This window comes from Amycolatopsis sp. NPDC033938 (assembly GCF_055575975.1).
Genome location: NZ_JBVIRO010000017.1, coordinates 12,142 through 67,973, shown reverse-complemented (window position 1 = coordinate 67,973; position 55,832 = coordinate 12,142). Strand labels below are relative to the sequence as shown.

At 67.7% G+C, this 55,832-nt stretch carries 53 protein-coding genes (1 of these 53 running past the window's edge); 30 read left to right on the top strand and 23 right to left on the bottom strand.

The features are described from left to right. Positions 1–530, top strand: partial view of a hypothetical protein gene (locus tag ACZ5ZX_RS32485; RefSeq protein WP_465505799.1) — the final stretch only. The gene continues 628 nt to the left of window position 1, outside the view; the window shows 530 of its 1,158 coding nt (coding positions 629–1,158); the start codon falls outside the window, past its left edge; the stop codon is at positions 528–530. 269 nt (positions 531–799) lie between these two features. Here ACZ5ZX_RS32485 and ACZ5ZX_RS32480 read toward each other — a convergent pair whose 3' ends face one another. Next, positions 800–1,960, bottom strand: a complete 1,161-nt coding sequence (locus ACZ5ZX_RS32480) for an HAF repeat-containing protein (RefSeq protein ID WP_465505798.1) — start codon at positions 1,958–1,960, stop codon at positions 800–802. Between the two features lie 768 nt (positions 1,961–2,728). On the opposite strand from ACZ5ZX_RS32480, the gene ACZ5ZX_RS32475 reads away from it, so the two are divergent. After that, entirely contained in the window at positions 2,729–2,890 is a 162-nt protein-coding gene (locus tag ACZ5ZX_RS32475; protein WP_465505797.1) for a hypothetical protein, read from the top strand. A 21-nt stretch (positions 2,891–2,911) separates the two neighbouring features. Here ACZ5ZX_RS32475 and cutA read toward each other — a convergent pair whose 3' ends face one another. Then, the gene (gene cutA, locus ACZ5ZX_RS32470; protein ID WP_465505796.1) at positions 2,912–3,292 is read right to left on the bottom strand and encodes a divalent-cation tolerance protein CutA; all 381 of its coding nucleotides are present in this window, start codon (positions 3,290–3,292) and stop codon (positions 2,912–2,914) included. Between the two features lie 355 nt (positions 3,293–3,647). Here cutA and ACZ5ZX_RS32465 point away from each other — a divergent pair, with 355 nt between their 5' ends. Both ACZ5ZX_RS32465 and ACZ5ZX_RS32460 read left to right on the top strand, forming a co-directional pair. Continuing rightward, complete coding sequence (locus ACZ5ZX_RS32465) at positions 3,648–3,926, top strand: type II toxin-antitoxin system Phd/YefM family antitoxin (protein ID WP_465505795.1); 279 nt, start codon at positions 3,648–3,650, stop codon at positions 3,924–3,926. Beyond that, positions 3,919–4,323, top strand: a complete 405-nt coding sequence (locus ACZ5ZX_RS32460; RefSeq protein WP_465505794.1) for a type II toxin-antitoxin system VapC family toxin — start codon at positions 3,919–3,921, stop codon at positions 4,321–4,323. Before ACZ5ZX_RS32465 ends, ACZ5ZX_RS32460 begins: the two co-directional genes overlap by 8 nt. A 64-nt stretch (positions 4,324–4,387) precedes the next feature. Here ACZ5ZX_RS32460 and ACZ5ZX_RS32455 read toward each other — a convergent pair whose 3' ends face one another. Both ACZ5ZX_RS32455 and ACZ5ZX_RS32450 read right to left on the bottom strand, forming a co-directional pair. Continuing rightward, positions 4,388–5,656, bottom strand: a complete 1,269-nt coding sequence (locus ACZ5ZX_RS32455) for a hypothetical protein (RefSeq protein ID WP_465505793.1) — start codon at positions 5,654–5,656, stop codon at positions 4,388–4,390. A 67-nt stretch (positions 5,657–5,723) separates the two neighbouring features. Then, positions 5,724–6,401: an MBL fold metallo-hydrolase gene (locus ACZ5ZX_RS32450; protein ID WP_465505792.1), complete on the bottom strand. Its 678-nt coding sequence runs from the start codon at positions 6,399–6,401 to the stop codon at positions 5,724–5,726. Between the two features lie 108 nt (positions 6,402–6,509). On the opposite strand from ACZ5ZX_RS32450, the gene ACZ5ZX_RS32445 reads away from it, so the two are divergent. Then, positions 6,510–7,745: an acyltransferase family protein gene (locus tag ACZ5ZX_RS32445; RefSeq protein ID WP_465505791.1), complete on the top strand. Its 1,236-nt coding sequence runs from the start codon at positions 6,510–6,512 to the stop codon at positions 7,743–7,745. A gap of 77 nt (positions 7,746–7,822) precedes the next feature. Further along, on the top strand, positions 7,823–10,678 hold the full coding sequence (gene uvrA, locus ACZ5ZX_RS32440; RefSeq protein ID WP_465505790.1) for an excinuclease ABC subunit UvrA: 2,856 nt from the start codon (positions 7,823–7,825) through the stop codon (positions 10,676–10,678). A 73-nt stretch (positions 10,679–10,751) separates the two neighbouring features. On the opposite strand, the gene ACZ5ZX_RS32435 is transcribed toward uvrA, so the two are convergent. Next, on the bottom strand, positions 10,752–11,393 hold the full coding sequence (locus ACZ5ZX_RS32435; RefSeq protein WP_465505789.1) for a fibronectin type III domain-containing protein: 642 nt from the start codon (positions 11,391–11,393) through the stop codon (positions 10,752–10,754). Positions 11,394–11,660: 267 nt separating this feature from the next. Here ACZ5ZX_RS32435 and ACZ5ZX_RS32430 point away from each other — a divergent pair, with 267 nt between their 5' ends. The 4 genes from ACZ5ZX_RS32430 to ACZ5ZX_RS32415 are packed head-to-tail and all read left to right on the top strand — an operon-like array spanning position 11,661 to position 14,119. Continuing rightward, positions 11,661–12,212 (top strand): sigma-70 family RNA polymerase sigma factor, encoded by a 552-nt coding sequence (locus tag ACZ5ZX_RS32430; protein WP_465505882.1) that lies wholly within the window; start codon positions 11,661–11,663, stop codon positions 12,210–12,212. Further along, entirely contained in the window at positions 12,209–12,919 is a 711-nt protein-coding gene (locus ACZ5ZX_RS32425; protein ID WP_465505788.1) for an anti-sigma factor family protein, read from the top strand. Before ACZ5ZX_RS32430 ends, ACZ5ZX_RS32425 begins: the two co-directional genes overlap by 4 nt. Next, positions 12,916–13,389, top strand: a complete 474-nt coding sequence (locus ACZ5ZX_RS32420; protein WP_465505787.1) for an SRPBCC family protein — start codon at positions 12,916–12,918, stop codon at positions 13,387–13,389. Before ACZ5ZX_RS32425 ends, ACZ5ZX_RS32420 begins: the two co-directional genes overlap by 4 nt. 10 nt (positions 13,390–13,399) lie before the next feature. Continuing rightward, the gene (locus tag ACZ5ZX_RS32415; protein WP_465505786.1) at positions 13,400–14,119 is read left to right on the top strand and encodes a carbon-nitrogen hydrolase family protein; all 720 of its coding nucleotides are present in this window, start codon (positions 13,400–13,402) and stop codon (positions 14,117–14,119) included. Here ACZ5ZX_RS32415 and ACZ5ZX_RS32410 read toward each other — a convergent pair. Further along, positions 14,089–15,507 (bottom strand): MFS transporter, encoded by a 1,419-nt coding sequence (locus tag ACZ5ZX_RS32410; protein ID WP_465505785.1) that lies wholly within the window; start codon positions 15,505–15,507, stop codon positions 14,089–14,091. The two genes, ACZ5ZX_RS32415 and ACZ5ZX_RS32410, sit on opposite strands and share 31 nt — an antisense overlap. Positions 15,508–15,622: 115 nt before the next feature. Here ACZ5ZX_RS32410 and ACZ5ZX_RS32405 point away from each other — a divergent pair, with 115 nt between their 5' ends. After that, entirely contained in the window at positions 15,623–16,024 is a 402-nt protein-coding gene (locus ACZ5ZX_RS32405; protein WP_465505784.1) for a winged helix-turn-helix transcriptional regulator, read from the top strand. Here the strand turns inward: ACZ5ZX_RS32405 and ACZ5ZX_RS32400 are convergent. Both ACZ5ZX_RS32400 and ACZ5ZX_RS32395 read right to left on the bottom strand, forming a co-directional pair. After that, a complete protein-coding gene (locus tag ACZ5ZX_RS32400; RefSeq protein WP_465505783.1) occupies positions 16,014–16,595 on the bottom strand; it encodes a DUF6000 family protein in 582 nt (193 codons plus the stop codon). The two genes, ACZ5ZX_RS32405 and ACZ5ZX_RS32400, sit on opposite strands and share 11 nt — an antisense overlap. An 81-nt stretch (positions 16,596–16,676) precedes the next feature. Then, complete coding sequence (locus ACZ5ZX_RS32395) at positions 16,677–17,999, bottom strand: cation:dicarboxylate symporter family transporter (protein ID WP_465505881.1); 1,323 nt, start codon at positions 17,997–17,999, stop codon at positions 16,677–16,679. 202 nt (positions 18,000–18,201) lie between these two features. Here ACZ5ZX_RS32395 and ACZ5ZX_RS32390 point away from each other — a divergent pair, with 202 nt between their 5' ends. From ACZ5ZX_RS32390 to ACZ5ZX_RS32370, 5 genes are all read left to right on the top strand, one after another. Then, positions 18,202–19,833, top strand: a complete 1,632-nt coding sequence (locus tag ACZ5ZX_RS32390; RefSeq protein WP_465505782.1) for an ATP-binding protein — start codon at positions 18,202–18,204, stop codon at positions 19,831–19,833. Further along, positions 19,830–20,498 (top strand): response regulator, encoded by a 669-nt coding sequence (locus tag ACZ5ZX_RS32385; RefSeq protein WP_192741647.1) that lies wholly within the window; start codon positions 19,830–19,832, stop codon positions 20,496–20,498. Before ACZ5ZX_RS32390 ends, ACZ5ZX_RS32385 begins: the two co-directional genes overlap by 4 nt. Positions 20,499–20,535: 37 nt before the next feature. Continuing rightward, positions 20,536–20,901 (top strand): MerR family transcriptional regulator, encoded by a 366-nt coding sequence (locus ACZ5ZX_RS32380; RefSeq protein ID WP_044852015.1) that lies wholly within the window; start codon positions 20,536–20,538, stop codon positions 20,899–20,901. 18 nt (positions 20,902–20,919) lie between these two features. After that, positions 20,920–21,870 (top strand): alcohol dehydrogenase catalytic domain-containing protein, encoded by a 951-nt coding sequence (locus ACZ5ZX_RS32375; protein ID WP_465505781.1) that lies wholly within the window; start codon positions 20,920–20,922, stop codon positions 21,868–21,870. Between the two features lie 162 nt (positions 21,871–22,032). Beyond that, positions 22,033–22,584, top strand: coding sequence for a snapalysin family zinc-dependent metalloprotease (locus ACZ5ZX_RS32370; protein WP_465505780.1), 552 nt, complete (start codon positions 22,033–22,035; stop codon positions 22,582–22,584). A 306-nt stretch (positions 22,585–22,890) separates the two neighbouring features. Here ACZ5ZX_RS32370 and ACZ5ZX_RS32365 read toward each other — a convergent pair whose 3' ends face one another. Then, complete coding sequence (locus tag ACZ5ZX_RS32365) at positions 22,891–24,144, bottom strand: choice-of-anchor Q domain-containing protein (RefSeq protein ID WP_465505779.1); 1,254 nt, start codon at positions 24,142–24,144, stop codon at positions 22,891–22,893. Positions 24,145–24,211: 67 nt separating this feature from the next. Between ACZ5ZX_RS32365 and ACZ5ZX_RS32360 the strand changes: the two genes are divergently transcribed. Then, entirely contained in the window at positions 24,212–25,330 is a 1,119-nt protein-coding gene (locus ACZ5ZX_RS32360; protein ID WP_465505778.1) for a DUF5005 domain-containing protein, read from the top strand. On the opposite strand, the gene ACZ5ZX_RS32355 is transcribed toward ACZ5ZX_RS32360, so the two are convergent. The 10 genes from ACZ5ZX_RS32355 to ACZ5ZX_RS32310 all read right to left on the bottom strand — a co-directional run bounded on the left by ACZ5ZX_RS32355 (position 25,268) and on the right by ACZ5ZX_RS32310 (position 37,011). Further along, on the bottom strand, positions 25,268–26,056 hold the full coding sequence (locus tag ACZ5ZX_RS32355; protein ID WP_465505777.1) for a hypothetical protein: 789 nt from the start codon (positions 26,054–26,056) through the stop codon (positions 25,268–25,270). The genes ACZ5ZX_RS32360 and ACZ5ZX_RS32355 overlap by 63 nt on opposite strands. A 253-nt stretch (positions 26,057–26,309) precedes the next feature. Beyond that, complete coding sequence (locus ACZ5ZX_RS32350) at positions 26,310–26,894, bottom strand: hypothetical protein (protein WP_465505776.1); 585 nt, start codon at positions 26,892–26,894, stop codon at positions 26,310–26,312. Between the two features lie 112 nt (positions 26,895–27,006). Next, a complete protein-coding gene (locus ACZ5ZX_RS32345) occupies positions 27,007–28,413 on the bottom strand; it encodes a beta-N-acetylhexosaminidase (RefSeq protein ID WP_465505775.1) in 1,407 nt (468 codons plus the stop codon). A 1-nt stretch (position 28,414) separates the two neighbouring features. After that, positions 28,415–29,284, bottom strand: coding sequence for a carbohydrate ABC transporter permease (locus tag ACZ5ZX_RS32340; protein WP_465505774.1), 870 nt, complete (start codon positions 29,282–29,284; stop codon positions 28,415–28,417). Beyond that, a complete protein-coding gene (locus ACZ5ZX_RS32335) occupies positions 29,275–30,234 on the bottom strand; it encodes a carbohydrate ABC transporter permease (protein WP_465505773.1) in 960 nt (319 codons plus the stop codon). The genes ACZ5ZX_RS32340 and ACZ5ZX_RS32335 overlap by 10 nt, the downstream gene beginning before the upstream one ends. A gap of 4 nt (positions 30,235–30,238) precedes the next feature. Continuing rightward, positions 30,239–31,522, bottom strand: coding sequence for an extracellular solute-binding protein (locus ACZ5ZX_RS32330; protein ID WP_465505772.1), 1,284 nt, complete (start codon positions 31,520–31,522; stop codon positions 30,239–30,241). A gap of 12 nt (positions 31,523–31,534) precedes the next feature. After that, positions 31,535–32,665, bottom strand: coding sequence for a lactonase family protein (locus tag ACZ5ZX_RS32325; protein ID WP_465505771.1), 1,131 nt, complete (start codon positions 32,663–32,665; stop codon positions 31,535–31,537). A gap of 27 nt (positions 32,666–32,692) precedes the next feature. After that, complete coding sequence (locus ACZ5ZX_RS32320; protein ID WP_465505770.1) at positions 32,693–34,081, bottom strand: GntP family permease; 1,389 nt, start codon at positions 34,079–34,081, stop codon at positions 32,693–32,695. Then, on the bottom strand, positions 34,078–35,673 hold the full coding sequence (locus ACZ5ZX_RS32315; protein WP_465505769.1) for an N-acyl-D-amino-acid deacylase family protein: 1,596 nt from the start codon (positions 35,671–35,673) through the stop codon (positions 34,078–34,080). The genes ACZ5ZX_RS32320 and ACZ5ZX_RS32315 overlap by 4 nt, the downstream gene beginning before the upstream one ends. A gap of 33 nt (positions 35,674–35,706) precedes the next feature. Next, positions 35,707–37,011, bottom strand: coding sequence for an amino acid deaminase (locus ACZ5ZX_RS32310; protein ID WP_465505768.1), 1,305 nt, complete (start codon positions 37,009–37,011; stop codon positions 35,707–35,709). Between the two features lie 150 nt (positions 37,012–37,161). Between ACZ5ZX_RS32310 and ACZ5ZX_RS32305 the strand changes: the two genes are divergently transcribed. Genes ACZ5ZX_RS32305 through ACZ5ZX_RS32295 form a run of 3 tightly spaced genes read left to right on the top strand, consistent with a single transcriptional unit; the run spans position 37,162 to position 39,244 of the window. Beyond that, the gene (locus ACZ5ZX_RS32305) at positions 37,162–38,103 is read left to right on the top strand and encodes a sugar kinase (protein WP_465505767.1); all 942 of its coding nucleotides are present in this window, start codon (positions 37,162–37,164) and stop codon (positions 38,101–38,103) included. Then, entirely contained in the window at positions 38,100–38,864 is a 765-nt protein-coding gene (locus ACZ5ZX_RS32300) for an IclR family transcriptional regulator (protein ID WP_465505766.1), read from the top strand. Before ACZ5ZX_RS32305 ends, ACZ5ZX_RS32300 begins: the two co-directional genes overlap by 4 nt. Then, positions 38,861–39,244: a RidA family protein gene (locus ACZ5ZX_RS32295; protein WP_034321592.1), complete on the top strand. Its 384-nt coding sequence runs from the start codon at positions 38,861–38,863 to the stop codon at positions 39,242–39,244. Before ACZ5ZX_RS32300 ends, ACZ5ZX_RS32295 begins: the two co-directional genes overlap by 4 nt. A 67-nt stretch (positions 39,245–39,311) precedes the next feature. Here ACZ5ZX_RS32295 and ACZ5ZX_RS32290 read toward each other — a convergent pair whose 3' ends face one another. The 3 genes from ACZ5ZX_RS32290 to ACZ5ZX_RS32280 all read right to left on the bottom strand — a co-directional run bounded on the left by ACZ5ZX_RS32290 (position 39,312) and on the right by ACZ5ZX_RS32280 (position 41,595). Then, complete coding sequence (locus ACZ5ZX_RS32290; protein ID WP_465505765.1) at positions 39,312–40,307, bottom strand: 1-aminocyclopropane-1-carboxylate deaminase; 996 nt, start codon at positions 40,305–40,307, stop codon at positions 39,312–39,314. Then, a complete protein-coding gene (locus ACZ5ZX_RS32285; protein ID WP_465505764.1) occupies positions 40,304–40,951 on the bottom strand; it encodes a GntR family transcriptional regulator in 648 nt (215 codons plus the stop codon). Before ACZ5ZX_RS32285 ends, ACZ5ZX_RS32290 begins: the two co-directional genes overlap by 4 nt. Positions 40,952–41,235: 284 nt before the next feature. Then, on the bottom strand, positions 41,236–41,595 hold the full coding sequence (locus ACZ5ZX_RS32280) for a DUF1844 domain-containing protein (RefSeq protein WP_061987073.1): 360 nt from the start codon (positions 41,593–41,595) through the stop codon (positions 41,236–41,238). 268 nt (positions 41,596–41,863) lie between these two features. Between ACZ5ZX_RS32280 and infC the strand changes: the two genes are divergently transcribed. The 8 genes from infC to ACZ5ZX_RS32240 all read left to right on the top strand — a co-directional run bounded on the left by infC (position 41,864) and on the right by ACZ5ZX_RS32240 (position 52,240). Further along, positions 41,864–42,439: a translation initiation factor IF-3 gene (gene infC, locus ACZ5ZX_RS32275; protein WP_061987075.1), complete on the top strand. Its 576-nt coding sequence runs from the start codon at positions 41,864–41,866 to the stop codon at positions 42,437–42,439. Between the two features lie 69 nt (positions 42,440–42,508). Beyond that, the gene (gene rpmI / locus ACZ5ZX_RS32270) at positions 42,509–42,703 is read left to right on the top strand and encodes a 50S ribosomal protein L35 (protein ID WP_007028043.1); all 195 of its coding nucleotides are present in this window, start codon (positions 42,509–42,511) and stop codon (positions 42,701–42,703) included. Positions 42,704–42,766: 63 nt separating this feature from the next. Further along, positions 42,767–43,144, top strand: a complete 378-nt coding sequence (gene rplT / locus ACZ5ZX_RS32265) for a 50S ribosomal protein L20 (protein ID WP_037313135.1) — start codon at positions 42,767–42,769, stop codon at positions 43,142–43,144. Beyond that, entirely contained in the window at positions 43,141–43,983 is an 843-nt protein-coding gene (locus ACZ5ZX_RS32260; RefSeq protein ID WP_465505880.1) for a TrmH family RNA methyltransferase, read from the top strand. The genes rplT and ACZ5ZX_RS32260 overlap by 4 nt, the downstream gene beginning before the upstream one ends. A 33-nt stretch (positions 43,984–44,016) precedes the next feature. After that, positions 44,017–44,847, top strand: a complete 831-nt coding sequence (locus ACZ5ZX_RS32255; protein ID WP_465505763.1) for a DUF6159 family protein — start codon at positions 44,017–44,019, stop codon at positions 44,845–44,847. Positions 44,848–45,121: 274 nt separating this feature from the next. Beyond that, positions 45,122–46,186, top strand: a complete 1,065-nt coding sequence (pheS, locus tag ACZ5ZX_RS32250; RefSeq protein WP_465505762.1) for a phenylalanine--tRNA ligase subunit alpha — start codon at positions 45,122–45,124, stop codon at positions 46,184–46,186. After that, entirely contained in the window at positions 46,187–48,757 is a 2,571-nt protein-coding gene (gene pheT, locus ACZ5ZX_RS32245; protein WP_465505761.1) for a phenylalanine--tRNA ligase subunit beta, read from the top strand. It begins immediately after the preceding gene. Between the two features lie 96 nt (positions 48,758–48,853). Further along, a complete protein-coding gene (locus ACZ5ZX_RS32240; RefSeq protein ID WP_465505760.1) occupies positions 48,854–52,240 on the top strand; it encodes a tetratricopeptide repeat protein in 3,387 nt (1,128 codons plus the stop codon). Here ACZ5ZX_RS32240 and ACZ5ZX_RS32235 read toward each other — a convergent pair. Next, positions 52,221–52,913: a DNA alkylation repair protein gene (locus tag ACZ5ZX_RS32235; RefSeq protein ID WP_465505759.1), complete on the bottom strand. Its 693-nt coding sequence runs from the start codon at positions 52,911–52,913 to the stop codon at positions 52,221–52,223. The two genes, ACZ5ZX_RS32240 and ACZ5ZX_RS32235, sit on opposite strands and share 20 nt — an antisense overlap. Positions 52,914–53,098: 185 nt before the next feature. On the opposite strand from ACZ5ZX_RS32235, the gene ACZ5ZX_RS32230 reads away from it, so the two are divergent. Both ACZ5ZX_RS32230 and ACZ5ZX_RS32225 read left to right on the top strand, forming a co-directional pair. Beyond that, positions 53,099–54,688 carry an alpha/beta hydrolase gene (locus tag ACZ5ZX_RS32230; RefSeq protein ID WP_465505758.1) on the top strand — a complete coding sequence of 530 codons (1,590 nt, stop codon included), beginning with the start codon at positions 53,099–53,101 and terminating at the stop codon, positions 54,686–54,688. 218 nt (positions 54,689–54,906) lie between these two features. Next, positions 54,907–55,404, top strand: a complete 498-nt coding sequence (locus ACZ5ZX_RS32225; RefSeq protein ID WP_465505757.1) for a helix-turn-helix domain containing protein — start codon at positions 54,907–54,909, stop codon at positions 55,402–55,404. Positions 55,405–55,832 lie beyond the last annotated feature (428 nt).

Sequence of the window (55,832 nt, the reverse complement as noted above, 5' to 3'; positions counted from 1 at the left end):
GCCGCCTCACGGTACGCGATGTCGTCGCCTGTGAGGACGGCGTCGATCGGTACAGGGCGCACGCTTCGACCGGCTGGACGGGGGAGCTGGCGCCGATCCCCGTCAAAGCGATCTTCGGTTGCCGCGTCGAGACTTCTCCGGGGGACCCGTTCGTCGTGAACCTGTTGTTCCCGAAACCGCTGGGCGATGGGGAGCGTCACGAGTTCATTTCCCTTGCCTGCGAAGACGATCTCGAAGAGGAACGGCATTGGATCAACGTCGACGTCGACCACCACGGGATCGCGCCGGGCGTGGTCGACGGCGAGGGCAGGGTGACCGGGGGATTGAGCATCAGCGTCACCTTCGACGACTGTGTCCCCGAGGCTTGCTGGTGGTATGCGGAGCAGACCGAGTACGAGCGGATGGTGCGGCCGCCTGCCGGTGACCGGCATCTTCTGGAGATCCGGAACGGCATCGTGGAACACACCTTCCTGGCGCCCTGTCAGCCGAGAGAGGGGTACGGCATCGCCTTCCGGTGGCCGCGATCTTGACGGAGCGAAGCCACATCCGACTTCGACGTGGCTCGCTTCGGTGGTTCGCCGGCTAGTTGCCGGTGTTGCCGCCGCCCTTGCCGTCGTCACCGTGAATCGCCATCAAAACCTCCCTGGGTCAGATTCGGGTCGCGGCGAAACTACCCAGGGTAAGCGTGACTCATGGTGATGGGGTGTGCCTTTCCGTAGTTCCCGGACGCGATAGATTGTCGCCGACTTTCGCTGGAACGGGGCCGCCTGATCGTGTCGGGCGGCCCCGTTTGGAGGCGCTAGCGAAGCGTCCAGAACACCGCGTGGGTCTTCCCGGCGGAGGTGTCAGCGGTGCCGACGACACGGCCACGGTCGGTGATCCGATAGGCCTGGCCGCGGTTGCCGCCGGGCAGCTGGCCGAGTTGCGTGCGTCGCCCGTCCCGGTACCAGACGGTCGCCTGACGCTGGAAACTGCCCGCCGCGGTGCCGTAGGCGTCGACCGCCTCGACTTCGGCGCCGAGGTTGTCGTCGGCCAGGACGGTCAGCCTGCCGTCGGGATCCCAGAGCACCGCGTTGCGGCGAGGGGCGTTGAGGTAGCCGGTTCCGACGGCGTACCCGGTGGAGCCGATGTGGTAGAGCCAGACCGAATGCGGGCTGGGCCAGTCCAGGCGATGGATCGTGCCGCCCCGGTCCCAGGTCGCAGGGATCGGTGGCCCGCTCTTGGTCTCGACCATCGAGCCGGCGGTCACCCCGGCTTTGTTGATCCGGCCTGCCCCGCTGCTCCAGCTCTGTGGCGCCAGCTCGGTGATCGGCCCGCCGTTCACCCACCGCCCGGCGTGGTTCGCCCCGGCTCGCATGGCGCTGCCCGCGATGATCTCGCCGTCGCCGGAGATTCCCTCGGCCATGCTCCAGGTCTCGCCGGGCAGCACACCCAGGTCGGTGGCCTGTCCGTCCGGGTCCCAGCGGAAGCCGTGGAACTGGTTGTCCGGGGTCAGCCAGTTCCCGATGGTCACGCCGGTGTCGCTGATCGCCGACGCGGTGGCGTTGTGATAGCCGGGCGGGACCTGCAGCGTGGTGGCCAGCCCGTCGGCGTCCCAGCGGGCAGGCACGGCGTCGGTCGCTGTCAGCACATAGCCCACGGAAACCCCGTGATTGTTGATGTCCCGTACCTGACCCTCGGTGCCGCCTGGCGTGGGCAGCGCCATGATCTGGCCGTCGGCGTCCCAGCGGACCGGGTGCTTGCGCTGCGGAGTGGGGCCCGACATCGACAACCCCACCATCACCCCCGCCTCGTTGACCGCGAGGACCGTACTGCTGTCGTCGCCGGGCAACGTGCCGAGATCGACCGGTCCGACCGGTGTGGCTTGCGCCGTCCCCGTCAGCGCGCCGGTGAAAACGACGACCGCCGCCGCCAGCGACCAAGCCTGTCTTCGGCCGCCGCCCACACGATTTCTCATCATGATGACTCCCCAATCATGCTCGGGCGGAGTTCCGCCCCTTCTCGTCGAACAGTAATGGAACCGCTTCGCGAATTTCTCCCGCGATGATGGTGATCCACACGAATAGCCGACTGATACCGGTTGTGCCATTAGTCCTTGTGGTCTAAATGAGAATGGCGAATAGCGGAAAGTGAGCAATTCGTGGGTGGTTGGGCATTTTCTTCCTGGTTTCCAGGTGTCGGGCGGGTGTCGGGGCGACCGCTAACCTCGCCTATGAAAAGGCTTAGTGCGGGCCCTGAATCCCCGGCCGAGACTGTGCCTGAAGACCGCTACCGCCCGATCAGTTCGCGCCGACCAGTGTCGGTGAGCATGTAATACGGCCGCCCTTCGGCTGCGGACTTGTCGAACTCATGGGCGATCCAACCGCGATTACCCAACACGACCAGCATCTCCGTCAGCCGCCGATGACTGACGGACGCCGCACGCCGGAGATCCCTCGCGTAGAAGAGGGGCTTTGGCGCCTCCCGCGAGGAGCACCGCCGTTAACCTGCTCATTTCTCGGGGCTGTGCGCATGAACCGATTCTCGGCCTCGCCGTCGTTTTGCGGCGGTTTTGGAGGCTGAGCGAAACGCGATGACGGATAGTCGACCCATCCTCGCCGAAGGCCACCTTCTTGACTGGGCATGCTTCAGGGCAGTTATGCCGGAAGCGCCGTCGTCGTTTCTCGGCGACGGCTACCGCTGATCCGCGAGACATGTTCGCGCTGCTCTCCGAACAGCAGCAGGCCGGATGGACGGCATTCGACCACGGGCAGATCGCGTGCGCGGCAACGTCTGGGCGCACGCGACGGCGGGGAAGGCGCAGGAAGCCGACCGTGCGCTCAACCTCGCGCCGGATCGACATCGTGGCGCGATGCCTGGCCCGCCACCGCTCAACTCCTGTCGTCGCTGACCTGCTTGCGCGGCTGGAGGTCTAGCGGGGCCGGGTCGACTCCTCGGCCCATGCCAAGTAGTCGGCCGAACCGCGGACCAGTTCGACGGCCGTCACTTCCGGCTTGTCCCATGGGTGATTTTCGATGATGTGCGCCTCCAGTTCGGCGTAGCGCGCATCGGTCGTCTTGAACGACACGTTGAACTCCTCGCCCTGGCCGCTTTCGCCAAGGTGCCAAAAGAACGACATGACCGGGCCGACGACCTGCGCGGTGCTCGCAAGGCGCGCGGCGACGGCCGAACCCGCCAGCTTCTCGCCGGATTCCCGATCAGGGGTTGCTGTGGTCACGACAAGATGAACGGTCATGACGATCAGAGTAGGGATGGAGATTGGTTCGTGGCCGGACAACAGAACGCCCGGCACCTGGAGATGCCGGGCGGCATGGCCGACCGAAGTACAGTGCGAGCACACGAAACGGGGCTGCCTGTGTGTTAGGCAGCCCCCGTTCCGTATCGCCGTAAAGCTCACCAGCTGCGTTCGCGCCACTCAACCAGCTGCGGCCGCTGCTCACCAGGGTCGAGTCGTCCCCATGCCCCGGATGGAACTAAGTCTCGTCCGGCGGCTCGTCGAAGGTTCGCGACGAGACGGCGTCGATCAGCGCCTTGAAGTTCTCCGGCGAACCGGTCGTGCCGATACGGCCGGGGTAGGGCGTATCGCGTCATCGGCCAACAAATCAGCCTTTGTAGCCCCAGGAGCTACACCGGGCTACACTCGTCTCATGAAGGTGATCACCCAGCGCGAGTTTCGTAACAACTCCGCTGCTGTCATGGACGCCGTCGAGGCCGGCGAGGTTTATCACGTCACCCGCAACGGGGTCGAGGTGGCCGAGCTGCGGCCGATACCTCGTAGACGGCGTCGGACCGCTGAGGAGTTGGTCCAGAAGCATCGAGGGTTGCCAAAGGTCGAGGCGGCTCAGATGAGGCAAGAGGCTGACGAGTTCTTCGGTACCGAAGACCGTGTTGATTCTGACGACGTGGGGGAGCAGGGTCGTGGCTGAGCGTCATGAAGCAGGTGTGCTTGACACCTGCACCTACATTGACCTTGGCCTGCTTGACGCTGCTGCACTGCCGAAGATCCCGGAACTCACCGCTGTCACCATGGCCGAGCTCCATCAAGGGGTGGCGATGGCGAAGGATGCCGCGGTTCGCGCCGCGCGCACTGAGAAGCTCGGTGCCGCGATCGTCGACTTCGCCCCGCTTCCGTTCGACGGTGACGCCGCTGCCCGGTATGGAACATTGGTCGCGCTCGTCCTCGCGGGGAAGCGGGATCCGCGACCTCGGCGGATGGATCTGATGATCGCTGCCATCGCGTCTTCGCGGGCTCTGCCGCTCTATACTCGCAACGCTGATGACTTCAAAGGTTTGGGCAACATGGTCGAGGTCGTCGCGGTCTGAACGGCGTCGAACGGGCCGCCGATCTGGTTTGGCAGGTGGGCGCTACATGAGCAAGCGCGATTGCTTATCGGAAGCTCAGTGAGAAGATCGACCCGTCGGATGTAGCCGAGTAGAACTCGTTCGAGTCATCTGGCTCCACTTGCTCTTCAGGGCGAGATAACTGTTCAATGGTTTCATATTCGGGCTGGGGTAACTGTTCGGCGAAGGTAACCTGGGCTTCGATGACAGGTTCGGCTCTGTCTTGACCGAGCGTTTGGTCGACAGATTCGCTGATCGCATGCCTGGCCGTGATCTGCCTTCCCGCGAAGCTGAATGTAACGCTGGTGCCGACGGCGTTTCCGAATGGCGTGGAAAAGTTTACGCGGTCTCGTGGGCGACGCGTGAGCCGGTTGCGCATGACGTCGGGCATCCAGCGTTCGAGTCCGGTGAAGTTGCCGCCGAAGTCGGCGAGCATTGCCCATGATGCTCTCACTGCAGCGTTCGTGAGTGCGTGTGAGGACAGATCTCTGGTGTCTTCTCCTAAACGAAAGTGGCCAGCCTCGTTGATCCAGGTCGAGCTGACTTCGTGTTTGGGCTCTTCCTCGTCGGCGGGATCGATTGCGAGGTAGGAAAGCGCGCCGTTGGAGGCAATTATGGAAGTGGCAATGCCGGAGGGAATCTTCCCGTCGACGGTGATGCCGTCGAGTTGCCGAACCGCCTTTTGTAGCTGCCTTATCGCCGTGCTGCGACTTTTGGTCCCCTTGCATTCTAGCGTGCGGATTCTGTAATGGTTTCTGGCGTGAGGGTCGGCGGCGACAAGGAGATAGTCGGGGCGGTTCTTTCCACTTTTCCGCACTGCGCGTGGCGCTCCCCCTGCGAAAACATAGCGATCGTCCAATGTCGCATCCACGTCGACGATGCTGACAGGAGCGCGGCCTGCGCCGGTCCAAGCAAACCATCGGCGAGCCAGGAGGCCGCCGAATGCGATGCCCATCTCCTCGGACGTCACGCGTCGCTGGTTGCCTGCAATACGGCAGCCCGCGTCGCTCACCTTGAGGCGTCGTGATTTCTTGTCGACGACATCGAAGAAACCCAAATAGCGCAGGAGTCCCCATTGCGTGTACATGTCGAGCACATCGTCTTGGTAGCGCGGCGCTGTCGCATAAGCGAGTTGGTGTAGTGCTTCGACCGGGCGAAGCACTACACCTTTTTGCAGGCTGGAGGCGGGTGACAGGGTCTTGCCAGGATTGACGAAACCCGGCGCGTTCATGACGCGGCGGATGAGCCCGTAACTGCTTTCTCCGTGTAGGTAAGCGTACGAACCGACAACCTTCCTCGCCTGCTCAAGATCCACATCTCCAGTGTCTCAGCAAACGAGGGTTCCAGCCAGGTTGTATTCCCCGTTCGGGAACGTCGTCAGCTCACCAACCGCGTTCGCGCCACTCGGCCAGATGCGGCCGCTGCTCACCCAGCGTCGAGTCGTCTCCGTGCCCCGGATAGAACCAAGTCTCATCCGGCAGCTCATCGAAGATCCGCGACGAGACATCGTCGATCAGCGACTTGAAGTCTTCCGGCGAGTTCGTCTTGCCGACACCACCGGGGAACAGCGAGTCGCCGGTGAACAGGTGCGGGTGCCCGGCCGGGTCGCGGTACAGGAGCGCGATCGAGCCGGGGGTGTGGCCGCGCAGGTGGATCACCTCGAGGGTGACCTGTCCGACCTTGACCGTGTCGCCGTGCTCGACCAGGAAGTCCGGCGGGATCGGCAGCGGGTCGGCGTCCAGCGGGTGGGCGGCGGTGTTCGAGCCGTTCGCGCCGGCGACGGCGCCGAGGGCCTGCCAGTGGTCCTGGTGCTGGTGGGTGGTCACGACGGTCTTCAGCGCGGGCCGGTCGGGGCCGTGGCCGATGAGGTCGGAGATCCGTTCCGGGTCGTTCGCGGCGTCGATCAGCAGCGCCTCGTTCTCGGCGCGGCAGACCAGCAGATACGCGTTGTTGTCCATCGGACCGACCGACAGCTTCGTGATGGTGAGCGCGTCCAGGGTGCGACGGGCGGCGTCACCGCCGGGCTCGACATGCCCGGTGTAGGTCTCGACGATGTTCACAGCGCACACGGTAGTCGTTCGCCTGCAATCGGTTCCACCCGCACAGGCGACGCACAGGCGTGGGACGTAGGCTCGCGTCGCCCCGCCAGCCGAACCATCAGGACACCCGTGCCCGACCCTTCGCCGCCGACCGGAACGCGGACTCCGCGCCGGATCAGTTGGGACCTGCTTCGCGTGGTCGCCGTCTTCGCGGTCATGCTCGGGCATGTGACCCACCAGGGTGCGCTTCTGCATCCCGAACTGGTGGGGTACCCCTTTCGGGTGACCGCGCAGTTCGGTGCGGCCATCCTTCTGGTGATCTCCGCCTTCTTCGTGTGCGCGAGCCTTCGAAAGGGTGAACCTCGGCGGTGGCTGTGGAACCGGGTCGCGCGGCTGGTGCCCGCCTACCTGGTCGCCGTGGCCGTCACCTACGTCGTCGCCCGGTACGCGACGATCCGGTTCAGCGGACTGTCGTTCCCGCCCGGCCTGTCGGGGTTCCTGTTCGGCGTCCCGGAGGGCCCGCCGACCGATCCGTCGCCGTGGTACATCCCCACCGGCTCCGATCTGCTCGCCAACCTGGGCATGGTCCAGGAATGGGGCTGGCGCTACGAGCTCTTCTACTACCTCGACGGCGCCTACTGGACGCTGCCGGTCCAGCTCATCGCGTTCACCGCCGCCGCCCTGCTGTGGCCACGGCGCTGGCGCACCCACCGGCTCACCGTCGGGCTGCTCTGGGCACTGATCCTGGTCCCGCTGTTCCTCCGGTTCGTCGTGTTCGACCCGGCTTCCACGCCGAAGCTCGTCGAAACCTTCTTCTACGGCCTGGGCCTGCACCGCGTGCACGTCTTCGCCATCGGGATCGCGATCTGGCTGTGGGCGAAACGGCGGCTGGCGCACTGGCATCTCGCGCTCTTCCTGCTCGCCGCCTGCGCCGCGCAGGACCTGCAGGTCTTCCCGTTCCACCAGGCCCTGCCCAACGATCCCGAGCGCTGGCCTTCGCTAGTCGGCTTCGCGATCATGCTGGTGGCCATCTGCTTCGCGGCGCGGGGGCCGGACTGGCGGTTCCCCGGCCTCGCCCGGATCGCCCCGGCTGTCACCTGGCTCGCGGGCATCTCGTATGGTCTTTATCTGGTGCACCAGGAACTGGGTTACATCCTGGCCCGTGCCCTGCTGAACGTCGGCGTCCCCGGCTGGTTGCGTCTCCCCATCGTGCTGGCCGCCGCCGTGCTGGCGGGCTGGGCGGTCACCGCGGGCGTGGAACGGCCGGTCCACCGGTGGCTCACCGCTCGCCGAGATCGACGCGAAAAGCCCGGAAAACCGCAGGTCAAGGACTCGGAACCGGTTTCTGTCGGTGGTGCCTCGTAGCATGGAGGCGGCCGCCCGTGCAGCTATCGACCGGGCCGGCGACCGCAGCTGAGAATGAAACCTGAAGGGACCCTGGCGTGGCTGATCGCCTCGTTGTTCGCGGCGCCCGCGAGCACAACCTCCGCGGCGTGGATCTCGACCTGCCCCGCGACAGCCTGATCGTGTTCACCGGCCTGTCCGGGTCTGGAAAGTCGAGCCTCGCCTTCGACACCATCTTCGCCGAGGGGCAGCGTCGCTACGTCGAGTCGCTGTCGGCTTACGCGCGCCAGTTCCTCGGCCAGATGGACAAGCCGGACGTCGACTTCATCGAGGGCCTGTCGCCCGCGGTGTCGATCGACCAGAAATCCACCTCGCGCAACCCGCGTTCGACCGTCGGCACCATCACCGAGGTCTACGACTACCTGCGCCTGCTCTACGCCCGCGCGGGCAAGGCGCACTGCCCGAAGTGCGGGGAGGCGATCAGCAAGCAGACCCCGCAGCAGATCGTCGACCAGGTGCTCGCCATGGAGGAGGGCACCCGCTTCCAAGTGCTCGCGCCGGTCGTGCGCGGGCGCAAGGGTGAGTACCTCGACCTCTTCGAGAACCTGCAGCAGCAGGGCTACGCGCGGGTCGTGGTCGACGGGACGGTTCACCCGCTCACCGACCCGCCGAAGCTGAAGAAGCAGGAAAAGCACCAGATCGCCGTCATCATCGACAGGCTCTCGGTGAAGACGAGCTCACGGCAGCGGCTCACCGACTCGGTCGAGACGGCGCTCCGGCTCGCCGACGGCCTGATCGAGCTGGAATTCGTCGACCTGCCGGAGAACGATCCGCATCGCGTGCGCGGCTTCTCCGAGAACCTGGCCTGCCCCAACGGCCACCCGCTGGCGATCGAGGACCTCGAGCCGCGCTCGTTCTCCTTCAACGCGCCCTACGGCGCCTGCCCCGAATGCACCGGTATCGGCGTCCGCAAGGAGGTCGATCCGGAACTGGTGGTCCCGGACGACGAGTTGTCCCTCGGCGAGGGCGCCATCGCGCCGTGGGCCGGCGGTCAGAGCGCGGATTACTTCATCCGGCTGCTCGAGTCGCTTTCGGAGACCATCGGTTTCCGGATGGACACCCCGTGGCGCAAGCTGCCGGCGAAGGTGCAGAAGGCCGTCCTGCACGGCGTCGACGAGCAGGTCCACGTCCGCTACAAGAACCGCTACGGCCGCCAGCGTTCGTACTACGCGGCCTTCGAGGGCGTCATCCCGTTCCTCGAGCGGCGCCAGGAGCAGACGGAGTCCGAGTACATGCGCGAGCGGTACGAGGGCTACATGCGCGAGGTCCCGTGCCCGGCCTGTCAGGGCACCCGGCTCAAGCCGGAGATCCTCGCCGTCACCTTGGAGCACAAGACACAGGGCGAGCGGTCGATCGCCGAGGTCTGCGCGCTCTCGATCGCGGAGGCTTCGCAGTTCCTCGACGAACTGGAACTCGGCAAGCGGGAGACGGTGATCGCCGGCGCGGTCCTCAAGGAGATCCAGGCGCGGCTGCGGTTCCTGCTCGACGTCGGACTCAACTACCTCTCGCTCGACCGCGCCTCCGGGACGCTGTCCGGCGGCGAGGCCCAGCGCATCCGGCTCGCCACGCAGATCGGCTCCGGTCTGGTCGGCGTGCTGTACGTGCTGGACGAACCGTCGATCGGGCTGCACCAGCGGGACAACCACCGGCTGATCGAGACGCTGGTCCGGCTGCGCGACCTCGGCAACACGCTGATCGTCGTCGAGCACGACGAGGACACCATCCGCTCCAGCGACTGGGTGGTCGACATCGGCCCCGGCGCGGGCGAGCACGGCGGCCACATCGTCCACAGTGGACCGTACAAGAAGATCCTGCGGAACAAGGACTCGATCACCGGCGCGTACCTGTCGGGCCGCCGCAAGATCGAGGTCCCGGCGATCCGGCGGCCGGTCGACAAGAAGCGGCAGCTGACCGTCGTCGGCGCACGGGAGCACAACCTGCGCGGCCTCGACGTGTCGTTCCCGCTCGGTTGCCTGGTGTCGGTCACCGGTGTCTCGGGTTCCGGGAAGTCCACGCTGGTCAACGACATCCTCGCGACCGTGCTGGCGAACAAGCTCAACGGCGCGCGTCAGGTCCCTGGCAGGCACACACGCGTCAACGGCCTCGCCGGTGTCGACAAGCTGGTCCGCGTCGACCAGTCGCCGATCGGCCGCACGCCGCGGTCCAACCCGGCGACCTACACCGGCGTCTGGGATCACGTGCGCAAGCTGTTCGCCGCGACCACCGAGGCGAAGGTGCGCGGCTATCAGCAGGGCCGGTTCTCCTTCAACGTCAAGGGCGGCCGGTGCGAGGCCTGCGCCGGTGACGGCACGATCAAGATCGAGATGAACTTCCTGCCGGACGTCTACGTCCCCTGCGAGGTGTGCAAGGGCGACCGGTACAACCGGGAGACCCTGGAGGTCCACTACAAGGGCAAGACCGTCGCCGACGTGCTGAACATGCCGATCGAAGAGGCGGCCGAGTTCTTCGAGCCGATCAAGGCGATCCACCGGCACCTGGCCACCCTCGTCGACGTCGGCCTCGGCTACGTCCGGCTCGGGCAGCCCGCGCCGACCCTGTCCGGTGGCGAGGCGCAGCGCGTGAAGCTCGCCAGCGAACTGCAGAAGCGGTCCACCGGCAAGACGGTCTACATCCTTGACGAGCCGACCACCGGTCTGCACTTCGAGGACATCAGCAAGCTGATCGGCGTGATCAACGGGCTGGTGGACAAGGGCAACACGGTGATCGTCATCGAGCACAACCTCGACGTCATCAAGACCTCGGACTGGATCATCGACATGGGCCCCGAGGGCGGTTCCGGTGGTGGCACCGTGATCGCCGAGGGCACCCCGGAGTACGTCGCTTCGGTTCCCGAGAGCTACACCGGCGAGTTCCTGAAGACCGTTCTCGCCTGAGGTCGCCCAAAGTGTTATGAACGGGACTTTCATTGCAAAATTTGCAATGAAAGTCCCGTTCATAACATCGGCACTAGACGGGCGCCTTCCCCGTGGTCCGGTCCAGCACCGGCGAAGCGGCCCCGTAGTAGAAGGCGCGCAGCCGGTACGAGGAGCCCTCCTCGCCCGGCAGCGAAGCGAGCCCGACCGACGTCGTCCCCGGATCCGACATCTCGACGGGCACGAACTCGGCGGCCCCGGGTTTCCTGATCTCCACGAGGAAACCGTCCTCGTCGCTGGAGCGGTCCGTCCAGCTGAACCGCACCATCTCCTCCGCGGCGGGCTCCGCCCGGAAGGCCGCGGGAGCGGCCGACTGGCCACCCGTGCGCAGCGAGACCGGTGGCCCGGCCGAGCCGGAACCAGCGGGCCCGGAGACGGTGACTGCCTCCGAGACGGCACCGTAGAACGGCCGGATCCGGTAGTAGAACCGTGTTTCCGGGATCAGGTCCGGATGCCGGTAGGAAGTCTGCCGCGGCGGCAAGAACCGCAGGATCGTGTAGTCCCCGTGCGGATCGGTGGTGTACTCGACGATCCGGCCCGCGGCGTCCGGATCGTCGTCCGGCCAGCTCAGCTCGATGTTCACCGGATCCGTCAGTGTCGCGCGGAAACCGGGTTCTTCGCCGCAGCCCGACACGAAAGCCACCAGCAACAGAACGGCCGCGAGTTTCCTTGGCACGCCTCGACCCTCCCGGGTATCAGGCGGCGGAGTCCGGAGGCGTCAGCATACGAGCGCGCCCGATGATCGACAAGCCCCCGGCAAGACCCGGTTGAACCGTTTCGCGAATCCGTCCGTGTGGGAGGCAAGAGGAGGCGGCCATGGAGAACCGAGGAGAGGCCGGTGCCGATGCACAGTTCGATCGCGGCGCGCGCCGAACGATCCACCTTGCCCGTGCGGGTTGCAGTACTGTCCTCGCCGACCCAGAAGACCGTCGGGAGGACACGAGTGGCGATCGGTGGCTGGCGGCCGAAAAAGGCCAAGGGCGAGGACCTGGTCCGGCACTTGTACGCCGAACACGGGAGAAGCCTGCTGGCGTACGCGACGAGGCTGACCGGGGACCGCGCGGCCGCGGAGGACGTCGTACAGGAGACCTTGGTCCGGGCCTGGAAACATGCCGAAGACCTGGAGAACGACGCGAAGGGTTCGGTGCGGGGCTGGCTGCTCACGGTCGCCCGCAACATCATCACCGACCGCGCGCGGGCCAGGGCGGCGCGGCCGCCGGAAGTGCCGGAGCCCGAGGAAGGCGCGCCGACCCCGGCGGTGTCGCGGGACCACGCGCAGAGCGTCGTGGACTCGATGGCCGTGCTCGGGGCGATGGACGGCCTGTCCACGGAACATCGTGAGGTTCTGGTGGAGATCTACTACCGGGGCCGGACGGTGGCCGAAGCGGCGAGATCCTTGGGCGTCGCCCCGGGTACCGTTAAGTCGAGATCTTATTACGCGTTACGGGCGCTCAGAGCCGTGATGTCCGGAACCGGGAAGGAGGTAGCGCGATGAGTCCGGTGGGACACGATCAGGGCCAGCTCGCCGCCTACGTCCTCGGTGGGCTCACCCAGCTGGAAGCTGCCACGTTCGAGACACACCTGGCGAACTGCCCGGCGTGCCGCCGTGAGGTGCGCGAGCTGGCGGAGCTGCGGTATCACCTCGACGAGGTGCCGCCGGAGGCGTTCCTCGAAGGACCGCCTGAGGGAGGCGACCTGCTTCTCCAGCGCACGCTGCGTCAGGTCCGTGAAGAAGAAGGCGCCCAGGAGCGCAAGCCGCGCCGGTTCCTCGCCGTGGCGGGCGCGGCCGTGCTGGTCGTCGTCGCACTGGGCGCGGGTGTGCTGGTCGGGCGGCAGACGTCGCCGGAACCCTCGACGGTGGCCTTGCCGGTGCCGACGGCGACCGCGCCGGTACCGGGCACCCGCGATCTCGCGGCCACCGACCGGAGCACGGGGGCGCAGCTGGCGGTCCGGGTCGTCCCGGCGGCGGGCTGGGTCCGGCTTCACGCGAAAGCCGAAGGTGTCCATGAAGGCGAGAAGTGCCAGCTCGTCGTCGTGACCAAGAGTGGTGAACGGGTCAACGCGGGCAGCTGGCTGGTTTCGGCGAAGGGCGAACGGGAAGGCACGGGGATCGACGGTTCGGCCTTGGTGGCCCCCGACGACGTGGCCTCGGTCGACGTCGTGACCTTGGACGGCCGGAACCTGGTGTCGGCGCGGGTATGACGGACTCGCGCACGGGTCACGGAAGCGGTCGATACCGCTTCCGTGACACGTGGGTGCTTCCCGCCTCACCGAAGGCCGTTTTCGACGCCGTCGTCGACCTCGCCGCGTACCCGCTGTGGTGGCGTGACGTCCGATCGGTCAGCAAGGTCGACGAAGACACCGCCGAACTCGTTTGCCGGTCGAGACTGCCGTACGCGCTGACAGTGCGGATGCACCGTGACCGGCAGGACGAGCGCGAGGGCCGGGTCCGGGTGCTGCTCAGCGGAGACCTGGAAGGAACACTGGCCGGCGCGCTGATCCCGGAGGAGAGTGGCACCCGGCTGGAGATCACCCAGGACGTCGAGGCCAGGAAACCGTTGCTGCGCAAGCTCGACCGGGTCGCCAGGCCGGTGTTCCGGATCAATCACGCGCTGATGATGCGACGCGGGCAACACGGATTACGGGGGTATCTGCTCGCACCCGCGGGTTAGGGTTCCGCGTATGACGTTGCGTGTCGCCACCGTGCAGCCGTTCACCGTCCCCGCCGACCTCTCCGCGAACATCGCCGAACACGCGAGGCTGCTGCGTCTCGCGGACGCCGATCTCTGCGTCTTCCCCGAACTTTCCCTGACCGGTCTCGAATTCGAGGCGCTCGCCGCCGACGAAGAACTCTGGCTGACGCCGGAAGATCCGCGTCTCGAACCGCTCCGGGACGCTTGCCGGGCCAGCGGGGTGCACGCCGTCGTCGGGCTCCCGCTCCTGGAGGACGGGCGACGGTACATCGGTTCGCTCATCCTCGGACCGGCAGGGGAAACCGTTGCCACGTATGCGAAACGAAACCTGCACAACAGTGAGGAAGAGCTGTTCGACGCCGGTGAGCGGCAGGTGATCATCGAGGTCGGCGGCAGGCGGCTCGGCCTCGCGATCTGTCTCGACGCCGCCAATCCGGAGCATCCCAGGGAACTCGCCGAAGCCGGGGCCGAGGTCTATGTCCTCAGCGCGCTTTTCAGTGAGGGCCAGGAAGACCGGCTGCTCGACCAGGTCGGCGTGGCGGCGGGTCACGGGATGTGGGTGGTGCTTTCCCAGTATTCCGGCAAGACCGGCGGGATGGCCGCGTTCGGCGGCAGCGGGGTCTGGAAACCCGGAGGCGCCGCCGAGGTACGTCTCGGCGGCGAACTCTCCGAATGGGCCTACGCGACCATCACCGGGGAGGCTTCCTGAGCCACGCGGCCACGCAGGACCACGGCCGCGACGAAGACGGCGAGAGCGAGCAGCCCGGCGCTCAACGCGTACGCGCTCCGGTAGCCGCTGGTCAGCGCTTCGGGCATGGTCGCGCCTTCAGTCAGCAGTGATCCCGTCCGGGACGCGGCGGCGGTCGCGAGGACCGCGGTACCGACCGCGGCGCCGATCTGCTGCGTGGTGTTGATCAGTCCCGAAGCGACCCCGGCGTCGGCGGGTGTGGTCCCGGACATCGCCTGCCCCATCAGCGCGGGCATCGCCGCGCCGAACCCGACGCCCATCAGGACGAGTGCGGGCAGGACGTCGGTCGCGTAGTTCCCGTCCGCTTCGACGGTGGCGAGGAAGCCGAGCGCCAGCGCGACCAGCGAAAGCCCGGTGACGAGCACCGCACGCGCCCCGAAGCGGTGGTTCAGCTTCTCGGCGAAGACCAGCGACATCACCGCGATCGAGACCGGCGCGGGCAGGAAGGCGAACCCGGTGCTCAGCGCGTCGAGTTCCAGGACCCGCTGGAGATAGAGCGCGGTGATGAACTGGAAGCCGAACAGCCCGGCGACCATCAGGACCATCACCGTGTTCGCCCCGGACACCGCCCGGACGCGGAAGATCCGCAGCGGCAGCAGCGGTTCGCGGGCCTTCGCCTGCCGGAGCACGAACCCGGCGAGCAGCAGGAGCGACACGGCGAGCAGGCCCAGGGTGCGGGAGTCGGCCCAGGTGTACTCCTCGGCCTTGACGATCGTGTAGACCAGCAGCATCAGCCCGCCGGTGACCAGTCCGGCGCCGGTGACGTCGGTGCCACCGCGTAGCCCCGCGCCACGGTCGGTTTCGAGCAGCCGGACGGCCATCACCAGCGCGACCACGCCGATCGGCAGGTTGACGAAGAAGGTCCAGTGCCAGTCGAGCAGCTGGGTGAGCGTGCCGCCCGCGATGAGCCCGATCGACGATCCCGCGGCCTGGGTGAAGCTGTAGACGCCGATGGCCTTCGCCCGCGCCCGCGGCTCCGGGTAGAGCGTGGTGATCATGCCGAGCACGACGGCCGAAGCGAGTGCGCCGCCCGCACCCTGTAGGAAGCGGAACACGATGAGCTGGGTCTGGTCCTGTGCGATGCCGGAAAGCAGCGAGGCGAGGGTGAAGACGCCGAGCCCGGCGAGGAACACCCGTTTTCGGCCGATCAGGTCGCCCAGTCTGCCGGACAGTAGCAGGAGCCCGGCGAAGGCGATCAAGTAGGCGTTCACTACCCAGGCGAGCGAGGACGAGGTGAAACCGAGGTCGTTCTGGATGGCGGGGAGCGCGACGGCGACGATCGAACCGTCGAGGACGACCATCAGCGAAACGGCGGTGAGTACGGCGAGAGCGAGAGCGCGTTGAGGCATGGAGGTACCCCTCTGTGAATTCCGTGGAGACTTTCCCCAGGTGATGCCTTGGTGCATCACTTGTTACAGCGCTCATCTTGTGTGACTCTGTTCCCTGCCGGAAGGAGGCACTTTCATGTCCCAGGGGAACACCGATGTGACCGCGCAGGCCAACGTGGTCGACCCGGAAAAACTCGAAGCGTGCACCGTGCTCGAGGTGATCAACCGGATCAGCGGGAAGTGGGCGATCGGGATCCTGCTGGAGGCCATGCGCGGTCCCGTGCGGTTCACCGAGCTGGAGCGGTCGGTGGAGGGGATCAGCAGGCGGATGCTCACCCTGACGTTGCGGAATCTCGAACGTGACGGCCTGCTCGTCCGCACCGTGTACCCGACGGTGCCGCCGAAGGTGGAGTACGAGGCGACAGCGATGGCCAAAGAGCTCTACGCGTCGCTGAGCGGCCTGCTGAACTGGGCGGAGCGGCACCGTGACTCGATCGCCGAGTCCCGGGTCGTGTACGACGAGAAGGTCAGCGCCTGACGCCTGCCGCGTGCACGGCACGCTGGACATGCGAGCACAACTGGTCGAAGTGCCACTTCTGGAACGCCAGGTCCGTGCTGTTCGTCGCCGACCAGCTTTCCCACAGGCCGCCCGGCCGCAGGTAGCGGGACGTGTACGCGGTGGTGAGGTCGGCGTCGATGTGGTGCAGGGCGGCGAGCGCCCACTCCTGGTCGTAGCGCAGTTCCGGCCGGGCGAGGTAGTGGTCCAGATAGGACACGAGGATCTCGGCGTCGGCGAGGGTGCCGAACCGGGCGAGCGCGAAACAGTAGCCCTGGCCGGCGAAGACCAAGCCGCTTTCCAGGAACAGTTCCCGGATCCGCCCGCGCCAGGCGGTGCGCCGATCGGCGCCGATCAGCCACGCGGCGGTGATCCGTTCCCGCCAGCCGTGGTCGAACAGGAACGCCAGTTCGTCGTCGGTGATCCGTGCTGCGTCCTCGGCCAGGTCGCGCAGGAAGACTTCGCGTTCGGGGCCGCGCATCATTCCTTCGAAGTTGCCGTGCAGCAGCTTCGAGTACCGCGCGAGCACGTAGCGGTCGATGGCGTCCGGCATGCCCGTGAGTTTCCCAGAAAACGAAGAACCGCGGTGCGAGGACGGGGGACCCTCGCACCGCGGTTTCATTCTTGCCGTGGCCTAAACGCGTGCCACGGCTTTCTCCCTGTCGTCGTCACGATCCTCGTGGGGGGCCGGGTCGTGCTCGTCGAGCAGGGTGGCTTCGTCGAACGGGGCCTGTCCGCTGAAGACCTGGTTGGCCCGTTCGCGGTCGAACTCCTTGGTCCACGTTCCGACCAGGACGGTCGCGACGGCGTTGCCCGCGAAGTTGGTGAGCGCGCGGGCCTCGGACATGAACCGGTCGATGCCGAGGATGAAGCCGACACCGTCGACCAGTTCCGGCCGGTGCGACTGGAGCCCGCCGGCGAGGGTGGCGATACCGGCGCCGCTGACGCCCGCCGCACCCTTCGAGGCGATGATCATGAACAGCAGCAAGGAGATCTGCTCACCGAGCGACAGCGGCTGGTCCTGCGCGGTCGCGATGAACAGCGTCGCCATGGTCAGGTAGATGGCCGTGCCGTCGAGGTTGAACGAGTAGCCGGTGGGCACGGTGATGCCGACGACCGGCTTGGAGACGCCGAGGTGCTCCATCTTCGCGATCAGGCGCGGCAGGGCCGACTCGGACGACGAAGTGGACACGATCAGCAAGAATTCGCGGCCGAGGTAGCGGAACAGCGTGAAGATGTTGATCCGCGCGCCGATCCACAGGACCGAGCCGAGCACACCGAACACGAACACCAGGCAGGTCAGGTAGAAGCCGATCATGATGACGGCGAGACTGCGCAGCGCGCCCCAGCCGGTTTCGCCGACGACGGCGGCGATGGCGCCGAACGCGCCGATCGGGGCGGCCCACATGATCATCGCGAGGATCCGGAACACGAGCCGCTGGATGTGCTCGATGCCGCGGCGGATCGGTTCGCCCTTCCGGCCCAGCTTCTGCACGGCGAATCCGGCGAGCAGCGCGACCAGCAGGGTCTGCAGCACCTGGCCTTCGGTGAACGCCGAAACCATCGTCTTCGGGATGATGCCGAGCAGGAAGTCGACGGTGCCCTCGCCGCCCTCGGCCTGGGTGTGGGCCTTCGCGGCCGCCGCCGGGTCGAGGTGCAGGCCCTCGCCCGGGTGCAGGAGGTTGCCGACGACGAGACCGATCGCGAGCGCGAAGGTCGACATCATCAGGAAGTAGCCGAGCGAGAGCAACCCGACCTTGCCGACCTTCGCGGCCTTCGCCACCGATCCGATACCGAGCACGATGGTGCAGAAGATGATGGGAGAGATCATCATCTTGATCAGGTTGACGAAGCCCGTGCCGAGGGGCTTGAGCTCCTTCGCCAGACCTGGCGCGGCGAAACCGACGATGACGCCGAGGACCACGGCGGCGATCACGGCCAGGTACAGGTAGTGCATCTTGTCTCGGCGACGCGGCGCCGCTTCGGGCGTTGTAGGCACCTTTGCCTCCAGCTCAGGGATGTCCGGGATTGCCGGTCACTATCACCCGGACAGGTGAGCTGGGTCACGGTTGTGTTCATTGAGTTCGCGCGCGGGGTTTCCGGGGAATTCCGGCCGGGCGGGCTGAGCGGCCGTCCGGCCGGTGTGCTGGTATGAGCGGGTGCCCTCGACGACGCGGATCCGGACCAGGCGCGGCAGTCTCGCCCGCCAGCTGCTGATTCTCCAGCTCGTGGTGCTTTTCGTGCTCGTCGCGGCGGGGCTGACCTTCGCCTATCTCGATTCCGTCCGCGCCACCGAGGATCGCGCGCGCGATCAGGTGACCGCGGTCGCCGAAGCGGTGGCGGACGCGCCCGGCGTACTGGCCGCACTGTCCACATCGGAACCCAGCCGGACACTGCAGCCGTTCGCGCAGAGTGTCCGCGCGGACACGGGGGTGGACTTCGTGACCATCATGGACCCGAACGGGATCCGCTTCACCCATCCGAATCCGGAGCTGATCGGGCAGCCGTTCCTCGGCAACATCGGCGAGGCACGGCGCGGCGGCAAGGTCGTCGAGACCTATGCCGGTTCGCTGGGGCCGTCCGAACGTGTCGTGGTCCCGGTGCTCGGCACCGCGGGACAGGTGGTCGCCCTGGTGTCGGTGGGCATCACGGTCGAGGCGATCGACGCCGAACTGCGTGAACGCCTGTGGCCGCTGATCGGGGTGGCGGTCGCGGTGCTGGTGGTCGGCGGGATCGGCAGCTACCTGGTCAGCGCGCGGCTCCGGCGGCAGACCAGGGGGATCGCTCCCGAGGAACTGAGCAACCTGTTCGAGTACCACGAAGCCGTTCTGCATTCGATGCGCGAGGGACTGCTGCTCGTCGGCGGAGACGGTCGCGTGGTGCTGTGCAACGACGGCGCTCGTGCGCTGCTGGGCGTCGACGGCGATCCGGTCGGCCGCGAACTGTCCGCATTGGACATTCCGGAAGATCTCGTCGAGGCCTTCACCTCGGGGGAGGAACGCACCGACGAACTCCACCTCACCGAGGCCAGGGTGCTCGTCGTCAGCACCGCGCCGGTGCGCTCGCGCGGAAAGGCGATGGGCACCGTCGTGATCCTGCGCGACCACACGGAACTCCAGGCGCTGACCGGCGAACTGACCACGGTGCGCGGACTGGCGGAAGCGCTGCGCTCCCAGGCGCACGAGGCGGCGAACCGGCTCCACACGGTCGTTTCGCTGGTCGAGATCGGCCGTCCCGAACAGGCCGTCGAGTTCGCGACCGAGGAACTCGCGCTGGCACAGGAACTCACCGACCGGGTGGTCGGCGCGGTCGCCGAGCCGGTACTCGCGGCACTGCTGCTGGGCAAGGCGGCGGAGGCGAGCGAGCGCGGCGTCGAATTCACGATCACGCCCGACACCGTCATGGAGGACTCGGACACCGGTGTTCCACCGCGGGATCTGGTGACCATCCTCGGTAACCTGATCGACAACGGCATCGACGCGGCGGTGGGGAACGCGGCGGACGGCGGACGGCCCGGCGTCGAGGTGACCGTGCGGTCCGGCGCCGACGAGCTGCTGCTGCGGGTCGCCGACACCGGACCCGGCGTGGACGACGTCGAGCACGTGTTCCGGCGCGGCTGGTCCACCAAACCCGAGGACGGGCACGGGCTCGGGCTGGCACTGGTGGGTCAGGCGGTGCGACGGCACAGTGGGACCATCGACGTCGGCCGCGACGAGGGCGCGGTGTTCACCGTGCGCTTGCCGCTGAAGACGCCGCGGACGCCCCAGTCGCCGAAGGAGCCGACACGATGATCAAGGTGCTGGTCGTCGAGGACGAGCCGGTCGCCGCCGACGCGCACCGCGTCTACGTCGAGCGGATGCCCGGCTTCACCGTGGCCGGCGTCGTCCACTCCGGCGGCGACGCGCTGCGGTTCTGCGAACGCGAGCCTGTCGACCTGGTGCTGCTGGACTTCTATCTTCCCGACACGCACGGGCTCGCGGTCTGCCGGTCGCTGCGCGCGGCCGGTCTCCCGATCGACGTCATCGCGGTGACCTCGGCCCGCGATCTGGCGCTGGTCAAGGCCGCGGTGTCCGTCGGCGTGGTGCAGTACCTGCTCAAACCGTTCACTTTCGCCTCGCTGCGGGAAAAACTGGAGCGCTACGCGGAGTTCCACGGCGCGTCGGGTGAGGTCACCGGACAGGCCGAGATCGACCGGGCGCTCGGCACCCTGCGCACCACCGAACGGCAGGCACTGCCGAAGGGGATGAGCGCGCAGACCCTGGAGTCCATCACCGAAGTCCTCGCCTCGGCCGCGGACGGCCTTTCCGCCGGGGCGGCGGCGACCGCGATCGGCGCCTCCCGGGTCACCGCGCGGCGCTACCTCGAGTACCTCGCCGACAACGGCCTCGCCCAGCGCGAGCCCCGCTACGGCCAGGTCGGCCGTCCCGAGGTCTGGTACAAACCGAAAACCGTATAACGATCTATACTGCGGCGCGGGCGCTACCTTGGACTTCGTGAAGATCGGCGAACTCGCGCGGAAGACCGGGGTCAGCGTCCGTGCGCTGCGCTATTACGAGGAAGAGGGGCTGATCAGCCCTGGCCGCGAGGGCAACGGCTACCGCGACTTCTGCGAAGGGTCGGTCGAGGCGGTCCTGCAGATCCGCGGGATGCTCGACGCCGGTCTGCCGGTCAGGCTGATCCGCGAAGTCCTCCCGTACCTCGACGGGCCGGGAGAGGTCCGGCCGAAGGTGCCGTGCGAGTACATGATCGGCGAGGTCGCGCGGCAGCGGGAAGTGCTCGACCGCCGGATCGCGCTCATGACCCGCAACCGCGACGCCCTCGACGCGTACCTGCGCGACTTGACCCTCACACAAACGTGAGGGTTTTAGCGTGCGGCCATGACTTCGATCCGCGCGCTGCGACAGGACTCCGCGAACGGTCCTGAAGATCTCCACCTGATCACCGACGCTTCCGTTCCGGTGCCGGGACCAGGCGAAATCCTGCTGAAGGTCACCGCGGCGGGCGTCAACTTCGCCGACGTCATGCAGACCCGGGGCACCTACGAAGGCGGTCCGAAGGCGCCGTACATCGCAGGCTTCGAGGCCGCGGGTGAGGTCGTCGGCCTGGGGGACGCGGTGACCGGAGTCGCGCTCGGCGACCACGTCGTCGGAACCGGTGGCGGGGCCTTCGCCGAGTACATGGTCATGCCCGCGGCCGGGGTGGTCCCGGTACCGGAGGGCTGGTCGGACGAACAGGCGCCCGGGTTGCTGCTGAACTGGGCCACCGCGCTCGCCGCGCTCAAACCGCTGGGGCGGCTGGCCGCCGGGGAAACCGTGCTTGTGCAGGCGGCGGCGGGCGGGGTCGGCCAGGCCGCGGTCCGGCTGGCGAAGCACTACGGCGCGACCGTCATCGGCACCGCGTCGCCGGGCAAGCACGACCTGGTGCGGGCGGTGGGCGCCGATCGCGTCCTCGGCTACGGAGAGGATCCCGGTGCGGTGGATCTCGTCCTCGAGTCCGTCGGCGGGGCGACGTTCGCCGCGAGCCTCGCCGCGGCCAAACGCGTCACCGGACGGGTCGTGGTCTACGGCGTCGCCGGGGGAGAGGCCGCGATCACCAACCGCGAACTGAACTTCCGGCACCAGATCCACCTGATCGGACTGCATCTCGGTGTCCTGATCGAACACGCGCCGGGGATCTTCGCGGAGCTGATGGACGAGCTGCGCGCGCTCATCGCCGTCGGTGTCTGCGCGCCGGGGACGCCGACGGTCCACGACCTCGCGGACGGGCCCCGGGTGCTCGCGGAACTGGAGGCGCGGACCACCGCGGGCAAGCTGGTGCTGCGGCCCTGAACGCGGCGGGCCGAATATCGTCGTATGCGAACGTGTGCATGTCAATAGGACGAAAGTGTTGGTAAATCACCAGCTGGCATAGGCGACGAAAGTCGGTGCCAGGAGCGCGGATCCGCTTCTAGATTCACGAACCATTCCGTTGTCCTTCCAAGGAGTGGGTACATGGCAAGGAAGTTCTTCGTCTCCGCCTCCGTGAGCTTGGCGCTGCTCGCCGTCCCGGTGACCGCGGGGCAGGCCACGGCCGCGGTCCAGCCTGCTCAGCAGACCGCGGCGGTGACCACGGTCTACTACGACGCCTCGGGAGCGCCCAGCTTCCGTGCCGCCATCCAGGCGGGTGCGGCGAACTGGAACAACTCGGTGTCCAACGTGAAGCTGCAGGAGAGCTCGTCGGGGGCCACCCTGCGCTACACCGAGGGCAACGACCCCTCTGGCTCCTACGCCGAGACCGACGGCCACGGCCGCGGCACCATCTTCATCGACTACACGCAGGCGAAGCAGTACAACCAGACCCGGATCGCCGCGCACGAGACCGGCCACGCGCTCGGCCTGCCGGACCACTACGAAGGCCCGTGCTCCGAGCTGATGTCCGGTGGCGGCCCCGGCCCGTCCTGCACCAACGCGAAGCCGAACGCGCAGGAGATCTCGCGGGTGAACTCGCTGTGGGCCAACGGCCTGCTGGCGACGGCGGGCACCATGCAGCGCATCTACAACTGATTCCTCGTGCGTGGTAAGTGACGTTCTGGCCAAGGGTGTACCTACGGCGGATGCGGTCCGGTAGCGGCCGAGCCGTGAAGGACTCCTTGAGGGACTCAGAGTCCCTCAAGGTTCCCCTCACCCGCCCCCGGGCGGTCGTCACGAGCCTCACCAGCACCGCCAGTCACAACGGCTGCGCGTGAAGGCCCCCTTCCCTCGGCTGAGCCGAGGGAAGGGGGCCTTCACGTACTTCACCGCAGGCCAAGAGCAGGCACCTAAGAGAGGGTTCGCTCTGACCGTCATTACCACCCACAAGCCCGTCAGGTGCTAGCCCTGGAACTCGTAGGCGCCCGCGTCCACCCGGGCACCGGCGTACACGACGTTCCCGTCGACGTCACGGTCGGCGTATTTCGTGATGCCGAGGTCGATCGCCGGGCTTCCCGCCAGCAGGATCAGGTTCGTGGCCGAGGTGAACTTCGGATCGGCCACCTTGTCCGTCGCGCCCGCTGTGAACTGCCGGAGCCCGCCGAAGTAGACGTTGTGGTCGGTCGCGGTGAAGGTCGAGTCCGCGTAACCGACCTTGTACGCAGCCTGGACGACGTTCTGCGTCATCCTCAGCATCTGGTTCGTGCAGCCGCCGTAGCAGACGAAACCCTCCGACTCGGCGTTGGAAAGCCGGAGCGAGTTGTTGCGGAACACCGTGCCGAGCACCGGGCCGTTGCCGTCCCCAGCCCCGCGCGTGATGATCCCGCCGCGCGTCTTGGCACCGAAGACGGCGTTGTACTCGAAGACGTTGCCGGTCGAGACGCCGTCGGGATCCTTGGTGTCCGTGCCGAGTTCGGTGAAGGTCTCGTTGTCCTCGGAGATGTTGTGGTGGATGACGTTGCGCGACCCGTAGAAGATCTCGACAGCGGCGCCGTCGAGGCCGCCGAAGTCGTCGGACTTCGCGATCGAGCCGCTGATCCGGTTCCAGCCGATGTCGGAGTCGTTGCCCTGGACCAGCACGGCGAACGCGCCGGAGTCGTCGTTGCCGCCCGGGGTCACCACGGTCATGTGGTTGTTGTCGACCAGGTCGTTCTGCGTGACCTCGGTGTGGTCCGCCGACGGCGCGAGGTACACGCCCGCCCCGGCGCCGGTGATCAGGTTGGACAGCACTTTGTTGCGGTCTCCGGTCACCTTCACCCCGGCCCACGAGCAGCGACCGGTGTCGGCGGCGACACCGATCTGCAGATCCTGGACGACGTTGTCGTTGCCGGGCAGGTCCACGCAGGCTTCGGCGTTGCCCTTGATGATCGGACGGGCGCCGGTACCGTACGCGCCGATCGTGACGCCTGAGCCCTTGACGGCGAGACCGCCGGACCAGGTTCCGCCGCGGCGCAACAGAACGGTGTCGCCCGCCGCGAACGTCGTGGCGGAGACCTTCGCCAGTGATTTCCACGGCGCCTGCTGCGAGGTGCCGCTCGCGGTGTCGCTGCCGGCGACCTGATCGACGTAGTAAGTCTTCGAAGCGGCTTCGGCCGTCGTGAACCCGGTGCACGCGAGAGCGGCGAGCACGGTCACGGAAAGCAGTTTCCAGGACATCCCACGGAAGCTAACCGGCGTCCGCACAAGGCTCGTACAAAGACTTCCGCCGTTCTAGCATGATCCGATGCGCCGGGCGTCGAGGATCCTCGTGCCGGTCGCGTTGCTGCTCAGTGCGCTGATGGCGAGCAGCGGGGTCGCGCCCGTGCCGCGGCCGGTGATTCCCGAGACCGGGCTGAACGAGCTTTGGAACACTTACGGCGATCAGGGCGGTCACTGGACCGGCGGCGATCGCACCGTGTCGGTCCCGCTGCCGGACGGACGCACCGCGTGGCTCTTCTCGGACACTTTCCTGGGCCAGGTGAACCCGGACCACAGCCGCCCGCCGGACAGCCCGATCGCCCGCAACACCCTGGTCGTCCAGGAACGGGACGGCACTCTCGGGGAGACACTGCACGGCGGCACCGCCGAGGAGCCGAAGGCACTGATCGGGCCCGTGGGCTCGCCCGAGCATTACTGGGTCGGCGACGGCGTGGTCGAAGGCGACGTCCTGCGAGTGCTCTACAACCGGTACCGGACGACCGGATCCGGCGGACTCGACTTCAAGAGCGCCGGGACGTCGCTGGCCACCTTCCGGTTGCCCGCGCTGACCCCGTCCGAGCTGCAGGTCATCCCGGTCAGCGAGCACGTCGCCTGGGGTTCGGAACTGCTCGAAGACGGTGGCTACACCTATATCTACGGCGCCGAACAGGGCCGGCTCCGGCTCGCCAGGGTGCCCGCCGGTGGCCTTCGCGGGCCGTGGCGGTTCTGGACCGGCTCGGGCTGGTCGTCGCACGAGGAGGACTCCGCCCGGATGCTGTCCGGGATCGGGACGGCGTTCTCGGTGACCCGCGTCGGCGCGGAGTACGTGCTGGTCACCATGGACACCAGCCCCGGCTTCAGCCCGGTGATGCTCGCCTACACCGCGAGTTCGCCGACCGGGCCGTTCGGGGAGCCGCGTGTTCTTTACCGGGCACCCGAAGCGAGCGATCGGCTGATCGTCTACGACGCGACGGCGCATCCGCAGCTGAGCCGTCCGGGGAGGCTTGTGGTGTCGTACAACGTGAACTCACTCGACCACGGTGACAACTTCGAGGACGTGCGGATCTACCGGCCGCGGTTCGTCGAGGTCGGCTGGCCGCCGTCAACGCCGGCCGAACCATGGGCGCAGATCGTAGGCCCGTTCGCAGTGGGAGTCGGCCGGTAGCTCGTGGTCGACGAGATGCGGAGGAACTTCCTGCCGGAAGAGGGCTGACAGCTCCACCATCGTGTAAGCGCCGTTGATAGGACCGTTGGTCGCGTCGGCTTCCGGAAGCGGCAAGTCAAGCCCGAGGATGATGTTTTCGCGGTGATACTGCAGGTAGAGCCGGAGCGTGCCGGTCTGGTGATGGGAGAACCCGGCCAGACCGAACACCTCCCCGTCCAGCGTGAGGGATCCGGAGCCGACCGATCGCAGGTTCGCGTAGAGCGCGTCCTCGACCGGCTTGGCCCTTCCGCCGAACTCGGCAGCACGATCACCATGGACGACGGGAGCGTCGTGGAACCGGTAGCCCGACGGCTCCTCGGCCAGGTACTCGGAACGATTCAGGTGAACCACACGAATCGCGTCGAGCGCCCGGCCCCAGTCGAGGATGGTGCCGTCAGTCAGGAACAGCGGTAGCTCGATCCCGTAGCGACGATGTGGATCCTGGTCCGACATCAGGCCGGTCAAGAACCGCCTGGAGGACCGGCGCACCACCGCGCAGACGGTGGGAGCCTCCGGCCCGCCCAGCGTGGTGGTGAATTCCCGAAGCCGTAGCAGAATCGCCTGATAGGCCCAGTCCGCTTGCGCTGAGTCGCCTTCCGCCCCACCGTCGCGTCCATCAGTTGATGAAGTCGGGGCACCGGTCCATGCGCTCGCAGTATGCGGTGATCGTTCCGATCGGTGTTCCATCCGGAGTACGATAGCGTTGGTCCGCCGTGATGTTGGCGTGTTCCTATAAAGCTGAAACTGGCTTCGCCGAGTCGTGTATATCGGCAGATCCTTCTTGTCTGGAATGGCCTGTCTTCCGGCGAAGTGGCCGCGACGCCACCGCGAGCAGATGCAGGTCATCGCGGCTACGGCGACTGGCAGCGCAAATCTTATTCGGTTCATTCAAGGTAACGCGGGTCGAATTCGATCAACAAGGTCTCGGACGGGTGACTTGCTATTCAAGGGCGCGGTCTCGCGGCGATTCGATGGTCAGGGGAGCCGACGAGTCGCCGGTGAGCTGCCGCAGCTGAGTCATGGTCCGGTCCAGCTGCTCCGCCAGCCGCGGGATCGTGCTGGACGGGATATAGGCCTCGGCGCCGGCATCGAGAAGACGCCGCACCGGTCCCTCGTACTTGACCCCGAGTTCGGCGTCCTCGATCTCCGTGATCACGATCCGCGCCTTCGGGTACAGCGCGCGAAAGTTCCCGATCAGCTGAGGACTGGCGGGCGGGACCAGCAGCACGTCGACGGTCGGGGGAGCCGAGTGCAGGTCCAGCACGAGGTAGCCGGGGCCGAGCCGCTCGGACAGCGAGTCGCGCGCCGACGCCGAAAGCTTCATGGCGGTGGCCACGACAGTGATGTCCTCGGAAGCGGAGGCTGCGAACCCCCTGGCCTCGGGGTACGCGCCGGAAATCGTCGCGATCGTCTCGCCGTCGCGAGTGATGAGCACGTCCTCGCCGGGGCGGAGAGCGTCGATGAGCGCTACGAGTTCTTCAGGGAGCTGGGTGGCGTCGACCCACCGTGCGGACTGATCACTCATCACTCCATGATGGCCTCCTTCCGGTACCCAGGCGCAAGGACGGCGTGTCCGTGAAGGCCTCCTTCCCTACTTTGAGGGTAGGGAAGGAGGCCTTCACGGACTTTCCTTACTTCTATCGAGGCCGTCCCGGAACCCCCGGCCGCGTCTGCCAAGGAAGCGGCCCGTCCAGCGGCCGGTACTCGACGCCCAACGCGTCCAGCCGCGGCAGATGGTGATCCCGCAGTCGCGGCAGGAACTCCGCGTAGTCCCGCCCCGCCGGATCGCTCCACGCCACCTCGGCGAACGCGCACAGGCGCGGGAAGGCGGCGTAGTCCACCCGCCGCACGGTGTCGAGATGCTCCGACCAGACCTGCGCCTGGGTTCCGAGAATCGACTTCCCGGCCGGGAAATCGGCGGGCACCGGCTCGTAGCCGTAGAAGTCCTCCAACGTCCTCAGGTAGCCGACGGGGATCGGCTCGTCGGGATGGTCGGACTGCCGGTGGTCCAGATACACGTGGTCCTCGGGGCACATGACGACGTCGTGCCCGGCGGCCGCCGCACGCGCCCCGGCCGCCTCGCTCTGCCACGAGCCGATGACCATCGGCGGTAGGTCGCCTGCTTCCAGCACCTCGTCCCAGCCCAGCGGACGACGTCCTCGTTCGACCAGGTGCCGCGCGATCTCGCGGACGAACCGGCCGTGGTCCTCGGTCGCGCCGGGCACCTCGTCGCCGCCGAGCGCGATGACCTCCGAGGGGAAGATCTCCAGCACGTGGTCGAAGACACCCTTGAAGAAGTCCACTGTGGACTTCTCCGTGTTCAGCAGTGACGTGCTGATGCCCCAGCTCGTCCAGACCTCCCACGGTTCGCCGGTCTCCGGGCCGAGTTCGGGGTACGCGGCGATCGCGGCCCGCGCGTGGCCGGGGATGTCGACCTCCGGGACGACCGTCACCGCACGCGCGGCGGCGTACGCGACGATCTCGCGGAGATCATCGGTCGTGTAGAACCCGCCGTGCGGTCGCCCGTCGCGCTCCGGGCCGTCGTGCCGCCCGACCATGGACGACTTCCGCCAGCCGCCGACCTCGGTCAGCTTGGGGAACTCGGGGATCTCGATCCGCCAGCCCTGGTCGTCGGTCAGATGCAGGTTGAGCACGTTGAGCTTGTGCGCGGCGAGCAGGTCGACGAACCGCAGCACCTCGGCCTTGGTCCGGAAATGCCTCGCGACATCCAGCAGACAGCCACGCCAGCCGAACCTGGGGTGGTCGGTCACCACACCGCACGGGATCGTCTGCTGTCCATTGTGGATGGACGCGGCCCGGAACGCGTCCGGCCCGATGAGCTGCCGGAGCGTCTGGCGGCCGTAGAACTCGCCCGCCGCGTCGGCCACGTGCAGTCGCACGCCGGACGGGTCGATCTCCAGACGATAGCCCTCGGCGGGAAGTCCCGAATCGGCGCGCACGTCCACTTCGGACAGTACCGGACACTGTCCTGGCCTGGGTTCCACCGAGACGGGACGGGGGAGGAGCGTTTCGAATCCCGGCATGTCAGCCCTTCACCGCGCCGCCCATGACGGACACGAGTCGTCGTTGGACAAGGATGAAGAACACCAGCACGGGGATGGTCATCAGGGTCGAGCCCGCCATCACCGCGCCCCAGTCGGTGTCCTCCGGTTTGAAGAACACGAGAATCGCCAGCGGGAGCGTCTGGTTCTCGGTGTTGGAGATGATGAACGTCTTGGCGAACAGGAAGTCGTTCCAGGCGTGGATGAACGCCAGCACGCTGATCGCCACCAGCCCGGGCGCCACCAGCGGGAAGAGGATCTGCCAGGTGAACCGCATCCGGCTCGCCCCGTCGATCTTCGACGCCTCTTCCAGTTCCTGCGGCACCGCGGCGACGAAGCCGCGCAGCATCCAGATCGCGAACGGCAGGCTGAACGCCAGGTGCACCAGGATCAGCGAGCCGAGGTGGTTGGTGCCGAACGCCGGAGCGACGTCGCCGACCGAGCGCATCAGGAAGAACAACGGGATGGTCAGCGCCTCCACCGGCACCATCTGGGCCACCAGCACCATCACCAGCAGGACGGTCTTGCCCTTGAAGTTGAAGCGGGTCAGCGCCACCGCCGAGAGGAACGACAGCAGCAGCGACAACGCCACCACCACGACGGCCACGATCACGCTGTTCAGGAAGAACATCGCGAAGCCCTCGCCGCTGAGCACCCGTTCGAAATGCTCCAGCGTCGGCGTGAGCGTCCAGGGGCGCGGGTTCTCCGCCTGGATCTGCCCGGTGGGCTTGAACGCCGAAAGCACCATCCAGTACACCGGGAACGCGACCATCCCCGCGATCACCACGCAGATGATCTCGGCGATCAGCCTGCCGGGCTTGTGAACTCGACGGCGAGCCGTGATCACACCCATCCCGCGCTCCGGCGTTGCGACCGGACGTACAACCCGGTGATGGACAGCAGCAGCAAGGTCATCACGACTCCGAGTGCCGCGCCGAGACCGTATTCCTGTCCGGCGAAGGCCTGTTGATAGGCGAAGACGTTGAGCACGAGATTGCGCCCGGCCACGCCGCCGCCGTTGGTCATCACGTAGATCTGGGTGAAGATCTTGAAGTCCCAGATGATCGACTGGATCGTGGCGATGGTCAGCAGCGGCCGCACCATCGGCAGGGTGATCGACCACGTGGTGCGCCAGGTCGACGCGCCGTCGAGGTACGCGGCCTCGATGACCTCTTCCGGCACGCCCTTGAGCCCCGCGTACATCGTCACCATGACGAACGGGAACGAACACCAGATGACCTCGGCGGCCACCAGGCCGAACGTGCTGTAGGTGTCGAAGGTCCACGAGTGGTTCGCCATCCCGGTGAACCCGAGGCCCGAAAGCACCTCGTTGACCAGGCCGAAGTCGGCATCGAACAGGAACAGCCAGACGTACGAGCCCGCCATCGCCGGTGTCGCCCACGCGGCCAGCGCCGCCAGGAACAGCGGGACCCGCGCCCAGGCCCGGACCCGGGTCGCCAGCACGGCCAGCCCCGTCCCGAGCGCGAGACTGCCGACGACGCAGACCGCGGTGAAACCGAGGGTCTTGGCCAGCACCTCCCAGAACTGGACGTTCTCCAGCAGTTCGACGTAGTTGCCGAAACCGAGGAACACCAGCGGAGCGTTGCCGACGGCCTGCGGCTGGCCGTAGTCGTAGAACGAGATCAGGACGAGCTGGTAGATCGGGTAGACCAGCATCGCCAGCAGCAGGATGCCGCCGGGTGCCAGGTAGAGCAGCGCGGCCCGCCCGTCCCGGCGACGGCGGGGTGACCGCCGGGCCGGGGCGGGCGAGACCGCGGTGCGCGGGATTTCCTTGATCACCATGGGATCAGCCGAACGCCTTGTTCATCTCGGCGGTCGCGGTGGCCAGCGCGGCCGCCGGATCCTTGCCACCGGTCGCGATCTGCTGGATCGCGGTCGGCAGCACGTTCTGCGCGTCGATCTTCGACCACGCCGCGGTGGCGGGGACGAACTTCGTGCCCGCGGTGAGCGTGTCGACGAACGGCTTGACCGACGGGTCGCTCGCGGCGACCTTCTGCTGGACGCTGGCGAGCGTCGGCAGGTTGCCCATGGCGGTGTACATCTTCTCCTGGTACTTGGCGCCACCGAGCAGTTCGGTGAACTCGACCGCGAGACTCTTGCGCTTGGTCGCGTTGAACACGCCGAGCAGGTTGCCGCCCGCGAACGCCGGGGCGATCTTGCCCGCCTCGGTGCCCGGGATCGGGATGATCGCGTACTTCCCCTTGACCTGACCGGCTTCGACGGCCTTGCGGTTGAAGTCACCACCGATCGACATCCCCGCCTTGCCGCCGGCGAAGGCCGTGATGCTCTGCGTCCCGGTGAGGTTGGCGCACTGCTCCGGCGGGCAGATGTCCGCCTTCAGGAGGTTCGCGTACGCCGTCACTCCGGCCATGGCCTGCTCGGAGTCCATAGTGGACTTCCACTTGCCGCCGTCCTGCTTCGCGATCTCGCCACCGTTCGCCCAGACGAACGGCAGCATCGCGTAGGTGTACTTGCCACCGACGGAGATGCCGTACAGCTCCGGCTTCCTGGCGCGGATGGTCCTCGCGGTCTCGGTCAGTTCCGCCAGCGTCGCGGGCGGCTTGAGGCCGAGTTCGGTGAAGAGGTCCGTGCGGTAGTACAAGGCGCGGATGCCGGTGAACCAGGGGAGCCCGTAGGTCTTGCCGCCGGATTTCGCCGTCTCCAGTACCGCCGGGAGCATGTCGGCGCCTTCCTTCCACGACGAGAGATCGCCGGTCAGGTCGGCCAGTGCGCCGGTGGCGGCGTAACTGGAGACGTCGGTGTTGCCGAACTCGGCGACGTCCGGCGCGCTGGCCGGATCGTTGAAGGCTCCGGAGAACTTGTCCGCGCGGCCTTCCACCGGGATCCACTGGACGTCGACCTCGACGCCGGAATGCGCCGCCTTGAACTCGGCGATCGCCTCCTTGACCGCGGCCTCCTTGGGCGCGCGGTTGGCTTCGTCGAACAGCCAGACCCGGACCGTGCCGGACTTCTCGTCACCACCGCTCGCGGCGGGGGTGTTCTGCGCCGGCGCACAGCCTGAGACGAGGCCGATCGCCGCGAGGCCCGCGATGAGCACGCGAGTTCTCATGGGAGTTTCTCCTTAGGTGAAAAAGACGGAATTGACCTGGGCGAGCGCCAGTTTCCCGGCGACGGCGCCAGGGAGACCGGTGTCGGGATCGCGCGGCAGCCAGCTGAGCGTGCCGGACTTGTCGCTCGAGACGTAGAACCAGCGCTCGGTCGGGTCGAGGGTGAAGTGACGCGGGTACACGCCACCGACGGGCGCGTTGTTCAGCAGCTTCAAGGACTTCCCGTCCTCGCCGACGCCGAACGACGCGATGGTGTCGGAGCCGCGCACCGACGCGTAGACGAACCTGCCGTCCTTGGACGTGGCGATCTCGCCCGGATACTGCTCGCCGGGTGTGCCCGCCGGGACGGCCGGGACGACCTGGCCCGCGGTGAGCTTGCCGGTGGCCGGGTTCCACGCGGCGACAGTCACCTCGGCACGCAACTCGCCGAGGATGTAGGCGTACTTGCCGTTGGGGTGGAAGGCGAGGTGCCGGGGACCGGCGCCCGAGGGGAGCTTGAGCTGCTGGTTCAGCTTGAGCTTCCCGGTGGCGACGTCGAGTTTGTAGACGTACACCGAATCCGCGCCGAGGTCGACCGCGAGCACCCACTTGCCGGTGGGATCGTTGACCACCTGATGCGCGTGCGCCTGACGCTCGGCGCCCTTGTGCTGCGCCAGATCGACGACGTCGCCGAGTTTCCCGCCGGCGAGGATCGGGAGGACGACGACGCTGCCGCTGCTGTAGTTCGCGGCCAGCACGTACTTCTGGCTCGAATGGACGCTCAGATGCGTCGGGTGCTGCCCCTTCGCCGACTTCTTGTTGAGCAGCTTGGGTTTCGCCGGATCGGTGAGGCTCAGCGCGGAGATCTGGCCGTTCTCGTCCTCATTGGTCACATACAGCGTCTTGCGGTCGGCGCTGATGTCGAACCAGGAGGCGTTGCTGATCCCCGGAATGGTCCGGTCGACGACGAGCGCGTTGGTCGCCGCGTCCCGGTGAGCGACATCGAGCCCGTGCCCGGAACTGGTGTAACTGCTGACGTAGATGGCCCCGGTTCCCTTCGGTCCGCAGGTCTGTTCGGAAGCGTTCGCGAGCTGGGAACCGAGAACGGTGGTGAGTCCAGCCGCTCCGACGGCGCCGAGGAAGGTGCGTCGATCGAGTCCGGTCATCGTGATTTCTCCCAGATGTCGGGTGGTTTAAACCACTGCCATGAGCAATGCTGCCACGCCGAAACCGGAACCGGAAAGGACGGTTTCCAGGACGGTCCAGGTTTTCAGGGTCTGCGGCACGGTCATGTTGAAGTACCGCGAGATGATCCAGAACCCGCCATCGTTCACGTGCGAGGCGATGATCGACCCGGCCGAGATCGCGACGACCAGCAGCGCGAGCTGGATCTGGGAATAGCCCAGCGTCGCCACCGTCGGCGCGACGATGCCGCTCGTGGTCACGATCGCGACGGTGGCCGAGCCCTGCGCGATCCGCATCCCGCAGCTGATCACGTACGCGGCGAGGATGACCGGGAGACCGGCGTTGTCCAGCGATCCCGCGACGGCCTTGCCGATACCGGTGGCGGACAGCACGGCACCGAAGAACGCGCCCGCCCCGACCACCAGCAGGATCATCGCGACCGGGCGCAGCGACTTCGCGGAAAGCTCGCTCAAGTCCTTGCCCGTCAGACCGCGGCGCAGGCCCAGCAGCCACGACGCGAGCAGCACCGAGATCGTCAGGGCGACCGCCGGGGTACCGATGAACGCGGCGACACCGGCGGGCGCGGAGTTCTTGGGCAGCCAGATGCTGCCGAAGGTCCCGGCGAGGATCAGCACCAGCGGGACCGCGATGATCGCCAGCACCAGGCGGAGCGACGGCGGGTTCTCCTCCTTTTCGCCCTCTTCCTCGGCGATCAGGAATTCCGCGGGGACCTCGACGTCGACGCGTTTGCCGATCCAGGTCGAGTACGCGACGCCGCCGACGAGGAACGCCGGGATACCGCAGACCAGGCCCATCAGGATGATCCAGCCGAGTTCCACGTGCAGCAGGCCGGCCGCGGCCACCGGGCCGGGGTGCGGCGGGAGGAACGCGTGCGTGATGGAAAGACCGGCGAGCAGCGGCAGCGCGTACAGCACCAGCGAGCGGCCGCCCTGTTTGGCGGCGACGTAGACCAGCGGTGCCAGCACGAAGATGCCGATGTCGAAGAAGACCGGGATGCCGAAGACGAATCCCGCGAGGCCCATCGCCAGCGGGGCCCGCTTCTCACCGATGGCCCGCAGCAGCGCGCCGGTGAGCACCTTCGCCCCACCGGAACGCTCCAAAATGGACCCGAGGATGGTGCCGAGACCGATGATCGCGGCGATATGCCCGAGGATCCCGCCGAAACCCTTTTCCAGCAGGGAGTCCGACGCCTTCTGCGCGGAACCGACGATCTGGCCGACCGGCAAGCCCGCGGCCAGCGCGGTCAGCAGGCCGACCACGATCAGCGCGATGAAGGGCTCGAGTTTGACCTTGATGATGAGGAACAGCAACACCGCGATCGAGACGGCGGCGAGGGTCAGGAGCCCTCCCGTCGAATGTTGGAGCCAGTCGATCATCGGACACTCCCGGGGTTGCGCAGTGAATGGCCGGCGAGGGCGCCGGTCGGTTGACCATCGTCGATGGCGGCGACACCGTTGACGAAGACATGGGGGATACCGGCGGCCTGCTGCCGCGGTTCGTCGAACGTGGCGGTGTCGGCGACGGTTTCCGGGTCGAACAGCACGAGGTCCGCCGCGTATCCGGCGCGGACGAGGCCCCGGTCGGTCAGCCGCAGGCGTTTCGCGGCGCGGCCGGTGAGGTGGGCGACGCATTCGGCGAGGTCGAGAACGCCGAGTTCGCGGACATAGCGCGCGAGATAACGCGGGAACGTGCCCCAGGCGCGGGGATGCGGCCGGGCTCCGACGAGAAGTCCGTCGCTGCCACCGGTGTGCGTGCGGTGGCGCATGATCGCCTGGACGTTCTCCTCGTGCCCGACGTGCATCAGGCATGAGGTGCCGAGCTTTTCCGAGATCAGGACGTCGAAGTACAGGTCCGCGGCCGGTTTTCCGGCCCGCTGGGCCGAAGCGGCTACGGAGTGCCCGACGAGGTGGGAGTTCTCGTCCCGCCGGACGCCGTTGATCTCGATGGCGTCCCAGTCGATCGGTACGCCGTGAGCGCCGTCGGAGCCGGTCTCCTCGATCTCGGCGCGGATCCGCTCGCGGGTGTCCACATCGGACAGGCGGGCCAGGGTGGCGCCGAGGCCGCCTTCGGTCGACCAGCTCGGCAGCAGCGCGGAAAGGTAAGTGGCGCCGGGAAGATAGGGATAGGTGTCCAGCGAGATGTCGCAGCCGTCGTCGAGCGCCTGGTCGAGCAGCTCCAGCAGCTGGGGCGCCTTGCCCTTGTTCACCGAGAAGTTCATCGTGGCGTGCGCGAGGTGCAGCGGGCAGCCCGACCGGCGGGAGACGTCGACCATCTCTCCGAAGGCTTCGAGCGCGCCCTTGCCGTAACTGCGGTGGTGCGGGCTGTAGAAACCGCCGTTCTCGCCGACGACCCGGCACAGCTCGACGAGTTCCTCGGTGGTGGCGTACATGCCCGGTGTGTAGGTGAGCCCCGACGACATGCCCATGGCACCCTCGGCCAGCCCGGTCGCGACGAGTTCTTTCATCGCGTTCATCTCGGCCTCGGTCGCGGGCCGGTCTTCCCAGCCGACGGTGAGCATCCGGACGGTGCCCTGCGGCACCAGGTAGGCGGCGTTGACCGCGATCCCGGCGTCGAGCCGGTCGAGGTATTCCCCGACCGAGCGCCAGTTCCAGTCGAAGCCTGCCGGATCGTCGTTCCATCCGGCGAGCTGCTGGCGCAGCGAAGCGAGGACGTCGTCGTTCACGGGCGCGTACGAGAGCCCGTCCTGCCCGAGGACTTCGGTCGTGACGCCCTGCGAGAGCTTCGCGAGGTGGTCCGGATTCGCGAGCAGCTGGAGGTCGGAATGCGAGTGCATGTCGATGAACCCAGGCGCGAGCACGAGTCCGTCGGCGTCGATGGTGCGGCGGCCCGCGAGCGAGCCGGGTTCGGCGACACTGGCGATCCGGCCGTCGGAGATGCCCACGTCGTGCCTGGTGAGCGGATCCCCGGTGCCGTCGGCGACCAGTGCGGAGCGGACAACGATGTCCATGGTGATTCTTCCTCTGCGGCGGTGGAGGACGGATCAGAAATGGGTGCGGACGAAATCGAGCACGGTCTCGCCGTCGGGGCCGACGACCGGGATGAGCGGCCATTTGTCGAACACGGTGCACGGATGCGACAGGCCGAGCGCGATCCAGTCGCCGACTTCGACCGGCGACGACGCGGGCAGCGTGAGGAAGGCGTGCTGGTCGTTCATCTTCTGGATGGAATGACCTTCGAGCGCGGACGGCGGCCCGTCGCCCTTGCGGATCAGGCGCGGCTCGGGCATGCCTTCGTCGAAGGACGCGTCGCGTTTGCCGATGGTGAGCAGCGCGAGTTCGTCCGTCGGCTTCGACGTCACCTGGGCCCAGGCGCGCAGCGCGGGACGGAACGAGGCGACGCCGCCGATGCGCGGATGCTCGCCCAGCGGGGAGATCACCCGGTAGAAGCCGTCGTCGTGGGTCACGTAGGCGCCGCTGCGCAGGATCGGCAGGACGTCCAGGTCGCCCCAATCCTTGGTGAGTTCGTCGGCGACGCGGTCGAAGTAGGCGCTGCCGCCACCGGTGACGATGATCTGCCCGGCGTCGTCGAGCAGGCCCTTGGCGGCGAAGGCGAAGACCAGTTCGCGCAGACCGTCCACATAGGAGCTGATCAGCTGGAGCGACTTTTCGTCGGTGTGGTGGGAAAGCGCGCCTTCGTACCCACCGGAACCCCGCAGCCGCAGGGCCGGGCTCGCGTGCGCGGCCTCGGCGACGGCGAGCGCGGTCTCGGTGTCGCGGACACCGGTGCGGCCGCCCTCGGCGCCGAGTTCGACCAGGACGTCCACCTTGCGGCGGGCACCACGCAGGGCCTCGGTCATCAGCTCGACACCGCGGACCGAGTCGACCCAGCAGACGAACTCGAAGTCGTCGTCGGCGTCCAGCTCCGCGGCGAGCCATTTCAGGCCGGACGGGTCGAGCAGCTGGTTCGCCAGCAGGATCCGGGAGACCCCGAACGCCCGGTAGATCCGCAGATGCCCCGCGTTCGCGCAGGTGATGCCCCAGGAACCGTGCTTCAGCTGCCGCTCGAACAGCTGCGGCGCCATCGTCGTCTTGCCGTGCGGGGCCAGCGCGACCCCGCGTTCGGCGCACCAGCCCGCCATCGTGCGCAGGTTGTGTTCGACGGCCTCTTCGTCGAGGACCACGAACGGGCCGAAGAAGCCGTCGTCGAACAGCTTCGCGCCGCGGGCCGCGGCCTCGCCGATCGTGAGCCCGGACAGCGAAGGCGCCACCGAGCGGAAGCGCCAGTCGACGCGTTCCTCCCGGATGGCCGCGACCGCGGCGGAATCGATGGTGCCGGCTTGGAACATGAGGTTCACCTCGGTTGCGTATGTTGCAACGGACGTTGCGCATATTGCGTGGGATAGGTGTAGCATCCGGTCCGCTGGAGGTCAACGGCGTGACGACTAGGAGACGCGAAGGTGACAAGCGCGCCCGAGGTTTTATGCATCGGGGAGTCGATGGCCTTGTTCGTACCGGCCGAATCCGGGCCGCCCGACGAGGTGCGGAAGTGGGTGCGGACCATCGGCGGAGCCGAATCGAACGTCGCCTGTCATCTCCCGGCGCTGGGGTTCGCCAGCGCGTGGGTGAGTGCCGTCGGCGACGATCCGTTCGGCCGCGCGCTGGTGCGTGAGATCGGTGAAGCGGGGGTGGACGTCAGCGCGGTCGTGGTCGATCCGACGCGCCCGACCGGGCTGTACATCAAGGAGAGCGGAGCGGACGGCAGCCCCGTGCGCTACTACCGCAAGGGCTCCGCCGCGTCCGGAATGGACGCCGGGCTGCTGGGGAAACTCGACCTCGACGGGGTGCGCGTCATCCACCTGTCCGGGATCACCCCCGCCCTGTCGGACGGCTGCCTCGACCTGGTGCGGGCACTGATGGAACGACCGCGTGGCGAAACGCTGGTGTCGTTCGACGTGAACTTCCGGCCCGCGCTGTGGACCGGGCGCGACCCGTCGGTGCTGGCCGGGCTGGCCGCCCGCGCCGACATCGTGCTGGCGGGCGAGGACGAGGCCGAGCGGGTGTGGGGGACCGGTGACCCGGAACGGCTGCGCGCCGTCGTACCCGGCCCGAAGACGCTGGTCGTCAAGCACGGGGCCCGCGGGGTGACGCTCGTCGAAGGCGAGGAGCCACCGTTGTTCTCACCCGCGCTCCAGGTCGAGGTCGTGGAGCCGGTCGGCGCCGGTGACGCGTTCGCCGCCGGTTTCCTCGCCGCCACGCTGCGCGGCGACGACCCCGCGACCCGGCTCCGTCGCGGTCATCTGCAGGCCGCGGCCACCCTGCTGACCCACGACGACGTGGGGACGCCACTGCCCGGCTCGGTCGTCGAAGCGCTCATCGGGGCGGATGAGGCAGCATGGGCGGCGGCGAAGCTGACAAACAAGGGATTGGTGGGCGGATGAGCCAGAGCCTGGACCGGGCGCTCACCCTGCTGAGCGGGCTCGCCCGCGAGCCGAAGACACTCGACCAGCTCGCCGAGGAGATCGGCGTGCACAAGTCGACCGTGCTGCGGCTGCTGCGCACCCTGGAGACGCATCACTTCGTGCGCCGGGAAGGTCAACGGTACTACCGGCTCGGCAGCGCGCTGTTCGATCTCGCGCAGCAGGCGCTGGAAGACCGCGATGTCCGCCGCACCGCCCAATCCGCGCTGGCCGGGCTCAACGCGCGGACGGGACACACCGTGCACCTCGCGTCCTATGAGGACGGAGAGGTGGTCTACATCGACAAGTTCGAGGGCAGGCATTCGGTGCGGATGTACTCCCGCATCGGCAAACGCGCCCCGCTGCACTGCACCGCCGTCGGCAAGGTGCTCGTCGCGGCGATGACGCCGGAGAAGCGGGCCGACGTGGTGTCGAGGATCGACTTCTTCACGCGCACGCCGAACACGATCACCACGCCGTCGGCCTACGAGACCGAACTGGATCTCGTCGCCGACCGCGGCTACGCGGTGGACAACGCCGAACACGAGGACTTCATCCACTGCGTCGCGGCGCCGGTGCGCGGGCCGGGCGGCGTGGTACTCGCCGCCGCGTCGGTGTCGGTGCCGAAGGTGCTGCTCGACTACGACGGCCTGATGGCGCTCGTGCCGGAGCTGCTCGCCGCGGCCGAAGAAGCTTCCGTCCACAGTGGATGGACGGGGAACCGAAAGGGGAAGTTGGAATGAGCAAGACCGCGATCAGCACGGAGAACGCGCCGAAGCCGGTGGCCGCGTTCTCGCAGGCGGTCCGCAAGGGCAACATCCTGCAGGTGGCCGGCCAGGTCGCCTTCGACCCGGCCACCGGCGCCATCGTCGGCGAGACCGTCGGTGAGCAGACGGAGCAGACGTTCAAGAACATCGAAGCGGTGCTCGAGGCCGCCGGTTCGAGCCTGGCCGACGCGATGATGGTGCGCGTGTACCTGACCGACGTCGACCACTTCGGCGCGTTCAACGAGGTCTACAACAAGCTGATCGGCGAAGCGCCGCACCCGGCCCGCACCACCGTGTACGTCGGTCTGCCCGCCGGCCTGCTGGTGGAGATCGACGTCCTGGCCGTGACGGACTGATCCACACGCGCCATGAAAGGTCCTTTCCTTGCAAATTTTGCAAGGAAAGGACCTTTCATGGCAGCCGTTACAGGACGCTCGTGTATCCGTTAAGCGCGGGCTGCCCGCCCAGGTGCGCGAAGAGGACGTTCGAGTCCTTCGCGATCTCCCCGCGCGAAACGAGATCGATCAGACCGGCCATCGACTTGCCCTCGTACACCGGATCGGTGAGCACGCCCTCCAGTCGCGCCAGCGTCCGGATGGCGTCCAAAGTGGACTCGTCCGGGATACCGTAGATCCCGGCGTGGTAGCGCTCGTCCAGTTCGACTTCGTCGATCTCGCCCGCACCGATCAGCTCCGCGGTCGCGCGGGCGATACGGGTGATCTGGTCGCGGGTCTCCGCCGGTTTCGCCGAGCCGTCGATGCCGAGGATCCGCCGGGGCTTCCCCGAAAGCGCGGCCCCGGCCACCATCCCGGCCTGCGTGCTGCCGGTGACCGAGCAGACGACCACCGTGTCGAAGAAGACGCCGAGTTCGGCCTCTTGCGCCTCGAGTTCGACGATCCAGTTCGCGAAACCGAGGCCGCCGAGACGGTGGTCCGATCCGCCCGCCGGGATCGCGTAGGGCTTGCCGCCGTCGGCCTCGATCTCCTTGACCGCGTTCTCCCAGCTCTCCTTGAAGCCGACGCCGAAGCCGGCCTCGACCATCCGGATGTCGGCGCCGAGGATGCGCGAGAGCTGGATGTTGCCGACCTTGTCGTAGAGCGGGTCGTTCCAGTCCACCCAGCTCTCCTGCACCAGTACGGCCTTCAGCCCGGCCCGCGCCGCCGCCGCGGCGACCTGGCGGGTGTGGTTCGACTGCACGCCGCCGATCGAGATCAGCGTGTCCGCTCCCGAGGCGAGCGCGTCGGCGACCAGGTATTCGAGCTTCCGGGTCTTGTTGCCGCCGAACGCGATGCCCGAGTTGACGTCCTCGCGTTTCGCCCAGACCTTCGCGCCGCCGAGATGAGTGGTGAGCCGGTCGAGCGGGTGCACGGGGGAGGGGCCGAACAGCAGCGGGTAGCGCGGGAAGTCGGCGAGGGTCATGGCGTCTCCAGGAGGGCTTCGAGTTCGGTCCAGATCGTGGCGGTGATCGAGCAGGCCGCTTCGACGTCGCCCGCTTCGATGGCGTCGGCCAGTTCCGCGTGGCGCTGGACCGACCGGTGCGCGGGCAGGGAGCCGAAACGGGCGTACTCGAGACGCCGGAGCAGCGGCGTGTAGCGGTCCAGCGTCGCGGCGACCGCCCGGTTGCGCGCGGCGGCCACCGGAACGTCGTGAAGTGCGTCGTCGGCGGCGATCGCGGCCGCGATGTCCCCGGCTGCGATCGCTTCGGCGAACCGGGTGTTGGCCGCGCGCATCGCTTCGACCTCGGCCGGGCCCATCCGCGGCGCGCCCACCCGGACGGCGAACTCGTGCAGGGTGCGGACCAGCTGCAGAGCGTCACGGACGTCGTCGGGGACGAACCCCGCCACCCGCGTGTAGCTCTGCGGCTTCGACTCGACGAGGCCGTCCTCGATGAGGCGCAGCAGCGCCTGGCGCACCGGCGCCCTGGAAAGACCCAGCTGCTCGGCCAGATCGCCGTCGCGCAGGTTCGTCCCCGGCGGCAGCGTCCCGTCGATGATCGCCCGGCGGATGTTCTCGTAGGCCTCGTCCCGGAGGAGGGACCGCGGCACCTTCGCTAACCCACTCACATCTGAAATGTTAGCTGTCGACTGAAGTGATGGCCGGCGCGGGCGTCGTGCGGGGTCCACCTCGCCGCCCCGCAAACGCCATGAACGGGACTTTCATTGCAAATTTCGCAATGAAAGTCCCGTTCATAACACGCCTTGGCCTGGAGTCGGGCCTTCACGGAGCGTGGTCTGGGATGCGACGGGGGCTGAAGGGGCCTTTCCTCTCATCTCATGCGAGGAAAGCGCCCTTCGCCGCATGGGATGAGGGGAAAGGCCCCTTCATGGCACGGGGGCTGTCCGGTCCGCTAGTAAACGGGTCCTGTGTACTTCTCGCCCGGACCCTGCCCAGGCGCGTCCGGCACGGCCGAAGCCTCGCGGAACGCCTTCTGCAGCGACTGCAGGCCGTCGCGTAACGGGCCCGCGTGCAGGCCGAGGTACTCTGCCGAAGCGGTGACCAGCCCGGCGAGGGCGGTGATCAGGCGACGGGCCTCGTCGAGGTCGCGGTGCGGTGAGCTGGCCGGGTCCTCGTCGGCGAGGCCGAGCCGTTCGGCGCCCGCGGAGAGCAGCATGACGGCCGCCCTGCTGATCACCTCGACGCTCGGGATGTCCTCCAGGTCGCGGACGTCCGGGGAATACGGGGGCTGCTGAACCGGTTCTTCTGACACGTCTGGTACCCTTCCACGAGCGACCAGCCCCCGAGCGATCGGGGGCGGCAAGTGGAGCCCCGCTCCCACCCGTGTCACCGCCGCAACACCAGGTGTCCGGGTCCGGTCTCGCCAAGACGATTTCGGGCGTCGAGGCGGTGTGTTCGGTTCTGGAGATCGAGCACGATCGGAAAGAGTGGGCCTCGCGTACCGCACGGTACCGAGGCCTTCGGTATGTGGGCACCAGGTCGAAACGGTAGAAGAATTTACCTCGAACCAGGGAGGCCCCATCAGCTCCGAGACACGCATCAACGACCGAATCCGGGTACCGGAAGTCCGCCTCGTCGGGCCAGCCGGTGAACAGGTCGGCATCGTCCGGATCGAAGATGCACTGCGGCTGGCACAGGAGAACGATCTCGATCTCGTCGAGGTCGCCCCTCAGGCACGCCCGCCCGTATGCAAGCTCATGGACTTCGGCAAGTTCAAGTACGAGAGCGCGCAGAAGGCCCGCGAGTCCCGCCGCAACCAGCAGCTCACCGTCATCAAAGAGCAGAAGCTGCGGCCGAAGATCGACCAGCACGACTACGAGACCAAAAAGGGTCACGTGTCGCGCTTCCTTGCGGCAGGCAACAAGGTCAAGGTCACGATCATGTTCCGCGGTCGCGAGCAGTCCCGGCCGGAACTCGGTTTCCGGCTGCTGCAGAAGCTCGCCGACGAGGTGACGGAACTCGGTTTCGTCGAGTCGTCGCCGAAGCAGGACGGCCGCAACATGATCATGGTGTTGGCTCCGCACAAGAACGTGAAGCCGACCAAGGCCACGAAGGCCACCAAGGACGAGTCGCCAGAGCCGCCCGCCGACGCGTAGCGCCGACCAGCCATGTCAGCGGCACACCGGAGAACACCGGTGTGCCGCCGCACGAAAGAGGACAACGTAATGCCGAAGATGAAGACGCACAGCGGGACGTCGAAGCGAGTTCGCGTCACGGGTTCGGGCAAGCTGCGCCGCCAGAAGGCCGGCCGCCGCCACCTGATGGAGAAGAAGTCCAACAGGCTCACCCGTCGCCTTGAGGGCACGACCGAGATCGCCAAGAACGACGTCGGCCGCGTCAAGCGCCTTCTCGGCCGCTGACACTCCCGCACTTTGTAAACGCCGGGCGCGCCAGCGCGCCCCCAGATCGACAGGATGGACCCAGTGGCACGCGTCAAGAGGGCTGTCAACGCCCAGAAGAAGCGTCGCGCGACTCTCGAGCTCGCCAGCGGCTACCGCGGCCAGCGTTCGCGGCTGTACCGCAAGGCGAAGGAGCAGACGCTTCACTCGCTGAACTACGCCTACCGGGACCGCCGTGCCCGCAAGGGTGACTTCCGCCAGCTGTGGATCACCCGCATCAACGCGGCCGCTCGCGCCAACGGCGTCACCTACAACCGCTTCATCCAGGGTCTCAAGACCGCGGGTGTCGAGGTCGACCGCAAGATCCTCGCGGACCTCGCCGTCAACGACGCCGCCGCGTTCGCCGCGCTGGCCGAGCTGGCCAAGGCCAACGTGAACACCGAAGAGAAGAAGTCGGCCTGACCGGCGACAGCGCTCTTCCGCAACCCGGGGCCGCTCCGTTCACCGAACGGACGCCCCGGGTTGTTGCTGCGCGCAAGCTCACCCGCCGGTCCGAGCGGGAGAAGACCGGGAGGTTCCTCGCCGAGGGCGCGAACGCGGTCGAAGCCGCGCTCACCCACGCCCTCGAAGACGGCGGCAAGGTGTACGAGCTGTTCGTCACCGAACGCGCCGCCGTACAGCACGAGCGTCTGCTCGTCACCGCGCGCGAGGCGGGCGTACCCGTTTCGCCGATCTCCGACCGCGCCGCCGACGGATTGTCCGAGACCGTGACGCCGCAAGGCATCGTCGCGGTCTGCGCCCTCGTCGACCGTCCACAAGAGACTGTGCTGAAGCCGGGCGCGAGGCTCGTCGTCGTCCTCGTCGACGTCGCGGACCCCGGGAACGCCGGCACCGTGATCCGGGTCGCGGACGCGGCGGGCGCCGACGCGGTCGTCCTCGCGGGAGACAGTGTCGACCCGCACAACGGCAAATGCGTCCGCGCGGCCGCCGGCAGTCTGTTCCACCCGGCCATCACCCGGATCCGTGACGTCGACGCGGCCTTGAAGGCCTGCTCCGCCGCCGGTCTCCGCACCTTCGGCGCACACGGCTACGCCGAAACCGAGCTTGATCAGGTGACCTTCGGCGAACCCGTCGCGTGGGTGTTCGGCAACGAGGCGCACGGCCTGCCCGCGCGCGTACTCGACACCGTCGATCTCGCGGTCAAGATCCCGATGTACGGCCGGGCGGAAAGCCTGAACCTCGCGACGGCCGCCGCGATCTGCGTCTACACCACCGCGATGGCACCGCGTCAGGCTCGCTAGACTCCGGACTCCATTGGATTCTGGGGAGTCATCATGGGGCGTATCGCCCGTTCTTTCGCTTTGTTCGGTGCTTCTTGGCGTGTTCTGCGGTCCCGCAAGGAACTCGCGGTCTTCCCGGTGCTGGCCGGAGTCGCCGGCCTTCTGGTGGCCGCGGTGTTCCTCGGGTCGGGCTACTGGATTTCCCATACCGAAATCGCCGACCACTCCCGGCTGACCCCTGCTTCGTACGTGATGCTCGGCCTGTTCTACCTCGCCGCCGCGTTCGTCACGGTGTTCTTCAACGCCGCGCTCATCTCACAGGCGGACGTCGCGCTTCGCGGTGACGATCCCCGCGTGGCCGACGGGCTGGCCGCGGCCGGCCGCCGCTGGCTGCCCTTGCTGGGCTGGTCCGCGGTGACGGCCACGGTTTCCCTGATCCTCCGGCAGATCGAGCGGCGTCTCGACTTCATCGGCTACTTCATCAGCGGCCTGATCGGCGCCGCCTGGAGCCTCGTCACCTACCTCGTCCTCCCGGTGATGATGATCGAGGACGCCGGTGTCCGGCACGGGGCGAAGCGGTCGGCCCAGCTGTTCAAGCGGACTTGGGGCGAGCAGGCGGTCGGCGAGGCCGGTATCTGGGTGATCGGCTTCCTGGTGTCGCTGGCGGGCTTCGCGGTCATCGTCGGTGCGGGCATGCTGCTCGGCGGCACCATCACGATCTTCGTCGCCATCGGGATTTCACTCGTGTGGGGGTTCTTGGTCTCCATCGTCTGCACGACGCTTTCCGGGATCTACCAGACCGCGTTGTACCGCTACGCCGCGGACGGCATCGTCCCGGAAGCGTTCGGGAAGGTGGACTTCGAAGGCGCTTTCGCCGGGCGCTGAGCCGGAATTCGATGGCTTCACCGGACGTGAGCGCCTAAGGTCGCGGGTATCACGCCGTCCGCATCACGACACAAGGGAGCTCTCATGGAACGCGGTGTTCGTTCCAGCACCTTGTTTACGGCGTAGAGCGCGTCTTTCGCACTCCCGGGTGACGGTGTGCCCAGCCCTAGGGTGATCGGGGGCCGCCGTTCGCTGTCCCATAGAATTCAGCTGCTGCTAAACCCATGCGTGCGCTCGCGTGCACCGGACCAGTCCCAGCGGACGCCGAGGAGTTATGTCCGAAGCCAACGACAAGCAGGACCCCCAGGCGGGAACGCTCGCGCCGGAAACGTTGACGGCCGCCGTCAAGCAGGCCGAGACCGATTTCGCCGCCGCGGCGGATCTCGACGCGCTGGCCGCGGTCAAGCCCGCTCACCTCGGTGACCAGTCTCCGCTGCTGCTCGCTCGCCGTGAGATCGGCGCCCTGCCGAAGCAGGAGAAGGCCGAGGCGGGGAAGCGGGTCAACGAAGCGCGCCAAGCCATCCAGGCCGCTTTCGACGCGCGTCGCGTCGTACTCCAGGCCGAGCGTGACGAAAAGGTGCTCCGCGAGGAGACCGTCGACGTCACGCTGCCGTGGGACCGCGTGCCCCGTGGCGCCCGGCACCCGATCTCGACCCTGTCGGAGCGGATCGCCGACGCGTTCGTCGCGATGGGCTACGAGGTCGCCGACGGCCCGGAACTCGAGGCCGAGTGGTTCAACTTCGACGCGCTGAACTTCGGCAAAGACCACCCCGCTCGCCAGCTGCAGGACACGTTCTACCTCGGTGAGGAGGACTCCGGGCTGGTGCTGCGGACGCACACCTCGCCGGTACAGGCCCGCACGCTGCTGCACCGCGACCTGCCCGTGTACGTCGTCTGCCCCGGCCGCACCTACCGGACCGACGAGCTCGACGCCACGCACACCCCGGTGTTCTCGCAGGTCGAGGGGCTCGCGGTGGACAAGGGCCTGACGATGGGGCATCTCAAGGGCACCCTCGACGCCTTCGCCCGCGCGATGTTCGGCGAAAGCTCGAAGACCCGTCTTCGCCCGCACTTCTTCCCCTTCACCGAGCCGTCGGCCGAGGTCGACGTCTGGTTCGAGCAGAAGAAGGGCGGCGCCGGCTGGGTCGAATGGGGCGGCTGCGGCATGGTCAACCCCAACGTCCTGCGTGCCTGCGGCGTCGATCCCGAGGTCTACTCGGGCTTCGCCTTCGGCATGGGTATCGAGCGCACCCTGCAGTTCCGCAACGGAATTCCGGACATGCGCGACATGGTGGAGGGCGACATCAGGTTCACCCTGCCCTTCGGAACGGAGGCCTGAGTGAAGGTCCCAGCCAGCTGGCTGACCGAACATCTCGACGTCGACGAGGAGGTCACGGCCCAGGATCTGGCCGACGCCTTCGTGCGCATCGGCATCGAGGTCGACGACGTCCGCCCGCTCGAACCGGTCACCGGCCCGCTCGTGGTGGGCCGCGTGGCCGAGATCGAGGAGCTGACCGAGTTCAAGAAGCCGGTCCGTTTCTGCCGGGTCGACGTCGGCGAATCCGACGATGACGGCGACAAGCCCGACGAATCCGTCGACGCGGATGAAGACGACGATGACGAAGGCCCCTTCGAGGACGACGGACCGACGGGGATCAAGACCCGCGGGATCATCTGCGGTGCCACGAACTTCGCCGAGGGCGACCTGGTCATCGTCGCGCTGCCCGGCACCGTGCTGCCCGGCGGTTTCGAGATCGGCTCGCGCAAGACCTACGGCCGGCTCAGTGACGGCATGATCTGCTCCGCGAGCGAACTCGGCATCGGAGACGACCACTCCGGCATCCTCGTGCTGCCGCCGAGCACCGCCAGCCCGGGTGAGGACGCGAACAAGCTCCTCGGTCTCGACGACACCGTCCTCGAGGTGACGCCGACCCCGGACCGCGGGTACACGCTGTCGGTCCGCGGGCTGGCCCGCGAACTGTCGAACGCGCTCGACGTCCCGTTCGGCGACCCGGCGTCCATCGAGGTCCCGGAGGCCGAGACCGACGCGTGGCCGGTGCACCTCGAAGACACCGAGGGGTGCAAGCGGTTCGTGCTGCGCCGGGTCAAGGACCTCGACGCGACCGCGCCGACGCCGTGGTGGATGCGCCGCCGCCTGATGCTGGCGGGGATCCGTTCGATCTCGCTCGCGGTCGACGTGACCAACTACGTGATGATCGAGCTCGGCCATCCGCTCCACGCGTTCGCGACCAGCTCGGTCAAGGGCGATCTGGTGGTGCGCAAGGCGAAGCCGGGCGAGAAACTGACCACTTTGGACGATGCCGAGCGCACCCTCGACGCGGACGACGTGGTCATCGCCGACGACAGCGGGGTCATCTCGCTGGCGGGCACGATGGGCGGAGCGTCCACCGAGATCACCCCCGAGAGCACCGACGTGCTCCTCGAAGCCGCGCATTGGGATCCGTCGTCGATCAGCCGGACGGCCCGCCGTCACAAGCTGTTCTCCGAGGCGGCCAAACGGTTCGAGCGCTACACCGACCCGCAGCTGTGCGCGGTGGCCGTCGAGTTCGCCGCCCGTCTGCTGCGCCAGTACGGCGACGGCTCGATCCTGCCCGGCCGCACCGACGAGGGCGGCGTCGAGCCGAACCCGCCGGTGACCATGCCGATCAGCCTGCCCGACCAGGTTGCCGGGGTGCGCTACGAGCGCGGTGTCACGGTCCGGCGGCTCTCGCAGATCGGCTGCAAGGTCAACGTGGGCACGGCCGAGGACGGCACCGCGCTGGTGACCGCGATCCCGCCGAGCTGGCGTGGCGACCTGGTGCAGCCCGCCGATCTGGTCGAGGAGGTGCTCCGGCTGGAGGGCTACGACAGCATCCCGTCGGTGCTGCCCGACGCCCCGGCGGGCCGTGGCCTCACCGACACGCAGCGCCGTCGCCGCTCGGTCGCGCGTGCGCTGGCCGAGGCGGGCTACGTCGAGGTGCTGCCCTTCCCGTTCATCTCGGATTCGGTTTGGGATTCGTTCGGGCTGCCGGAAGACGACGTCCGCCGTCGTACCGTCCAGATCCGCAACCCGCTGGAAGCGGATAAGGACCGGATGGCGAGCACGTTGCTTCCGGGGCTGCTGGAAACCTTGCAGCGCAACATCTCCCGTGGCTTCAAGGATGTTTCGCTGTTCCACATCGGACAGGTCGTGCTGCCCGGGGCGAACCCGCTCCCGATGCCTTCCCTCGGGGTGGACCGGCGGCCGACCGACGAGGAACTCGCGGTACTGGAGGCGGCCGTCCCGCCGCAGCCGGTGCACGTCGCCGTCGTCCTCGCCGGCCAGCGTGGCCGCGCCGGTTGGTGGGGCGCGGGCGAGCAGGCGAACTGGGCCGACGCGGTGCAGGCCGCCCGGCTGGTGGCGCAGGCCGCCGGGGTCGAGCTGACCACGGCCGCGGCGGATCACCTGCCGTGGCACCCCGGCCGCTGCGCACAGCTGCGGGTGGGGCAGTGGCCCGTCGGTTACGCCGGTGAGTTGCACCCGAAGGTCGTCGAGGCACTCGGGCTGCCGCCGCGCACCGTCGCGATGGAACTCGACCTGGACGCGATCCCGATCCCGGACGGCCGTCCGGCGCCGAGGATCTCGGCCTACCCGCCGGTGCTGCTCGACGTCGCCCTCGTCGCCGCGTCGGACGTGCCGTCCGCCGATCTGGCCGAGGCACTGCGCGAAGGCGCGGGCGAGCTGCTCGAAGACATCACGCTGTTCGACTCCTACGAGGGTGAGCAGGTGGGCGAGGGTAAGCGTTCGGTGGCGTACAAGCTGCGGTTCCGCGCCGCGGATCGCACGCTGACCGTCGACGAGGCCACCAAGGCTCGCGACGCCGCGGTCACCGTCGCCAGTGAGCGCTTCGGCGCGAGCCTGCGAGCCTGACCCAACGTCCCGAAGTCCCGTGAAGGCCCCCTTCCCTCGGCTCAGCCGAGGGAAGGGGGCCTTCACGCGCTAAGAGGTGTGGCAAAGTGAGGACTTGTGTCACGTCCAGACGGTCGGTCCAGCATCCAAGACATCGCCCGTGCCCGGTTGAGCGACGGTTTCGTCGGCCGCGTCGGGGAACGTGAAGATTTCCGGGCCAACCTGGCGCTGCCTGGCAGCGACCGGCGCCGTCGGTACCTGTTCTCGGTCCACGGTCTCGCGGGAGTCGGCAAGACCTTCCTCCTCGAACAGCTTCGCGGTATCGCCGAGGAATCCCGCGCCGCCGTCGGGTTCGCGGACGATCGCCTCCAGGATCTGCCCGCGACACTGGTCAAACTCGCGAAGGACCTCGCTCGCGGCGGGCACGAGATGCGGCGATTCGAGAAGCGCTACGAGTCCTACCTCAAGGCGCGGGAACGACTGCACAGCGATCCGCAGGCTCCCGCGGCCGGTCGCGCGCTCGTCACCAAAACCGTGGTCAAGGCCGGTCTCGGCGTGGCGAAGACCCTACCCGGCGGCAGTATCGCCGCGGACGCGATCGATGCCGACGCGACGGCGAAACAGCTGGAGCAGCTGCAGAGCTACCTCGCGGCGAAGTTCAAACGGAAGGCCGACGTCCAGCTGCTCCTGGACCCGGCGGAGGAGCTGACCAAACCGTTCGTCGAGGATCTCTGGCGGATTCCGGAATCCCGGCAGATCACGCTGTTCTTCGACACCTTCGAACGGACGGCGCCGGTGCTGGAGACCTGGCTGCTGGACCTGTTCGGCGGCCGGTACGGAGATCTGCCGCAGAACCTGGTGCTCACCTTGGCCGGCCAGTTCCCGCTGGACGAGGCGAAATGGAACCGGCATGCGCCGCTGGTGCGCGAGATCGAACTCCGGCCGTTCACCGAGCCCGAGGCGCGCCACCTGCTCGCCGAGCACGGGATCACCGACGAGCAGGTGATCGAGACCGTGCTGCGGCTGACCGACGGCCTGCCCGTCCTGGTCGCCATGCTGGCGGAGCGAAAGCCCTCCGAGGCGGACGCCGTCGGTGATCCCGGCGACGACGCGGTCAAGCGGTTCCTGCACTGGGTTCCCGAAGAGGCCAAACAGAAGATCGCCGCCACGGCTTCGCTACCCCGCGTCCTGGACGAAGACGTCCTCGGCGTCCTGACCGGGAAGGAAACCGCGGGGGAGACGTTCCGCTGGCTGCGGGAACTGCCGTTCGTCGGGCGGCGCGAGCTGCCGGTGCGCTACCACCCGGTGGTCCGCGGTCCGATGGTGCGCATGGAACGCGGTCGTTCACCCGGGGAGTTCGCCGAACACCATCGCAAGCTCGCCGGGTACTACGAAGGCCGGTGCACCGAACTCGGGCACGGCAGGAATCGCGATGCCTGGAACGACGAACGCTGGCAGCGAAGGAAACTGGAACAGACTTACCACCGGCTCTGCGGCGATCCGGTCGAAGCGCTGCCGGACGCCCTGCTCGGCGCCGCCGAGATGATCACGACCAGCACCGCGGCCGCACGAACCTGGGCACGCATGATGGAGCAGGCGGGCATAGACGCCGACGAGCCCGCCGTCCTGCGCTGGGCACGGCGGTTGGCTGAAGCGGTGGGAGACGGCGACGGCCCACGTGAAGTGGAAGTCCTCGATCTGCTCGCCGGCGCCGGTGAACTCGACGCGGCCAGGCTCTCGACGGTGATCAGGCGGCGCGCCTGGGCTTATGAGGGCCGGGACGAACTCGAGGCGGCGAAAAGGGATTTCGACCGTGCTCTCGACCTCAACCCCGCCGATCCCTACACCTGGAGCGATCGCGGTAACTTCCTCCGCAACCAGTCGGACTGGGCGCCGGCGCTCGAAGACCTGAACCGGGCGATCGAACTCGACCCCGCCTACGCGTACTCGTGGCGTGGCCGCGGTTCGGCACGAACCGAACTCGGCGATCTCGACGGTGCGATGACCGATCTCGACGAAGCCGTCCGCCTGCAGCCGGACCACGCGTGGGCCTACACGGCCCGCGCCGCGGTGCACCACAAGCGCGGAGACCTCCGGAGGGCCATCGACGAAATCGACATCGCCATCCGACTCGATCCCGACTACGCCTGGGCGGTCCACTACCGGGCGGTCCTCCTGGCCGAACTGGGGGAGACCGCCGAGGCGCTCACCGGGTACCGGGCGGCGGCCGCGCTCCGTCCCCAGGACGTCTATTACCTGACCGAGCTCGCCTGGTTCCTCGGGAAGATCGGTGATGACGACGAGGCCGCGAAGGTCTTGGACACGGCTATCGCGGCGGATCCCGGCAGCGCCAGGCCACCCGCGATCCGGGCGGCGTTCCACCGGAGCGCGGGACGGCACCGCCTCGCGATCGACGGCTTCACCGCCGCGCTCCGGATCGACCCGGACTACGAGTGGGCGTACTACATGCGCGGGCTCGCCCATGACGACCTCGGTGATCGGCAGGCGGCGCTGGCCGACTTCGACCGGGCTGTCGAGCTGGTTCCCGAGGACGCCGAGAATCACCTGTGGCGAGGGATGACGCTCAGCCGGTTGAAGAGGAACGGTGAAGCGGTGGAGGCCTTGAGCCGCGCGATCGAACTCGACCCCGGCAACGCATGGGCGTACACCTGGCGGGCGATGGCCCGCCACAGAATGGGCGACCACCGGGCCGCTCTCGCCGATATCGACGTCGCGCTCGAATCGAGCCCGTCGAACTCCTTCTTCCATGTGACCCGGGCGGACACCCTGGCGAAGCTGGATCGCCACGACGAAGCCAGGGCGGAGCTGGACGAAGGGGTCCGGTTGGGCGGGGACGGAGGGTATGCCTACTACCAGCGCGCCCGTCATCGCGTTCTCTTCGGCGACCTCGCCGGTGCCTTGTCCGATGTGGACAACGCGCTGGCCGACGGCCATGACGAGAGTGGCCGCGCCCTGCGTGCGGAGATCCGGCGCCGTGCGGGCGACTACGGCAAAGCCATCGAGGAACTGCGTGAACTGATCGAGCTGGATCCGGACGACACCGAATACCGCGGGAACCTCGGGGAGGTCTTGCTGTTCGCCGGGAAGCCGGACGAGGCGAGGGCGGTCTTGCGGCCACTCGCGTCGCGATCCCTTTGGATCCGCAATCTCCTCGCCTTGGTGGATCTGAAGACCGGGCGAGGAGAAGAAGCCGAACGACAGTTCGTAGAAGCCTTGGAGGAGGTCTTGGCCAACGTGGCCGCCGCCCCGGGTGACTGGGACGTCAAGACCCAGCCGCTCTTCTATTTCCTGGTCCTCGGCCGCGCCGATGACGCGAAACGTGACCTCGTCAAGCTTCTGGGAGAAGATCCGCCGCAGGAAATCCGCCTGGACCTGCTCCGCGATTTGAAGGAGACGGGACAGTTGCTGCCCGAGCTCGGCGGGGTGACCGACGAGCTTTCCGCGCTGATCCCGCGACCGGCGCTCAACCGCCCAGATGCTTGAGCGCCTCCTTCCTGGACAGATTCGAGAGTGCCGGATGCGCGGCGACGAACGCGCGCACCCAGTCCGGCTCGGTCTTCGCGTACTCGCGTAGTGCCCAGCCGATCCCCTTGCGGAGGAAGAAGTCCTTGTCGTCGAGGTTGGCTTCGATCGCCCGGGTGAGCAGGTCGGTGTCGGTCCCGCCCTTGGCGCCGACCTGGCAGATCACCGCCGTGCGGCGGCGCCACCTGTCCTCGTCGTACGCCCAGGTGAGCATCAGGGGGAGCACCGTCTCCGGCTCGGCCCGCAGGATCGGCCCGACGCGGCGGATGGCGAGCTCGTCGACATAGTCCCACCAGGAGCCGGTCACGATCATCTCCTCGTACAGACCGAGCAGCTCGCTGTCCTGCCAGCGGGCGTAGGCGCGGTGACCGGAGAGGTCGATGGCCGCATACCGCTCCTCGCGGAATTCCGCCTCGCGCCACAGCGTGCGCACGGCGGTGGAGAAGGTCACCTCATCGGGTAGCAAATGTTCCGCGAAAACCGATTTCAGCAAAGCCGACCTAGCAGGTTTCGGCACGCCGAGGAACGGCATTTCCGACTTCATGTACGCCCGCATCGCGGTCGCCTTCTCCGCATCGGCCAGTCCGGCCAAACCGTTGCGAACCGCCGATACCAGGCTTTTCACCACATCCATACGCACTCCTCTCCCAGGCGGCCGCCGCGAGCGTACGACAGGGGACCGACAAGACGGATATGCCCGGATCGGGGCGCGGATACCGACTAAAGAGGGATGGCGGTCAACGTGTCGGTCAGCGAGATTGAAGCCGGTTCTCGGTAGCTTCGGCCCGACCGGGTCGAACGCGGACGAAAAGGAACACAGTGAAGAAATTCGTTGCCGCCCTGGCGGTCGCGGGGATCGGCGTCGGCACCATGGCGCTCGCTCCCTCCGCCACGGCCGCCTCGGCGTCGGACTTCGATCCGAAGCCCATCAGCTGGGGAGCCTGCACCCGGCCGAGCCTGGTCAAGGCCGGCGCGGAATGCGGCTTCCTCGAGGTCCCGCTGGACTACGCGAAGCCCGGCGGCGAGAAGATCTCGATCGCCGTCTCGCGGGTGAAGCACAAGTCCGCCCAATCGCAGGGCGTCATGATCGTCAACCCGGGTGGCCCCGGTGGCTCGGGCCTCGGACTGTCGACGCTCGGCCGGGCCGTTCCCAAGAAGGCGGGTGAGGAGTACGACTGGATCGGCTTCGACCCGCGTGGGGTGGGGTCGAGCAAGCCGTCGCTGACCTGCGACGGCAACTACGCCTCCTACAACCGCCCGCAGTACGTGCCCACCACTCGCGCCATCGAGAAGACGTGGCTCGCGAAGGCGGAGGGTTACGCGAAGGCGTGCGCCAAGAACGGCGCGATCCTGGAGCACATCAAGACCATCGATGTCGCGAAGGACGTCGACAGCCTGCGCAAGGCGCTGGGCGAGAAGCAGATCAACTACTACGGCTTCTCTTACGGCACCTACCTCGGTCAGGTGTACAGCACGCTGTTCCCGCAGAACGTGCGGCGGATGGTCTTCGACGGCACGGTCGATCCCCGCGACGTCTGGTACCAGGCGAACCTGAACCAGGACATCGCCTTCGACAAGAACATCAAGACCTACTTCGGCTGGCTCGCCAAGTACGACGACGTCTACCACCTCGGCAAGACCGCTTCCGCGGTGGAGAAGCTGTGGTACGCCGAGCAGAAGAAGCTGTACGACAAGCCCGCGGGCGGGGTCATCGGCGGTTCCGAGTGGACGGACATCTTCCTGCAGGCCGGCTACTACGTCTTCGGCTGGGAAGACATGGCGAACGCCTTCTCGGGGTGGGTGCACAAGGGTGACTGGCAGACCCTGAAGGGCCTGTACGACGACTCCAACCCGCCGGGCCAGGACAACGGCTACGCGGTGTACACGGCTGTGCAGTGCACCGACGTGGCGTGGCCGCAGAGCTGGCCTCGCTGGAAGTTCGACAACTGGGTCACGCACTTCCGGGCCCCGTTCGAGACCTGGGGCAACGCCTGGTTCAACGCGCCGTGCCTCAACTGGCCGGCGAAGCCGGGCAAGCCGGTGGAGATCGACGGGCGCAAGGTGCCGGGAATCCTGCTGGTCAACGAGGAGAACGACGCCGCGACGCCGTACCCCGGCAGCCTGGAGGTCCGCAAGCGCTACCCGAACTCGAGCCTGATCAGCGCTCCGGGCGGCACGACGCACTCGGGTTCGCTGTCCGGTGTGTCCTGTGTGGACGACAAGATCGCGGACTACCTGCTGACCGGGAAGCTGCCCGAGCGGAAGCCGGGCAACGGTTCGGACGTGCAGTGCACCCCGGTCCCGCCGCCGGTTCCGGCCGGTTCGTCGGCGACGGCGAAGAAGTCGGACGCGCCTTCGGCCGCCGCTGAAGTGAAGAAGAAGACGCTGGCTCAGACGCTGCGTTTCTGAGTTCGATCGCTCTTCGGGATGCTTCGCCGCCCCGGTCCGGATTTCCGGGCCGGGGCTTTCCCTTGCCGCGATCAGTCCTCTAAACGCGCTGGACGGGCGGCATGACCGGCACCCTTTCGACCCGAATCGCGATGAAAGTACCGGTCATCCGCCGTCCCGGCGCCGATTCCCGCCATCGGGCCGGGGAATTGTCGGCACCGCCCGTTAGCGTCCCCGGCATGACCATTGTCGAAGAGCACCGGACCGAGATCCGCGTGCAGGACACCGTTTATCGCATCGAGGTCGCCGCCCGTGAGGGTGGCGGCGCGGCCGGGGAAGACCGCTGGGTGACCGTCATGGTCGGCGGAGCCGGACCGCAGGAGGAGCCTGTCGCCGAAGGCAGGATCGACATCGACGCCGAGGCCGTACCGGCTTTGGCGACCGTCCTTTCCGACACGCTGATGGCGTTCGCCGGGCGGAGCAACGGCCGGAACGGTCGCCGAAGATCGGCGGACCGCCCCGCGCATCAGGGCCTGCCGTGGTCCGACGAACTGGACGCCGAACTGGAAAGCCGTTGGCTGGCCGGGGAAAGCGTCGAGGAGATCGCGCGGCGGTTCGAGCGGACGCCGGGCGGGATCAGGGCAAGGCTGCCCAGGGTCGGCTGCGACCCGGAACGCCGTGGCGCCTATCTCCCGATCCCGCCGAGTCAGCGAGAGGTGGTGAGTGAACTCGGCTGAATCCAGGCGGCCGCGGGGCACCTGCCCTCGCGGCCGCCGTCAGGCCACCGTGGCCCCGGGGTGTCCACTGGAAACACTTTTCTGAAGGCAAGTGTCCGAATCGAACAGTTCGCGTGTTTTCGCGAGGGGCATGATTGGCAAGGAGTGTTCTGGTGAGGGGCAAGGCAAACGTGGCGTGTCCCGGCGTGGGACCGGGCTGTCTGACGGAAGCCGGGCCGCGCCCGGTGTCCGCAAGGGGCACCTTCCCGAAGAAGGCTGTCCGGCTTGGGTGGTTGTTCGGTTTTGAGCAAGGGGTCGTGAGTGGCAATGAGGGTTGGTACGCGAATCGTTGCACCTGAGGCTGGTGTGACTAATGGGATTTGTGGTGGCGTCTTGGGGCGGGTTTGGCCCCCGGGCACGGGGGGACCCCCGGCACCCGGGCCGGACCC

Coding starts and splice junctions, on each gene's coding strand:
- ACZ5ZX_RS32480 (WP_465505798.1), bottom strand. CDS start 1,960: ATGATGAGAAATCGTGTGGGCGGCGGCCGAAGACAGGCTTGGTCGCTG.
- ACZ5ZX_RS32475 (WP_465505797.1), top strand. CDS start 2,729: ATGGACGGCATTCGACCACGGGCAGATCGCGTGCGCGGCAACGTCTGG.
- ACZ5ZX_RS32465 (WP_465505795.1), top strand. CDS start 3,648: ATGAAGGTGATCACCCAGCGCGAGTTTCGTAACAACTCCGCTGCTGTC.
- ACZ5ZX_RS32425 (WP_465505788.1), top strand. CDS start 12,209: ATGAGTCCGGTGGGACACGATCAGGGCCAGCTCGCCGCCTACGTCCTC.
- ACZ5ZX_RS32420 (WP_465505787.1), top strand. CDS start 12,916: ATGACGGACTCGCGCACGGGTCACGGAAGCGGTCGATACCGCTTCCGT.
- ACZ5ZX_RS32415 (WP_465505786.1), top strand. CDS start 13,400: ATGACGTTGCGTGTCGCCACCGTGCAGCCGTTCACCGTCCCCGCCGAC.
- ACZ5ZX_RS32410 (WP_465505785.1), bottom strand. CDS start 15,507: ATGCCTCAACGCGCTCTCGCTCTCGCCGTACTCACCGCCGTTTCGCTG.
- ACZ5ZX_RS32405 (WP_465505784.1), top strand. CDS start 15,623: ATGTCCCAGGGGAACACCGATGTGACCGCGCAGGCCAACGTGGTCGAC.
- ACZ5ZX_RS32400 (WP_465505783.1), bottom strand. CDS start 16,595: ATGCCGGACGCCATCGACCGCTACGTGCTCGCGCGGTACTCGAAGCTG.
- ACZ5ZX_RS32395 (WP_465505881.1), bottom strand. CDS start 17,999: ATGCACTACCTGTACCTGGCCGTGATCGCCGCCGTGGTCCTCGGCGTC.
- ACZ5ZX_RS32385 (WP_192741647.1), top strand. CDS start 19,830: ATGATCAAGGTGCTGGTCGTCGAGGACGAGCCGGTCGCCGCCGACGCG.
- ACZ5ZX_RS32375 (WP_465505781.1), top strand. CDS start 20,920: ATGACTTCGATCCGCGCGCTGCGACAGGACTCCGCGAACGGTCCTGAA.
- ACZ5ZX_RS32370 (WP_465505780.1), top strand. CDS start 22,033: ATGGCAAGGAAGTTCTTCGTCTCCGCCTCCGTGAGCTTGGCGCTGCTC.
- ACZ5ZX_RS32365 (WP_465505779.1), bottom strand. CDS start 24,144: ATGTCCTGGAAACTGCTTTCCGTGACCGTGCTCGCCGCTCTCGCGTGC.
- ACZ5ZX_RS32360 (WP_465505778.1), top strand. CDS start 24,212: ATGCGCCGGGCGTCGAGGATCCTCGTGCCGGTCGCGTTGCTGCTCAGT.
- ACZ5ZX_RS32355 (WP_465505777.1), bottom strand. CDS start 26,056: ATGGAACACCGATCGGAACGATCACCGCATACTGCGAGCGCATGGACC.
- ACZ5ZX_RS32350 (WP_465505776.1), bottom strand. CDS start 26,894: ATGAGTGATCAGTCCGCACGGTGGGTCGACGCCACCCAGCTCCCTGAA.
- ACZ5ZX_RS32345 (WP_465505775.1), bottom strand. CDS start 28,413: ATGCCGGGATTCGAAACGCTCCTCCCCCGTCCCGTCTCGGTGGAACCC.
- ACZ5ZX_RS32340 (WP_465505774.1), bottom strand. CDS start 29,284: ATGGGTGTGATCACGGCTCGCCGTCGAGTTCACAAGCCCGGCAGGCTG.
- ACZ5ZX_RS32335 (WP_465505773.1), bottom strand. CDS start 30,234: ATGGTGATCAAGGAAATCCCGCGCACCGCGGTCTCGCCCGCCCCGGCC.
- ACZ5ZX_RS32330 (WP_465505772.1), bottom strand. CDS start 31,522: ATGAGAACTCGCGTGCTCATCGCGGGCCTCGCGGCGATCGGCCTCGTC.
- ACZ5ZX_RS32325 (WP_465505771.1), bottom strand. CDS start 32,665: ATGACCGGACTCGATCGACGCACCTTCCTCGGCGCCGTCGGAGCGGCT.
- ACZ5ZX_RS32320 (WP_465505770.1), bottom strand. CDS start 34,081: ATGATCGACTGGCTCCAACATTCGACGGGAGGGCTCCTGACCCTCGCC.
- ACZ5ZX_RS32315 (WP_465505769.1), bottom strand. CDS start 35,673: ATGGACATCGTTGTCCGCTCCGCACTGGTCGCCGACGGCACCGGGGAT.
- ACZ5ZX_RS32310 (WP_465505768.1), bottom strand. CDS start 37,011: ATGTTCCAAGCCGGCACCATCGATTCCGCCGCGGTCGCGGCCATCCGG.
- ACZ5ZX_RS32305 (WP_465505767.1), top strand. CDS start 37,162: ATGGCCTTGTTCGTACCGGCCGAATCCGGGCCGCCCGACGAGGTGCGG.
- ACZ5ZX_RS32300 (WP_465505766.1), top strand. CDS start 38,100: ATGAGCCAGAGCCTGGACCGGGCGCTCACCCTGCTGAGCGGGCTCGCC.
- ACZ5ZX_RS32295 (WP_034321592.1), top strand. CDS start 38,861: ATGAGCAAGACCGCGATCAGCACGGAGAACGCGCCGAAGCCGGTGGCC.
- ACZ5ZX_RS32290 (WP_465505765.1), bottom strand. CDS start 40,307: ATGACCCTCGCCGACTTCCCGCGCTACCCGCTGCTGTTCGGCCCCTCC.
- rpmI (WP_007028043.1), top strand. CDS start 42,509: ATGCCGAAGATGAAGACGCACAGCGGGACGTCGAAGCGAGTTCGCGTC.
- ACZ5ZX_RS32255 (WP_465505763.1), top strand. CDS start 44,017: ATGGGGCGTATCGCCCGTTCTTTCGCTTTGTTCGGTGCTTCTTGGCGT.
- pheS (WP_465505762.1), top strand. CDS start 45,122: ATGTCCGAAGCCAACGACAAGCAGGACCCCCAGGCGGGAACGCTCGCG.
- ACZ5ZX_RS32235 (WP_465505759.1), bottom strand. CDS start 52,913: ATGGATGTGGTGAAAAGCCTGGTATCGGCGGTTCGCAACGGTTTGGCC.
- ACZ5ZX_RS32225 (WP_465505757.1), top strand. CDS start 54,907: ATGACCATTGTCGAAGAGCACCGGACCGAGATCCGCGTGCAGGACACC.